The sequence below is a fragment of the Pseudomonas sp. B329 genome, assembly GCF_023127835.1.
Taxonomy (GTDB): domain Bacteria; phylum Pseudomonadota; class Gammaproteobacteria; order Pseudomonadales; family Pseudomonadaceae; genus Aquipseudomonas; species Aquipseudomonas synxantha_A.
The window spans coordinates 1-57,671 of the sequence record NZ_SPKP01000056.1 but is presented as its reverse complement, the minus strand read 5'-3'; the positions used below and the strand labels follow the sequence as shown (position 1 = coordinate 57,671).

The window sequence follows — 57,671 nt, the reverse complement described above, 5'->3', positions numbered from 1 at the left end:
CCTGCCGAGTTTTTTACAGGGCATATATAGCTATTTCTGCTAACGGTTATTAGTAACGCCTCTAAGTAGCTGTTAATGTTGACAGTAGGCAGGCAGATGAAAAAACGTACATTTCTCATATCGATGCTGAGCTAATGCCTGATCGATTTTTTTGGACTTTATTTAAATCATGATCAGGAGTGATAGAGATGAGTGATGTATTTTTGAGTCTTAAGCTGGAAACGCCCGGTACTTTTACATTGGAACTTAACGAAGGTGGTGGCGTTATCACAACGTTAACGACGTTTGACTATTTGGACCCGTCGAAAGTGCAATATAATGCCTTTGTGCCCTATGGCAGTACGTTAGAGGCGATACCGGTTGTTATAGATTCCGGTGACGATGATGTAATGGATGACGATATACCCTACGATGTAAAGGTTTCCGCTAAAAATTCGGGCAGTCAGCCTATTTGGATATTACATAATCTGGCTCCGAACGGAAGACTAGTAAAGGTGGCGCCAGGGATGAGTTATGAATTGGAATTTTCTTCTGAATTCTATAGCGATTATACATTTGTCAATAATGTAAAAGAGTATTAGGTGTAGTTATTTGTGAGCCAAGGCGGGCATTATTGGTTCGGCTGGCTAAGTAGTGCCGGTCGATTGCGGTGAGGGCTGATCTACCGACACATGCTGGCCGAAAAGAGCATCGAAGGGTCATTGTTTGGACAATGCCGCCATGGAAAGCTTTTTCGGCACGCTCAAGAGCGAGTTTTTCTAGCTGGAATCATTTGAGAGTTATGAGCTTCAGTCGTTATTGTCGCGAATTCGTCTGAAGAACTGCCGAGATTGACAGTCGACAAACACATTAATACCAATTATTTTAATTGAGGTTGAATCATTGTTTGTTCTTGTTATTCATTAATGTCTAAGTGTGGGAGTGTTGATCATGAAACCTGTGAGCCTGGAATTTACGTTGATCGAACCTGACGATATTATTTTGAACTATCAGTCCGGGGGCAAGATATTTATATGCTTAAAGCGCTGCACAAGGAGACCCGTTGGGGCACTACCCTAAGGTTGGCAGGCGTGCTGAGTGTGCAACCTCCTAATGCTAATTTAGAGACGGCTGTTGTTCTCGTTTCAATAAAAAATATTGGTGAAACTACTGTTTTATTGGACGATATCCCTTACGTGCCGGGGGACAGTGTTGAGGTGCACTTTAGATTGGGCGATGATTGTGCAGTTGAGGGTGTTGGTTAATGCGTTTGAACGACAGTTGTCGCCGCTTTTTTATTAGGGTTCAAACAGAGGGCAAGCATCCTACCCTTGCACGAATAATGCCCGGCAACTGAATTCGGGGATCCAGTTGCAATAACCGAAATCGCTGCGTTTGAACGAGGCGCGACATGGTCGCCCTGCGGGGCAGGGCGGGGGTTACTGATCCGGGGCCAGGTTAGCGTAGAAAATGCAGCCGATCAGCCGCGCAAACAGGCTCAGGGTTTCAGGCAGGTTGGGGTCATCGAACAGCATTGCCCGTGAGTCCAGCGCACACAGCGCGCCGAACAGGCGCCCATCGGGCAGAAAGATCGGTGCACCGGCATAGCTTTCGATGGCGTATTGCTTGACCACCGGGCGCGAGGCAAAGCGGCCGTTATGGCTGATCTGCGGGATGAACAGGGCTTGAGGGTCGATGCAGAACTCACTGCACAGGGTGGTTTCCAGATCGAGTACGTCGTCGACATTGATGCCCATTTGCAGAGGGTCGTAGGCCGAACACACCACCCATTCCAGATCGGTGAATTTGGCAATGCCGGCAAATCTCATCCCGGTCAGGCGCGTGACCAGCTTGAGGATATTGGTAGTCGCTTCGATTTCTGCGATAGCGGCGCGTTCGTCTGCGCTGAGTAACGATTGTGCGGTGACGCTTGAAACCATGCTGGGCACTCCAGTGGCGTGGTCGCTTGGCGCGACCACGCACAGTCAGGTCTTAGTTAATCCGTGGATGCTGCTGCACCAGGTTTTCACGCTTGGCTTGCAGCGCGGCAATCTCGGCGTCGATGTCTTCGATCTTCTGCTCGATGTTGTCGTGATGCTCCTGCAGCAGTTCTTTGGCTTCTTCCATGTCGGAAGCCGCCGGGGCCGCGCCGCGCAGTGGCTTGTTGGCGGTTTCTTTCATGGTCAGGCCGGTGACCAGGCCAACCACGGCAAACACCATCAGGTAGTAGGCGGGCATGTACAGGTCGTTGGTGCTCTCCACCAGCCAGGCGACGACGGTTGGCGTGACGCCGGCGATCAGCACCGAGACGTTGAACGCACTGGCCAGGGCGCTGTAGCGCAAGTGCGTTGGAAACATTGCTGGCAAGGTCGAGGCCATCACGCCGATAAAGAAGTTCAGCACGATCGCCAGGATCAGCAGGCCGCTGAAGATCAAGCCGGTCTTGCCGCTGGTGATCAGCATGAACGCCGGGATCGACAGAAACAGCAGGCCGATGCTGCCGGCGATGATGAACGGCTTGCGGCCGATCTTGTCGCTGACAAAGCCAATGAATGGCTGCACGAACAACATGCCGACCATGATCGCGATGATGATCAACACGCCGCTGTTTTCGGCGTAGTGCAGGTTATGCGAAAGGTAGCTGGGCATGTACGTGAGCAACATGTAGTAGGTCACGTTGGTGGCCGCGACAATACCGATGCAGGTCAACAGGCTGCGCCAGTGTTTGGTGGCGATTTCCTTGAACGAGACTTTAGGGCCATGGCTCAGGCCTTCGCGGTCGCCCTGTTCAAGCTTGTCGACGTGCTGCTGGAACGCTGGGGTCTCTTCCAGTGCGTGGCGCAGGTACAGGCCGATGATGCCCAGGGGCAGGGCAAGGAAGAACGGCAGGCGCCAGCCCCAGGATTCGAATTCCGCTTCGCCGAGCACGGTGGAGATCAGTACCACCACACCCGCGCCGAGGACGAAACCGGCAATGGAGCCAAAGTCCAGCCAACTGCCGAGGAAGCCGCGCTTGCGGTCCGGGGCGTATTCGGCCACGAAGATTGACGCACCGGTGTATTCGCCGCCTACCGAGAAGCCCTGGGCCATTTTGCACAGCAGCAGCAGGATTGGCGCCCAGATGCCAATGGAGGCATAGCCGGGGATCAAGCCGATGGCGAAGGTGCTCAGGGACATGATCACGATGGTGGCAGCGAGGACTTTTTGCCGTCCGTACTTATCTCCCAAGGCACCGAAGAACAGACCGCCCAGTGGGCGAATCAGGAAGGGCACCGAGAAGGTACCCAATGCGGCGATCATTTGTACGCTGGGGGACGCATCGGGGAAGAACACCTTGCCCAGCACATAGGCGACAAAGCCATACACGCCGAAGTCGAACCATTCCATGGCATTGCCAAGGGCGGCGGCGGTGATCGCCTTGCGCATCTTGTTGTCGTCGACAATGGTGATGTCTTTCAAGCCGATGGGTTTGACGCGTTTTTTCCGTAGTTTCATGCGGGCCACTCTAAAGCTGAACGGGGAGGTGCCATCGCTACGATGGCACCGCTCTGTCAGTTCAGATACAAGTGGACACGAAAAAATTCACCGCATCGGGTGTTTTTTCTCGCATTAGCGAAAATGTCGTGTGAGTGCCCTCGCGGCGGCGTGCAAATCCACGCCTCAACCAAATTTAAATGTGGGAGGGGGCTTGCCCCCGATAGCGGTGCGCCAGACGCCTATTTATTAACTGATTCACGGCTATCGGGGCAGGACCTCTCCCACATTGGGTCGTCGCTGCTTTGAGCATTTCGTTCGCTTAACTGACTGCGGCGACGATAGCGATATTGGCTAAACTCCGCTCGCAGGCTCATGCCGCAAATGGAGACGTCATTTGTATGCCAAACCGCCATTCACGCCTCATCTACCGCCAACCACGACTGGCCGATGTCCAGCGGTTGTTTGCGATCTTCGGTGATCCGCAGACCAATCTGTTCAACCCGGCCGGGCCCATGCCCGATCTTGCGACGGCTCAACGCTTGTTGGCTCACTGGATGGAGCAATGGGCCACTCACGGTTACGGCTGGTGGGCGATTGCCCGTAAAGAAGCGCCCGAACACATCATCGGGTTTGGTGGCATTGCACCGCTTAACTATCTGACCCAACGACGCATCAACCTCGGTTATCGCTTTGCCGTCGAAGCCTGGGGGCAGGGCTACGCCACCGAGGTGGGCCGTGATGCGTTGGAGCTGGCTTTTGTGACCTTGGGTTTGCCCGAGGTTTTCGGCCTGGTACGACCCGATCATGCCGCGTCGATGCGCGTACTGGAGAAGATTGGCATGCAGCCCTTCGGCCTGCTGGACGACGTACCTGGCCAGGCACCCAGCCTGGTTTTGCGGGTTTGTCATCCTACAACCGCTGGCGCCTGACATTTTTCATACGTACGTAATTCCTCGATAAACGGCGCTTGTTCAGATTGACACTGCGCAGGCGTCCCGATATAAAAGCCATAGTTGTACGACGACATATGACGTTACATGTGTCCTACCTAACAAAAATAAAAAAGTGATGCCATGAATCTGAACGAGCCCATCAGTGCCTATCGTGTCGGCCAGGCGGTCGGCAGCTATCGCTGGACGATCTGCGCGATGCTGTTTTTCGCGACCACGGTCAACTACCTCGACCGTCAGGTGCTGAGCCTGTTGGCGCCGCAACTCTCGACACAATTTGGCTGGAGCAACACCGATTACGCCAACATCGCCGCGGTGTTCCAGTTCGTCTACGCGATTGCCATGCTGTTTGCCGGGCGGTTTGTCGACAAGATCGGTACCAAGGCCGCGTATGTGGTGGCGATCGGCATCTGGTCTACTGGGGCGATCATGCATGCGTTTTCGGTGCCGATGGGCGAGGGCATTGCGGCGGTCAGCAGCGCTGTCGGCCTGGCGGTGATTCCGGTGTCGATTGCCGGGTTCATGCTGTCACGTGCCGTGTTGGCGATCGGCGAAGCGGGTAATTTCCCTATCGCGATCAAGGCCACCGCTGAATATTTTCCCAAGAAGGAACGCTCACTGGCCACTGGCATCTTCAACTCCGGTGCCAACGTCGGCGCGATCCTGGCGCCGATCTGCGTGCCGTTGATCGCAGGCTGGTGGGGCTGGGAAGCGGCGTTTATGGTCATTGGCATGTTGGGCTTTGTGTGGGTGGCAGTCTGGGCCGCCGTGTACGAAAAACCGGAACAGCAAAAACGACTGTCCGCTGAAGAACTGGCCTACATCCGCAGCGATCAGACCGTACAGCCTTTCACTCCTGAGCCTACGGGCGCCAACGCAAAGAAAGTCTCCTGGTTCAAACTGCTGACTTACCGCCAGACGTGGGCGTTCGCCTTTGGCAAGTTCATGACTGACGGTGTGTGGTGGTTTTTCCTGTTCTGGTTGCCCACCTACCTGTCGGCGCAGTACGGCATGAAAGGCGCCGATATCGTCATGCCGCTGGCAGTGCTGTACAGCATGACCATGGTCGGCAGCATCGGTGGCGGCTGGTTCCCGAGCTACTTCATGGCGCGCGGCGATGCACCCTATGACGGGCGTATGAAAGCCATGCTGGTGATTGCGCTGTTCCCGCTGGTGGTGTTGCTGGCACAGCCTCTGGGTTACCTGAGCTTCTGGGTACCGGTGTTGCTGATTGGCGTGGGGGCCTCGGCGCACCAGGCGTGGTCGTGCAATATCTTCACCACCGTGTCCGATATGTTCCCGCAGAAAACCGTGGCCTCGGTTGTCGGCATTGGTGGCATGGCCGGGGGCCTGGGCGGTGTGGTCATGACCAAGATCGGCGGTTGGGTGTTCGACTACTACAAGTCTGTCAACGACATCCACACCGGCTACATGATCATGTTTGCCATCTGCGCCCTGGCTTACCTGGTGGCCTGGAGCGTGATGAAGGCATTGGTGCCCCGTCACAAGGAAATTACTGATCTTTAGGGGCCGCTTCAGGCAACCGTAGAAACGCCATCAGCGCGGCAACGATGGCATCTGGTGCATCTTCTTGCACCAGATGCCCGGCGTGGGGGATACGCAGGTAGCGTGCCCCGGCCAATCTGCCAGCGAGTGCATCGCCTTGCGCCAGCGGGATCCACCGGTCCTCTTCACCCCACAGCAACAGCACCGGGCAACGGACGCTGGCGAGTTGATCTTCTATCGCATCGGTATAACGCTGATCCATTTGCACGATCTGTCGGTAAAAGGCGGCCTGGCCAATCTCGCCCGTCCATGGCGTGACATAAGCTTGCAATGCCTCGGCAGGCAGCGACTTGAAAGCGGCGCCCTGAAGATAGGCACGCACGATCGCTTCATGGATGTATGCCGGCGCATCGCTGAAGGCCCGTTCATGTTGACGCACATGCTGAATCAGCGGCGAACCCCAGGGTGCCAGGGCAACGGGATCGATCAGGGTGAGGCTGGCGTAGTTGCAGCCATCCAGCAGATGCGCGCGCAGTGCCGTGGCACCGCCGAAATCATGGGCGAGTAGATGAGGACGTTCCAGGCCCCAATGTTCAAGCAGTGCGGCCAGCAAGGTGTTTTGCACGCCGAGGGAGACGTCCTGCCCCGGCGCCTTTTGCGACTGGCCGTAGCCGAGCAGGTCGTAATAGAACACTCGACAGTGCTGGGCGAACAATGGCGCGATGCGTCGCCACACATGAGCAGAGAAAGGCGTGCCATGCACCATCACCAAGGCCGGGCCCTGAGTGCCGAGTTGGCCCCAGCGCACCGCCTGCCCGTGAAAGTCGAAAGTTTCGCGCAGTGCCAAGGCATCACTTGCGTGGGTCATGATTGAATCTCCCCTAAAGCATCGTGGGTTGTGACGGTCTTTACGTCCGCCAGGATGATACGAACTGCCATTACTACGCCGATCAATACCGCGGCCAGGCCCGCTGTTTCCATGGGCGTTGGCCAGCGCTGGTGAAACCACAAGCCCAGCAGGCTGGCGAACAGTGATTCGAGGGCAATCAACTGGCCGCTCAATACCATGGGCAGGCGCCGCGTCGCGGCGTTCCAGGCCCACGCGCCGACGACGGTGGACATCACGGCGATCACCAGGCTCCAGGCATACAGCGGCCATGCCTGGCTCCAGCCAGCGCCAAGGGTGGGCAACCGCAACACGCCCAACACGTATAGCCACGGGAGGATGATCAGCGCAGCGGCACCGGCCCCCACTAGCATCAGGGCGGTCCACACACCTGTCACCTTGGCCGGCAGGTGCGCCAGTTGCTGTTGGTTGATCACGCTGAACGCCATCCATAAGGCGACGGCGCCCAAAGAAAAAAACAGACCGGCCAACCACGAGCCGCTGCCCGAAGAGGGCTGGTGCAGACTGCTGATATTGACCAGCAACAGCCCCACCGAGAGACAGAGCAACGGCATAACCAGTTGACGCCACTGCAGGGTTTTATCGCTGGCGTTGCCTATCAGCGCCAGCAGCACCGGGACCATCCCGACAAACGCTGGCGTCAGCACCGGGCCACCGACGATCACGCCGCCTGCAATGCAAACGCCGTAGCCCAGGCAACCCAGTGCGCCCAGCAGTGCCGCGAGCAGGCACTGGCCATGGCTGAGCATCCGCAGTTGCGCTCGACACACAATCATCCAGACGATGCCCAGCCCGCCGGCTATCAGAAAGCGCACAGCCATCAGATCGTAGAGGCTGTAGGCCCCGGTGACGTAAGGCGCAATGAAGTTCAGTGCCCAGCCAAGGGTGGCAACCATCGCGCATATCACGCCGGTAAAGACTGAAGCTTGGGGAGTGCTCATCAGGCTGATCCATGAAGTAATGGATCCATGGTGCCCAGCCGCGCGGCTGTGCTACAAACGAGTTCTCGGCCCTTGATGCATTACCTCAGATTATGAATCTACTTGGCAAAACCTTACCGCCCCTCGCCAGCCTGTTGCCGTTTGAAGCCGCTGCGCGCCTGGAAAGTTTTTCCAAGGCGGCCGATGAGCTGCACATCACCCAGGCGGCTGTCAGCCGGCAGATTCGCGGGCTGGAAGATAACCTGGGGGTGAAACTCTTTAGTCGGCGCAACCGTGCGGTGTTCCTGACGCAAGAGGGGCGTGAATTGGGGCGGGTGGTCAGTGCCGCGTTGCAAAGCATCAGTGATGGCGCGACTCAGCTGCGCACGGCGCCGCAACGCAATCGGGTGGTGCTGTTGTGCCAGTTGTGCGAGGCGTTTTATTGGTTGATGCCGCGCCTGTCGACCTTCCACCAGCAATACCCGCAGGTCGAGATCCAGGTGGTGACCTGTACGCGGCCCATCACGCAATTCGAGGGCCACTTCGATGTAGCCCTGCAAAGTACCCGGCGCGCCAGTGGTGCCCATACGCTGATGTTTACCGCTTCTGATGAAGTGTTTCCGGTGTGCAGTCCCGCCTACCTGTGCCCGCAGCAGCCGTTACCGCTCGCGCTCGGTGAGTTACAGCCTTGCACCTTTTTGCACCATAGCTCTGAGCCTCCGCACTTGATGGAGTGGGATGAGTGGCTGCAGGTGTTCGGGCGGGTGTTGGCCAAAGATGCGCGCAGTGCCACCTTCGACAGCTACCCGCTGATGTTGCAGGCGGCGGTGGAAGGGCACGGTGTTGCGATGGGCTGGCGTCGCACCGCCAGCAGGCTGATTGACAGTGGGGCACTGGTGCGCCCCTGTGCTGAAAGCGTGTTTCTGCCGGAGGCTATTTCGGTGTACAGGCAGCATGGGGCAAGCAGTCGGGGGGAGGTGGCTGCGTTGCTGGCCTGGCTTGAAGCGCAATTGCACAAGGACGACTGACAGGGGCGTCGCCGCCCCTGTCACACCCGGTTATTTATTACGGGTGACGCGCCAAAGGGTATTGGCCAGGTCGTCGGCAATGATCAACGCACCTTTGGGGTCCACCGTCACGCCCACCGGGCGCCCACGGGTCTTGCCGTCGTCACCACGAAAGCCGGTGGCGAAGTCGATGGGCTCGCCCGCCGGCTTGCCATTGCTGAACGGCACAAAGATCACCTTGTAGCCCACCGGCGCGTCGCGGTTCCAACTGCCGTGCTCGCCGACGAACACACCCTCGGCGAATTTTTCACCCATGGCCGGGATGGAAAAGTCCACCCCCAGCGCGGCCACATGGGAACCCAGGCTGTAATCGGGCTTGATCGCCGAGGCTACTTTGGCTGGGTTCTGCGGTTGTGCGCGTGGGTCGACGTTCTGGCCCCAGTAGCTGTAGGGCCAACCGTAGAAGGCACCTTCGCGCACTGACGTCAGGTAGTCCGGCACCAGGTCGGGGCCGAGTTCATCGCGTTCGTTGACCACCGTCCACAGTTGCCCGGAGCCCGGTTGGATGGTCAGTGCCGTGGGGTTGCGTAGCCCGGTAGCGTAGGGTTTGTGCGCGCCAGTGGCCGCGTCGATCTGCCAGACCATGGCGCGGTCAATCTCCACTTCCATGCCGCGTTCGGTGATGTTGCTGTTGGAGCCGATGCCCACATACAGCTGGCGCCCGTCATCACTGACCGCCAAGGACTTGGTCCAGTGGTGATTGATCTGCGCCGGCAGGTCGGTGACTTTGACCGGTGGCGCACTGGCCTTGGTCTGGCCGTCGGCGTAATCGAAACGCACCAGCGCGTCCTGGTTGGCCACATAGAGTTTGCCGTCGGCGTATGCCAGGCCATAGGGGGCGTTGAGGTTGTCGGCGAACACGGTCTTGAGTTCATAGGTGCCGTCGCCGTCGGCATCGCGCAGCAGGGTAATGCGGTTGCCGCCTTTGACCTTGGTGTTGCCCTGCGCCTTGATCACGCTGGCAATCACGTCCTTGGGCTTGAGCTTGGCCGCACTGCCGCCACGGCCTTCGGCTACGAGGATGTCGCCGTTGGGCAACACCAGAGTTTGGCGGGGGATTGCCAGGTCGGTGGCGATGGCGGTCACGCTGTAGCCTTCGGGCACCTTGGGCTTTTGTTCGCCCCAAGGCGTGGGCTCGGCGATCTTCATGCTCGGCAGCAGGCTGCTTTGTTGTTCGGGCAGCTTGGGATCGGGGCCGCGGGCCTGGGTCTTGTCACCTTCGCCGCCACAGGCACTCAGCAACAGGGCAGCACTGAGCACGGTCAATGTGTTGAGTGGTTTCATCGGGCAGCTCCTGAGCGCAGGTTGGTCAAGCCGATCCAGGTGGCGATGATCGCCAGGGCGGTGACAATCGCCGACAGCACCAGGCCGGTGGGCATCATGGCGTACGCGTCCTTGGCGTGTTGGAAGGCATTGATCAGCCCGAGTACCCAAGTAGCCAGCAACAGCAGGAAATACGCCACGGGGCGCCCGCCCTTGTGTTCGGCACGCACCAGGTTGACCAGCGCAAACAACAGGGCAAAACCACAGAAGACCAGCGCCCCGGCGATCAGCCAGGAGGCGAAGTTGGCCCATTGGATCTGGTAACTCTGGCCGTAGGCGATATCACTGAGCAAGGCGCCGAGAAACAACGGCACGGTGCCGGCCAGTAAGGTCCCATGCAGCGGGCCAGGTCTGACGACGGGGTAGGTGGGTAGGGTAGTCATGTCGGTGGCGGCTCCTTATCGTTCTGCACCCTGGACTCAGGGCGCGCTGACTTCGCATAGGAAAGGAACCTGTCATTTGTCAGAAAGTTCATTGAGAGGTGGAGATGTTTCCTGGCAGATGTACCTGGATGTGTTTACGACGCCAGCTCCATGACTCATCCTGCTTGGCCCCAACAAGGAAACGTTTTATGCCAACCCTGCATCTGTTGTGCGGCAAGATCGCCTCCGGCAAGTCCACGCTCGCCAAAACCCTGGCTGCCGAGCACGCGGCCATTGTGCTCAGCGAAGACCACTGCTGCCGCGCCCGCCTGCATGAGCGTAACGCCCGGGGTGAGCATGACTTTGCCGCGACCGACGCCGAGTTCGACCTGATCACTCGCCACTTCTGCGTGCCGAGTGAAGAAGAAGGGCTGGTGATCAAGGTGCATCGGCCATGAGCACCCAACAACCTGCGGGTATCGATGCCGACGGCTTTATCCTCACCGTCGCCGATGCGCCTATACAACCCGAATTCAAGCCCGTGCTGGTGGATATCTGCGCCACCCTGTCCCAGCCCGCGTTGGGGCTGCACGGGATTTACCTGTATGGCAGCGTCGCACGGGGCCAGGCCGAGGTCGGGATTTGCGACTTGGATCTCACGCTGATACTTATCGAACCACCGGATGCGCCCGTGCTTGAGCAATTGGAGGCGGCTCGAATCGCCTTGGAGCAACGGCATCGGCAAGTCACCAAGATCGATTTCGACATCGGTCATCGTGCTCAAGTCTTGGCACATGAAAACCGAAACAGTTGGGGCTTCTGGCTCAAACATCATTGCCGTTGTGTCTGGGGCGAAGACCTGTCACAGCACTTCGAAGCGTTTCGCCCGTCCCGGGCTATCGCCTTGGCGGTCAATGGTGATTTCGAGCAGGCGCTCACCGGCTACCTGGTGCGCATCGAACAGGCCAGCACTGAACACATACGCCATCGCTTGCAGCGGGAAGCTTCGCGGGCCTTGATCCGCGCCACCCATACCCTGCGCCCGAAAGAAGCACGGATGTGGCCGCATACGCTGGAAGAATACGTCGCGCTATTCGTTGAGCATTACCCCTCGATGCGCGTACACATTGCCTATTTCCTGTTTGAAGCACGCAACCCAAGCGCCGAGTGCGAGACGTTCAGCACGCGATTGCGCGCATTTTTAAGTTGGATGGTTTCAGCGGCTGGAGACAGGAATCAATCGAATGCGTGAGCGCCCGCAATCGTCTAACTCTTTTCAGGATTGAAAAAGCGCTCGGGTCGGCAAGGCGCCAGGGCAGGGGACGTTATGCTCTCCATGATCTCTTCACTGACCAACTGCCCCACGATGGCCGCAAGTGTCACGCCTGGATGCATCACGCAGACATACACACCGTTGGCACTCGGCAACTCGCCAATGATCGGCAGGCCATCCACGGGGATGGGCCTGAGCCCGACGCACGCCAGTTGTGGCTGGATGGAAGTGACGCCCTCAAGCTCACCGGCAATGGCCAGGGCGGTGCGGCGGGCGATGGCGGCGGGCTGATGTTCCGGGGCGTTGCCAAGGTAGTCTTCGGCTGCCAGCCAAATACCCTCTGCACTTTCGCGTACTTCCATTTCAGGGTTGGAAATGAGCGTGTGCACAATCCCGGGCGGGGCGCTGTAGCGGATGAAAATCGCTGGCGAGGCGTCTATCGGCAAGGGCAAACCCAGCAGGCTTGTCAGTGCTGCCGTGCCCGTTCCGGCTGCGAGCACCACCCTGTCGGCATGGATGACGCCCCGGCTGGTTTCAACGCCGGTGACCTGCGAACCCTGCCTGCTGAAGCCCAGCACTGGGTTGTGTGTCAGCAGCCTGGCACCGAGGGCCTGGGCGGCGGCTATTAACGCATGGGTGGTTTGTACAGCGTCCAGTGCGCCTTCTTCGGCTTTGAATTGAGCGAATTCAGGCGGGTTTTTCAACTGCGGCTCAAGTGCCTGGATACGCTCACGAGTGATCCGTGAGTTCGCCCTGGGTTGAATGTTTGGGCCGTAACACAGGGCGCCCGTCCAGCGTATCTTCACGTCGGGCAACTCATGTTCCAGGCGGTGATACGCGTCAATCGCAGCACTGCGCAATGAGGCGATGGGGTCGGGTGCGTCGCAGGTAGTGTTTATCCAGGCAAACGAAGTAGCCGTGACCCCGCAAGCAACGTCACCGGCATCGACCACCGTCACCTTCGCACCCTTGCCGGCCAGGTGATAGGCCAGTGAAGCCCCGACGATACCGGCGCCAATGACCACAATGCGCTTGCCCTGATTCATGTCCGCCCTCTCTGTTAACAATGGGTGAGGATTTCACCGCTTTGGAGCACCCTGGCATAGTCCATCGCGAGGTTACTGAGCGATAACGCGTGCACGTCTTCGGCGAGCCACAGGCGTCCCGACAAGTCGGTTTGATCGAAAGTAAAACAGGCATCCGCCGCCACGATTACGTCGAACCCCAAGTTGCCCCCAGAGCGTGCGGTGGCCTCTACTGAGTTATTAGTGATGACGCCTACGATCACCAGTTGTTTGATCGAGCGCATGTGCAGCCAGCGTTCCAGGCCCGTGGCGATGAAGGCATCCGGTACATTTTTTTCCACCACATGCTCGTGGCCCAGGGGTTGCAGCGTGTCTTGGAATTCACAGCCTGGTTGGCCTGGCCAGAACACCGAGCCGGGAGAGCGGGAGATATGCCGCACATGGACGATCGGGCGTTGCGCCTGTCGCCAGGCATTGAGCAACTGTTGTATGCGCAGTTCGGCGTCTGGGTTGTTGCGGCGGCCCAGGGCGGGATCGGCCATGCCTCTCTGCATATCAATGATCACCAGTGCAGCGTTCGTCGATATCGGTTCCATGGCCTATCCTTTTTGTGGTGGGTTAAAAAAATATTTCAGCCTGAGCCCTAGCTTAAATCGTGCTCTATCCAAAGAGTAGAGAAGTGTTCGTCATTATTTTGCAGAAGATAAAAAATTACTAAAAAGTGTCATAGATGTCGGCAAACATTTTACCCAATAAATATTTATTGTGCTGGGTGCGATCAAATCTGAGCAGCGACGCCTCGCTAAATTGCAATCCAATTTGAGTATTGACCTTTGCTTCCTCGTAATTAACTTTAGCCACAAAAAAATCAACAGCCTCCATCAGAAGAAGCTCGTATCTCTCGTTGACAATGAAGGTCCTCAGTGAGTTTTGGGATTTGACACAGCGGGTGGGGGCTATCGCTGCCAATTTTACATTTTGAAGGTTGAGCGAAATGTCATCGAGAAGTCCTGAAGGGTCCCCCGTGCTGAAAAGCTGGAACGTGATAACCTCATGATCGAATAAAGGATTTAGGTGAGGTGTTTGGTAAAAATTTTCCTCGCCCTTGAGGCTAGAGTTACAAGTCGCACAGCTTGGTACAAGGTTGTACAGCGTTAACGCGAGATGAGGATATTGATCTTTTAAGAAAAAATGGTCTAGTGTAGGGCGAAAGGCTCCACGCTTACATTCTATAGTAAAGGCGTAGGCATGATTGCAGTAAGGGCAGATTCTGGTTTTGGATTTTTTGCATAGAGCATAAGCGTTCCACGCTCCATGCTTGCTGATGAATTTGTCATAGTTGAATATTTTCTTCAGCTCTGTGAGAAGTCGCTTTTTTTGCGTTCCTAGGCGTCGAGTGTGAGTGTTAAGGATTGTTATGCTGCTGGAAATATCTGATAGCGTATGCGAGATAATCAGTTTTCTCGCTTCGCGAACAAAGTAATACGCAGGCGTTTTTGGTCCGCAAATACTATATTGTGAGTGAAGAAAATTGTGAATTATTTTTTTCAGGTAGATTGTATGTTCGACTTCGGCATCCACCCAGTTCTGATTGATTGATACTATCAATTTTTTTCCTTGGTGTATTCGGAGATGCGCAAAATCTCGGTTTTTATAATAGGGTTGTCGATGCTCTCAACGATGAATCTATCTAGGATAGAATCTTGACCTTCCCTTATGGCTTCGATCGCACACCTAATTTTGGTGGATGCAAATTCTCCTATCGTTTTGGCACCGAATGATTGATTTAGCAGTGTGTGCAACGGCGCTGCGAATGCGCTAGGTGTAACACTTTCGTCGAAAGACTCCATTCGACAGATGAATTGTTTAGGGATGTCGGTGGCCAATAAGGGTGAGTGGGTAGCAATGATAAGTTGGAGGGAGCTAATGTGCTTTTGTTTTTTTAAATCGGACAATAGTGAGTTGAGCTGGCTTATATATCGACGCTGCCACTCCAGGTGCAAGAAAGCATCACCTTCGTCAATGAGTATCAGTAGTTTATCGATTCCTTTTTTTGCGTAAGTGTTGATGGCTTCAGAGAGCAATGCAAGTTGCGCTATAACTGCAAATTGCCCGGAGCTCATATTTTGAAAGCCGACGTCGAAAAAAAGATCAATGCCCGAACTTTTCAAGGAAGAGGCATCTTCAGTAAGCGCCAGGACAACCTCGGCATACGCTTTACTACCCAGTTTTATATGCGCGGCGCGACGGGTTAGAAATTTTTCGATTGCGTCTACTTCTTGATACAGGCGATCTGCTTTTTCTGGGCGAGCCCCAATAAACCATGCGTCTCGTATACCGATGGCTTCGAAGACGACATGCTGAAATATACGGTCGGGTGTTTGAGTGGTCAGGTGATGTTCCAGTACTGCGAAAAAAGCAAATAATGACTCTTCACTTTTCGCATGTTGCCGTAATTCCCGATAGAGTATCGCTGCTGAATCTTCAATTATTCGCTTCTTGATGACGCCCTCTTCAACGGGCTCACCATCCTTCTCTTCCATCGAGAACAACGAAAACTCCAAGCTCATGACTGGTTTCGGGCTGCGCAAGTGGTCGAAATAGGTGAAGAGGTCTGGAAATAGCTCGGCGAGCTTTATCGGCACATCATTCAGTGCGTTTTTGACCAGTAATAAATCAATAAGGTTTTTACAAGTGCTTCTTATGTTAATGGTTTTGCTGGCATAAATTTTAGGAGATATATCAAATGCACTGAGAATTTGTGTATAAGGACGAAGATCAAACGCTGAAATTGATTCTCCCCACTTAGGTGACACGTCAACAAAATTTCTGCTGGTGTGTAAACGGCGCCCGTGTTGGACTGGGGAGTAGTAGATTGCGCCCCATCTGTTTCGCATCTCTGCAAATGTTAATTCTTTTTTTGAGTCGAGTACGACATCACAGAAGTATCTTCCAAATCGTGAGGAGGGTAAAAATTTATCGATTATCTTTTTGAAGATGGTCGTTTTTCCTGAGCCGTTATTTCCGATAATTAAAGAGATTGAATCTATGTCGAAGATGTTTGGTGTTCCGTCTTTTTCAAGGTTCAGGTTAATGACTCGATCATCTACTTCAATTTTACTTATCATGATTTTATTCGGATATCTGAATTATGGCATTATGCCATGCGTTGCTCCGTGGTGAAACGGCGCCAGTCGCGCGGCAAACAACGCCACGTTCCTATTGGCGTGATGCCCAAGGTAGGCTGCAATTTCCGACGCGCGCTTTCCTGTGGCAGTAACGCTGGTGCGCTATCGTGCGTTGCCTTAGGGGGGAGCAGGGAACGACGAAGGCGAGGGGGTGGCCGTTACCACCGATCGGCAACCCACACGCAAAACCCTGAGACTTCCCGGCGAAACGCTTCATAATGGCCGCCAATTTGTTTAGCTCGTTATTCTGGTGTGCCCGCATGGAAATTAAGGTCAACTTTCTCGACAACCTTCGGCTTGAAGCCAAGTTCGATGACTTCACGGTCATTGCCGACCAGCCCATCCGCTACAAGGGCGATGGGTCGGCACCGGGGCCATTCGATTACTTCCTGGCTTCGTCGGCGTTGTGTGCGGCGTACTTTGTGAAGTTGTACTGCCAGACGCGCAATATTCCCACGGAGAATATTCGCCTGTCGCAGAACAACATCGTCGACCCGGAAAACCGCTACAACCAGATTTTCAAGATCCAGGTCGAGCTGCCGGCGGACATCTCGGACAAGGACCGTCAGGGCATCCTGCGTTCCATCGACCGTTGCACCGTGAAGAAAGTGGTGCAGGCCGGGCCGGAGTTCGTGATTGAGCAGGTGGAAAATCTCGACGCCGACGCCCAGGCGTTGTTGATGCCCAATTCCACGTCCGAGGCGGGCACCTACATTGCTGGCAAGGACCTGCCGCTGGAGCAGACCATCGCCAACATGTCCGGCATCCTCGCCGGGCTGGGCATGAAGATCGAGATCGCCTCGTGGCGCAATATCGTGCCCAACGTCTGGTCGCTGCATGTGCGCGATGCGCATTCGCCGATGTGCTTTACCAACGGCAAGGGCGCGACGAAGGAGGGCGCACTGGCGTCGGCGCTGGGCGAGTTTATCGAGCGGCTCAACTGCAATTTCTTCTACAACGACCAGTTCTGGGGCGAAGAGCTGGCCAATGCGCCGTTCGTGCATTATCCGGATGAGCGCTGGTTTCAGCCGGGCCCGGACGATGAGTTGCCGAGTGAAATCCTCGATGCCTACTGCCTGAAGATCTACAACCGCGAGGGCGAGTTGCGCGGTTCGCACCTGTTCGACACCAACTCGGGCAATGAAGCCCGAGGCATTGTCTCGCTGCCGTTTGTGCGCCAGTCCGATGGTGAAGTGGTGTATTTCCCTTCCAACCTGATCGAAAACCTCTACCTGAGCAACGGCATGAGTGCCGGCAACACCTTGGCCGAAGCCCAGGTGCAGTGCCTGTCGGAGATCTTCGAGCGGGCGGTGAAGCGTGAAATCATCGAAGGCGAATTCGCCCTGCCGGACGTACCCGCCGAGGTGTTGGCCAAATACCCTGGCATCCTCGCCGGTATTGAGGGGCTGGAGGCCCAGGGTTTTCCGGTGCTGGTTAAGGATGCATCCCTGGGCGGTGAATTCCCGGTGATGTGCGTGACCTTGATGAACCCGCGCACCGGTGGCGTGTTTGCCTCCTTCGGTGCGCACCCGAGCCTGGAAGTGGCACTGGAACGCAGCCTCACCGAGCTGCTGCAAGGCCGCAGCTTCGAAGGTTTGAACGACCTGCCGCAGCCGACCTTCGAAGGCCAGGCGGTGACCGAGCCGAACAATTTCGTCGAGCACTTTATCGACTCCAGCGGCGTGGTGTCGTGGCGCTTTTTCAACGCCCAGTCCGATTATGAATTCGTCGAGTGGGACTTCTCCGGCCACGGTGAAGACTCTAACGCCCAGGAAGCCGCGACGCTGTTCGGCATTCTTGAAGGCATGGGCAAGGAGTGCTACATGGCGGTGTACGAACACCTGGGCGCCACCGCCTGCCGCATCCTGGTGCCGGACTATTCGGAAATCTACCCGGTGGACGACCTGATCTGGGATAACACCAACAAGGCGCTGTTCTTTCGCGAAGACATCCTCAACCTGCATCGCCTCAACGAGGACGAGCTGCAAGCCTTGGTCGAACGCCTGATTGAAAGCGAGCTGGACGACTACACCGACATCACCACCCTGATCGGCATCGAGTTCGACGACAACACCGCGTGGGGCCAGTTGACCATCCTTGAGCTGAAGCTGCTGATATTCCTGGCCCTCAAGCAGTATGAAGAAGCCAAGGAGTGCGTGGAGATGTTCCTGCAGTACAACGACAACACCGTCGAGCGCGGCCTGTTTTACCAGGCGATGAACGCGGTGCTGGAGATGGAGCTGGATGACGACCTGGAGCTGGCCGACTACGAGGCCAACTTCCGGCGCATGTTCGGCAATGAGCGCATGGACGCGGTGATCGGCTCGGTGGACGGCAGTGTTCGGTTCTACGGGTTGACGCCGACCAGCATGAAGCTCGAAGGGCTGGACCGGCATCTGCGCTTGATCGACAGCTACAAGAAGCTGCACAGTGCACGAGCCAACATCACCCAAGGCTGATTACGCAGTTGATTTAATGTGGGAGGGGGCTTGCTCCCGATAGCGGTGTATCAGTCAACAAATACAGTGACTGACACCCTGCTATCGGGAGCAAGCCCCCTCCCACATTTTGCTCGATATTTGACGTTAGATGTGTGCCAAGGCTTGGGCTAAATCCGCTCGCAAATCCTCCACATCCTCAACCCCCACCGACAACCGCACCAGCCCATCACCAATCCCCAACTGTGCCCGCGTGGCCGCCGGGATGCTCGCGTGCGTCATGATCGCGGGGTGTTCGATCAGGCTTTCCACACCACCCAGGCTCTCGGCCAGGGCGAAGATGCTGACGTTCTCCAGAAAGCGCCTGGCACCGGCCAGGTCACTGTTCAGATCCACCGAAATCATCCCGCCAAAACCGCGCATTTGCTGCTTGGCCAGCGCGTGCTGTGGATGGGATTTCAGGCCGGGGTAATACACTCGCGCCACTTGCGGTTGCTGTTCCAGCCAGGTGGCCAGCTCCAGGGCATTGCTGCAATGGCGCTCCATGCGCAGCGCCAGGGTTTTCACGCCGCGCAGGGTCAGGAACGCATCGAACGGCCCGGCAATCGCACCGACCGAGTTTTGCAGGAAGCCCAGGCGTTCGGCCAGGTCCGGATTGTCACCGACAATGGCGATACCGCCGATCACATCGGAATGCCCGTTCAGATACTTGGTAGTGGAGTGCACCACGATATCGAAACCCAGTTCCAGCGGCCGCTGGATCCACGGGCTGGCGAAGGTGTTGTCGGCCACGCAGATAATTCCGCGGGCACGGCAGATGCGTGCGACTGCGCGCAGGTCGGTGAGGCTCAGCAGCGGGTTGCTCGGGGTCTCGACCCAGACCATGCGCGTGTCGTCCTGCAACGACGCTTCAAAGGCCGACAAGTCGCTCAGGTCGATATAGCTGAAACGGTGCCCAGCGCTGCGTTGGCGCACCTTGTCGAACAGCCGGAAGGTGCCGCCATACAGGTCATTGCCCGAAACGATATGCGCACCGGCATCGAGCAATTCGAGCACGGTGGAAATCGCCGCCAGCCCCGAGGCAAATGCAAAGGCCTGGCTGCCGCCTTCAAGGTCGGCCACGCAGCGCTCCAGGGCAAAACGCGTGGGGTTGTGGGAGCGGCCGTAGTCGAAGCCCTTGTGCACACCGGGGCTGTCTTGCAGGTAAGTGGAGTTGGCGTAGATCGGCGGCATCAGCGCGCCCGTGGTCGGGTCGGGTGACTGCCCGGCGTGGATCACACGGGTGGCAAACGCGCTTTTATCGGGCTGACTCATGCAAGGGATCTCCGTAGGTGATTAAGCAGGTCGACGCGGGTGATCAGGCCATGGAAGCCCGAGGCGTCGGCAATAATGGCGACCAGGCCGCGATCCAGTTCTGCCTGCAGTTCGGCCAGGCTGGCGCTGGGGGGCAGGGTGTGCAAGGTGTCGGTCATGGCGCTGGCGACGGTCATGGAAAAGTCCGCCGCGTCATGGTGCAGGCCCAGCAGAATGTCCGATTCGTCGATCACGCCTGCCAATTGTTGGCCGTCTACCAGCACCGGCAGTTGCGACACATCCGCCAGGCGCATGCGTTGGAACGCAGTGAGCAGGGTGTCGTCGGGGCTCACGCTGATCACACGGCCGTCTTCGAAGCGGCGGGCGATCAGGTCGCGCAGGTCGCCGTAATGTTTGTACTGCAGCAGGCCGGCGTCGTTCATCCATTGGTCGTTGTAAACCTTCGATAAATAACGCGTGCCGGTGTCGCACACAAAGGTCACCACGCGCTTGGGCTCGGTTTGCTCGCGGCAGTAGCGCAGGGCAGCGGCGAGCAGGGTGCCGGTGGACGAGCCGCCGAGAATGCCTTCGGCCTTGAGCAATTGGCGGGCGTGGTCGAAGCTCTCTTCATCGCTGATGGAGTAGGCGTGGCGCACGCTGGACAGATCGGCAATCGACGGGATGAAGTCTTCGCCGATGCCTTCCACGGCCCAGGAGCCAGGGGTTTCAAGTTGCCGGCTGCGGCTGTATTCGGCCATGACTGAACCCACCGGGTCGGCCAGTACCATCGTGAGATCGGGCTGCACACGCTTGAAAAAACGCGTCAAGCCGGTGAGGGTGCCGGCCGAGCCGACGCCGACCACAATCGCGTCGACATCATGTTGGGTCTGCGCCCAGATCTCCGGCGCGGTGCTGGTTTCGTGGGCCAGCGGGTTGGCCGGATTGTTGAACTGATCAGCAAAGAACGAGCCCGGAATATCCTTGGCCAGCCGTGCCGCCACGTCCTGGTAATACTCCGGGTGGCCCTTGCCCACATCGGAGCGGGTGATATGTACTTCGGCGCCCATGGCCTTCAGGTGCAGCACTTTTTCCGTGGACATCTTGTCGGGCACTACCAGCACCACCCGATACCCCTTGGCCCGGCCTACCAGCGCCAGGCCCAGGCCGGTATTACCGGCGGTGGCTTCAATGATGGTACCCCCAGGACGCAAGCGCCCATCACGCTCGGCGGAGTCGATCATGGCCAAGCCGATGCGATCCTTGATGGAGCCGCCAGGGTTTTGCGATTCAAGCTTTAGAAACAGCGTGCAAGGGCCGGTATCGAAGCGGCTGACCTTGACCAGCGGCGTGTTACCGATCAGTTCAAGTACGGCAGGGCGGGATAGGGTGGGCATGTCGTCACCTGGTTACGGGATGGGCACAGGGTGGGGGACAGCAAATCACAGCATGGCTTGAAACATAGGCCGGTATCGCCCGGGTCGCAACCGGGCGGTCCGATGCATGACTTTTTTTGGCGCATGGGGGAGGGCGCGCAATTCAGGATTGCACTGAAGATCAAAGGTGGGAGTTGGCTTGTCGGATTGCCGACCCATACCTACCTGACGCCACGCGATCCAAATGTGGGAGCTGGCTTGCCTGCGATGGCGGCGGTGCTGTCGGCATTCATTGCCTGACCCACCGCCATCGCGGCCTCGCTAAGGCTCGAGCGCTCCCACAGTTCAGTTCCCGGCAATGGCGGCTTTGATGGTAGCGATGTCGATCTTGGTCATTTTCATCATCGCCTCAAACGCACGCTTGGCGACGGCAGGATCTTTGCTGGTGACCGCATCGACCAACACCCGTGGCGAGATCTGCCACGACAACCCCCACTTGTCCTTGCACCAGCCGCAGGCGCTTGCCTGCCCACCATTGTTGACGATGGCATTCCACAAGCGATCGGTTTCTTCCTGGTCATCCGTAGACACCTGAAAGGAAAACGCCTCACTGTGCTTGAACATCTGGCCGCCATTGAGGCCGACGCAGGGGATACCCAGCACGGTGAATTCCACGGTCAACACTTCGCCCTGCTTGCCGGCCGGGTAGTCGCCAGGCGCATGGTGAACGTTCCCCACTTTACTGTCGGGAAAGGTGTTGGCGTAGAAGGTCGCCGCCTCCAGGGCATCGTTGTTGTACCAGAGGCAGATCGTATTTTTGTTGTTCATCGCAAGGCTCCTCGGGTTGGAAGGTGCGTGAAGTCTAGACGATAACCGCGGGCGTTCCGCCCCGTTCAGAACCGCTCATCCAGGATCGCCGGCAAGGTAATGTCCTTGACGAAACTGGCCGGCGACAAGTTCAGCGTCATGCGCACCACTTGCACCACGTCATGGACAGGAATCGACTGGCCTTGGGGCTTTCCAGCCTGCTGTTCAGGCTTGCACGGCTTCCCGGCAAGTGCGTAAACCCGCACGCCGCGAGCGCCAGGCCAAACCCAGCACCATCAGCAAGCCCAGGCCTGCCATGATTGCACCGGCCAGGGAAATGGCCGGGTAGCCCAGACCGGCGTTGATCACCGCGCCACCCAACGCCGCACCAATCGCATTGCCAAAATTGAACGCGCCGATGTTCATCGCCGACGCCAGGTTAGGCGCATCCTTGGCGGCCTCCATCACACGCATCTGCAACGGCGGTACCAGCGCAAAACTGGCGGCACCCCATAGCAGGATCGACACGGCGGCAGGCAGCGGCCATTGCATCAGCACCGAGAAGGCCAGCAGCACGGCAATCAACACCACCAGCGAGGTGATCAAGGTACGGTCCACCGAGCGGTCGGCCGACTTGCCGCCCCACACGTTGCCCAGGGTCAGCCCGATCCCGAACAGCACAAGCATCCCGGTGACGAAGTTGGTCGAGGCGTGGGTGACGTTGCGCAGAATCGGCGCGATGTAAGTGAACACCGTGAACATCGCACTGGAGCCCACTACGGTCAGCGCCAACGCGGCCAGCACCGGCCCGCGGCCCAATACGCGGATTTCCGCCATCAGGCTGCCGCCTTTAGGCGCGGGTGCATTCGGCAGCGCCCACCACAGCGCCGCCATCACCACCGCACCGAGGCCGCTGATCCCCCAGAACGCCGTGCGCCAACCAAAGTTCTCGCCAAACCAGGTCGCCAGCGGCACGCCGCCGATGGTCGCCAAGGTCAGCCCGAGAAACATCGCCGCGACCGCTCCCGCGCGTTTCTCCGGCGCTACCACGCTGGCTGCCACAATCGAACCAATGCCGAAAAACGCCCCGTGGTTCAGCGACGTCACCAGCCTTGCGATCATCAAGGTCTGGTAGTTGGTGGCCAGCGCCGACAATAAATTGCCCAGGGTAAAAATCGCCATCAGCCCGATCAGCAAATAACGACGCGGCACTCTCGCCGTGGCGAGGGTCATGATCGGCGCGCCGATCAGCACGCCCATGGCATAGGCACTCACCAGCAGCCCGGCGGCTGGAATGGATACGCCAAGATCGGCGGCAATACCGGGCAACATGCCCATGGGCGCAAACTCCGTGACCCCGATGCCGAAGGCACCGATGGACAAGGCTACAAGGGGTGGATTGATACGCATGGTTGACTCCTCATCTGTGTGCCGAATGCTACAATCCAGCCTTTTCAAGCAGTAGCCCTTGCTCGGGAACTACAGCTTTGCGCAGGAGGCACAAATGGACATCAGCGGTCGGTCAGGAGAGATGGAAGTGTTCGCCATGGTCGCCGAGCAGGGCAGCCTGTCGGGCGCGGCGCGAGCCCTGGGGCTGACGCCATCGTCCATCAGCCGCATCATCACCCGCACCGAAAAGCGCATCGGCACCCGACTGCTGCTGCGCACCACTCGCGCCATCACCTTCACCGCCGAAGGCGAAGCCTACCTGCGCGGCGCCCGGCGCATCCTCGCAGACATGGCCGAAGTCGAAGACGCCATCACCGACCAGGGCACCCCACGCGGCCGCCTGCGAGTCAGCGCCGCCCTGGCCCATGGCCGCATGACTATCGTCCCGCTGATCGCCGCCTTCAGCGCCCGCTATCCGGCCATCGTCGTCGACCTGATGCTCGGCGATGAGGTGGTGGACATACTCGGCGGCCAGGCCGACGTCGCCATCCGCTTCGGCCCCCTTGCCGACAGCCCCCTGACTGCTCGTCCTATCGGCTCCACCGGGCAGGTGATCGTCGCCTCACCGGACTACCTGGCAAAACATGGCACCCCGGTGTTGCCGCAGGATCTACTCCGGCACAACTGCCTACGCTTCAACTTCCGCCGAGCGGCGCCGGATTGGCCGTTTCGGATGGATGGTTGCGAGTTTTCGTTGAAGGTGGCGGGGACGATTGAGGGAAATAGTGGCGAGGCATTGGCACAGTTGGCAAAGCTGGGGGCAGGGATTGCGCGGATTGGGGCGTTTAGTGTGGTGGAGGAGGTGAAGCGGGGGGAGTTGGTGGTGTTGCTGGAGGACTTTAACCCGGGGGATGTGGAGCCGATTCATGCGGTGTTTGTAGGGGGAGGGGCGATGCCGGCGCGGGTGAGGGCGTTTGTGGATTTTTTGGTGGAGCGGCATGGGGTTTGATGAGGTGCGGGTTTAGATCTGGATTTGTTGGGAGGAGGGGGATCGGCGGATTTCGGCCAAAAGCTGTCGGTGGCCACAGGCAGAACTTGACCCAAAGCAGCCTGTCGCAAGTGAGCGTTGCCGACCAATAGCTGACATTCTAGACAGGCGCCAAATGGCCGATTGCTATCTATCAGCCGAGCATCCGCTCCCCGTCTTGGCGGGACCGGGATACAGGCTCGATAGTCCGGAGAATTCTCAAGGTTAGAGTCCAGACTGCTGCGGCACCTCAGAGCGTCCACGCTGCCACGAAGAAAAGGTTTACGTAGCCCCTTCGCTTTGAGTCCTTTCCAGGTGGTTTACGAGTAGCCACCATAGATGTTCAGAGGCGGGGTGTAGTCGGCGATCTGAGCTACGCAGAATATGACACTGTGATTCCCTCGCGATCGGGTGATCAAGTGGTATAGCTATAAGCTTTGAATTCCCGGCTTGTTGCCCAAGTGATTGAGCTGTCATAAAACCTACCCCAAGACCGGCTTGGCATAAAGCTATCGCAACTGACTGCTGGTTACAGCGATATGCAGGGGTGAACGCCACGTTTTCGGACTCGAACATCTTATTGATATAGCGTTGTATGCCGTACGTATTTGTCAGCGCTATGAGCCTATGGTGTGCCAGCTCGCTTATGGGAATGCTAGTGAAGTCTCTTAATGGATGATCATTGGGAACGATGGCGCACATGGGGCCTCTGGTAAAACTGCGTCGTTGAAGAGACACGTTTTCGATAGGGCCAAAGGATAAAGCCATGTCTACTTCCCCACGTACGAGCATCATCAGCGTAGTGCTCATGTCGCCTGAACTGATGTCTACAAAGACGTCCGGGTAGACCTTGGAGAACTCACGCAACTCGTTGCCCACAAAGTTTGCAACCATGCCCGGCCCGATACGAAGGTTTACCGTCCCGCCCCGCATGTATCGAAGGTCATTCAAGTGCTTGGTTAGCGCCTCTCGGCGTTCTTGAGTTTCCGAGAAATGATCCGAAAGAAGCTTGCCGGCCTCCGTCAGCACCACGTTTCGCCCACGACGTTCAAGTAGCGATAGATGCAAGCTGCGTTCGAGGAGCGCAACCTGACGGCTGATAACGGAGGGATTGACGTTCAGCACATCGGCTGCCTTGCGAATACCTCCTTGAAGCCCAACCTCGTGGAGATAGCCCAGACGCTTTTCTTGGAGTTCGTTGTCCATTTCTCAGCCCTACGGCGGCAGCCAACTGTTGACCTGAGGGCAACAATTTAGTGGCGCGCTTCTTATTTTTCAAGCCATGGAGGCATTCCATACTCAGGCTTCATTAACGCATGACAGGCCAAAAACATGAGTATCGTACAAGAGTACCTCCACCGGCATTCCGACAGTCTTCTCGCCGATTTAAGGATGCTTGTCAGTGCTGAGTCACCCTCTACAGATAAACGGGCGGTTGATGCCTGCGGTGAAGTGCTTCAGGAAATCATGATGCGGCGTATTGACGCTACCGCAGAGGTCGTTCCACGTGACGAATACGGAAACCATCTCGTTTTCACGGCCGGTCAAGGTTCAAGGCGCACGGCAATCCTAGGGCACTTTGACACGGTCTGGGATATTGGGCGTCTGCCAATAAAGGTGGAGGACGGCAAGCTATACGGCCCAGGCGTTTTGGACATGAAGGCCGGGCTTGTTCAGGCCATTTGGGCGACCAAGGCCCTGATTGATCTCGACTTGCTCAAGGACCGGGAGATCCGCTTTTTATGCTCAAGCGATGAAGAACTCGGCAGTCCGAGTTCTCGGGAGTGGATTGAAAGTGAAGCGATATTGTGTGAGCAGGTACTCGTTGTCGAACCGGCTACCTCACATACCCATGCACTCAAGACCGAACGTAAAGGAACAGGGCGTTTCGATATCAAGATCAAAGGTCGTGCGGCCCACGCCGGCAACAATCCGGAGGAAGGGGTAAGTGCAGTACATGAGATGGCCGAGCAGATACTGTTTCTGCATGGCTTGAATGCCCCTGAGTTGGGAACAACACTGAATGTGGGAATCGCGAAGGGTGGCCAGCGGACGAATGTTGTTGCAGACAGCGCTGAGTTGAATGTCGATTTACGCGTTAGCAGTGAGTCGGAGGCTCGGCGTATCGAATCGTTGGTTAAAGAAATGAAGCCATACTTGGTCGGTGCGCAGATTTCTGTAACTGGCGGCCTGGTTCGGCCACCACTTGAATATACGCCTACAAACCAGGCGCTTTTTGCTGTTGCTCAAGAGGCAGCAAACGCACTTGGTATTCAAATTGAAGGTGCCTCGGTGGGCGGGGGAAGTGATGGAAACTTTACCTCCGCAGTCGGCGTACCCACCCTGGATGGACTTGGAGCCACCGGTGTCGGGCCGCATGCAATTCATGAACACATCATTATCTCAGACTTGCCAGTACGGGCTGCACTTCTCGCCGAGCTGATCCAGAGACTTTGAATCTACCAGGATAACTCGAGGAAAAGGCTATGATAAATACAAAAACGGCCATTGAGGAAACAAGCAACGCCTCAAAGCGCACAAAGCAAGAAACCAAGAGCCCCTATGTTTTTCTTTTCATAATCTTGGTGGTTGCCGCTATTGCAACCTGGGTAGTTCCAGCGGGAGTGTTTGATCGTGAAACGCGTGATGGCATTTCATTTGTCATCTCGGGAAGTCTTCATCCGGTTGCCCAAAATGGCGTTCATCCGCTAGGAGTTTTTACCGCGATAGCCACAGGCTTGCAAAGCTCAGCACCGATCATTTTCCTGATACTGTTTACGGGCGGCGCTTTGGCTGTACTTGAGAGCACCGGTGCTATTCATCAAGCTTTAAATGGAATAGCAAACAGTACAAAACTTAATGATTATTTGATAATTATTATATTTGGATTGATCTTTGGGGTGCTTGGTACAACGGGAGTTGTGGTCAATGCGGTTGTTGCTTTCGTCCCGATTGGTCTGCTGGTGGCTAAATCCCTGGGTTTGAATCCCATCTTTGGGATATCACTGGTTTACCTGACGTGTGCCTCTGGTTACAATGTGGCGCTTACCAACCCAGTGACAACCGGGCTTACCCAGAGGCTTGCACAACTACCGCTGTTTTCCGGTTTTGGGTTGCGCGGGATCACTTCAGGTCTTTTTATCCTGACCTGTATTGTTTTTTTGACGATTTATATGCGGGCTTGTCGAAAAAACGGAGAAAAGCGTCCTGTAGTTATCGAGGTGTCCCGTCAAGAATCGAAGGCGACAACCCGCCACTGGATTATTCTGGCTTTCGCATCCATTTCCTTAGTGACCTTCATTTATGGTTCCATGACCATGAAATGGGGTGAAGTTGAAATGACAGCCATGTTTGTATTGATGGCTATTGTTGCAGGAATGATTGGAAAGCTTTCGGCGTCTGAAATAGCCAATAGCTTTCTTGGTGGTTGTTCCCGAATTGTATCTGGAGCACTCATTGTTGGCATGGCACGTGCGATATCGATCGTCTTGGATAATGGCAAAATCCTTGACCCCATTGTCGGGTGCCTGGCTGATTTATTAGCCCCGCTACATCCAGCAATGGCAGCAATAGGGATGTATTTTAGTGCGGCTCTGATGCATTTTGCGATCTCTTCCGGCTCTGGTGAATCGGCGTTGCTTATACCGATCTATGTCCCTATCGGCGACATGATCGGGTTGACGCGGCAAGTGGTTGTCCATGCTGTCTTGTTCGGTGAGGGAATCGTTAACTGTATAAATCCGACATCCGGAGTATTGATGGGAGTTCTTGCTGTGGCAGGAGTACCCTTCGGTAAGTGGGTGAAATTTGTCGCACCACTGGTTGCTGTTTGGATGGTGATCTGCGTGGTCGTACTGATCATCGCCGTGGAAATAAAGTGGGGGCCGTATTAAGTATTTCCAGTTATCCTCTATTTGCTTCGTAGTGGATGGGGGAGCTTTTGTGTTTGTTGATCTAATTAAAATAAGAAGAGCAGGAGTACTGTAAGTGGTCGAAAAAGCAATCGCTACGACTTTTGTGCTGAACAGCATTATGTTGAGTGCCCAGGCTTATGCCGACTTCCTGAGTGACGGAACAGCCACATTGGAAATGAAAAATTTCTACTTCAACAATGACAATCGCAATGGAACTGCTACACCTTCGAAAACCGAAGAGTGGGCGCAAGGTTTCATGCTCGATTACAAATCGGGATACACTGATGGCAGGCTCTGGCGCTTGCCGAGGATGCGGGCGAGGGTAGATTTGCCGATACTGGCATTTCCCAGAACTACAATCCGTTGGCAGACTTCCTGTCGCGAACAAAGTTGGTAATTGTGCAGGCTTTGGGTGTCCCAGTCAAAGACTGATGGGGGGCGACCGCATCTCGGGAATAAATGATGTATTGCTACTGTGCATCCTCAAGATGAGAGCGAGTGTCTCCCCTTACTAGCCTGTATTGAACGTCCGCTTCTGGCCGTTTACGGCCCGTGAGAAATAACCAGTTTCTCCTCCACGCGCTGGCCTGCCTTGCTCCAGCGCACGGAGCCCTTTCTAGCTAACCGTTGTAGAGTGCGCTTCTACCTCCGAAGCCTGCTCCCGCAATCGACGCGCGATAACATCCATCAGATCACACCCATCCCGCAACGGTATCGCCAGTAGTTGAGCAAAATCCGAAAGCACCACGCAGTCAGCTTCCACCTCGCCCCGAAAAGCGATGTTTTCCAATAGTTGAGTCACGTACGAATACGATACTCAGCCATCGCTTGCAGCATATCGAGCGGTGCTTGCGAGTCAATGAGCAGGGACGCTGGAACCCGATCGATTCCAGTAAGAGGGATATATCTTTCCATTTTTGAAACTCCGATAAATGCAATGATTTACCGATAATCAGGTCGCCAAACCTGATCGCCACATGGGCGACCGGGGGACTATAAGCGCCGGTGCAGGAGATGATCAACGCCAAGGTTGTAACCGGCATGGATGGACTGAAGCTCGAACGCCGCTCACCCCACATTCTCGCTGCAGTCTGCTCCCGACTAGCCTCATTCTCTTCTTGATATTTCCCCACACTATCTCGTTTTTTAAGCTTGCTGAAACGTTTCATCGAGTTTATAAATCGCATACAACTCCAAGAAAGGCGACCGCCATGACCCCGCTAAAACTCCTCGTTGCCCTCAGCGCACTGTCCGCTGCCTCCCACGCCATGGCCTGGGATTACGTCCTGCTCGACACCGACAAAGCCGCCCAGAACTGGCAAATCACCAGCCAGCAGCTCGGCGTGCAAACCGACAAGCCCTTCAGCGTTACCCTGCGCACCTTGCACGGTGGTCGGCAGGAGGGGGTGAGCATCGTTGATATCGATAACGGCACGATGAAGCTTTCGGTGGTGCCGACTCGCGGTATGAACGTGTTGCAGGCTTCGGTCGGCGATGTGCGGATGGGTTGGGATTCGCCGGTCAAGGAAGTGGTCAATCCGTCGTTCGTCGAGCTCAATGGCCGCGGTGGACTGGGCTGGCTGGAAGGTTTCAACGAGCTGGTCACCCGCTGCGGCTACGAGTGGGTCGGCCACCCTGGCATGGACAACGGCGAACTGCTGACCCTGCACGGGCGGGCCGCCAATATTCCTGCGAATAAAGTCACGCTGCATATCGATGAAAAACCACCGTATGCCATCACCTTGCGCGGCGAGCTGAAAGAGCAGGCGTTCAAGAAGGTCGACTTCTCTGTCGCGACCGAACTGGTTACCCAACCTGGCAGTGTGGTGTTTGCCCTCAACGACACCCTGACCAACAACGGCGACTATCCGAAGGAATACCAGGCGCTGTATCACAGTAACTTCAGCACCCCGTTCCTGGAGCAGGGCGCGCGGTTCGTAGCGCCGGTGAAGCAGGTGTCGCCGTTCAATGACAAGGCCAAGGGCGAATTGGCCGACTGGCAAACCTATCGCGCACCGACCAAAGACTATGACGAAACAGTCTACAACGTGGTGCCATATGCCGATGCCAAGGGCGATACCTTGACCGTGCTGCATAACAAGGCCGGCAGCCTGGGCGTTTCGGTTGGCTTCAATACACAGACACTGCCGGTGTTTTCCCTCTGGAAAAACACCGACACCCAAGGCCAGGGCTATGTCACGGGGCTGGAGCCGGGGACGAGTTTTTCCTACAACCGTCGTTATCAGCGGCCACTGAATCTGGTGCCGACAATCGGGCCGAAGGAACACAAGCAGTTCCGCATCAGCTACAGCCTGTTGGCGGACAAGGCCGCTGTTGATAAGGCTTTGAAGCAGGTCAGCGAAATTCAGGATGGGCGTGAGACTGAGGTGCGGCAGACGCCGTTGGTTGATTTGACCAAGGAATGACGCCGCCTGGAGCATCATTGCGATGTTATTGATGTTGAGCACCCACGCTTATGCGGGGTGCGGCAACATTAACGACGGAGTGAAGCCGTCAGCCGACGATCAATCTGGCGTTGTCCGGCCAATCGAACGTCCAATGCTCGCAAGAAATATCCGGGTGTCCCGATTGGACCGCAGATGAACCACACGGCAGGCGGGTGGGGCAGCCTCCACGAGTTGTTGCATCTTTACTCGTGCTGACTCTTTGGTCTGCCACATGAATCTAAAAAACTCCGGCAGGTTCGCCAGTCGTTCGGGGCAGTTCTCCGGCAAGTCAGGCCGAGTCTGACCGCGTTTGAGCAGCGTCCTGAGCAATACGCGCCAGAATCGGAGCGTCGCCGAACGGTCAATCCATATCAACAGATCTGCGCGGGCCAGCCGGTTGTCCCAAGTGGTTGAATGGCCTCCTTCGAATATCCAGCGTTCACGGGCCTCGACCTCAAGGCAAAGCTGCGTCTTCGCGTCGCGGCTGCGTTCGATCCACCCTGGCTGCCAGTGGATAGTGTCGATATGAACGACCGGCAAACCCGTGCACTGACCAAGCTTGCGCGCCAAGGTGCTTTTGCCTGACCCAGGTTGACCCACAATCATCACCCGTCGCATCTAAGCTCCTTCTCGCTGTGCGCGCTGAATTTTTGGGGTGGCGATTCTACGTCAATGCCTGTCTGCGTCAACGTGCTCACGCAAACCCAAGAGCGCCACCTTTTATCCAGGCACCCCGTGCCAACGTTGGCGGCCTTCGCGAGCAAGCTCGCTCCTACAGTGGTTGGGTTACGCCCTGCGCGCCGTTAACAACACTGCCGCCGCCGCTGACAACAGCCCCGCGCAGCAACGATTGAAGATGCGCTTGCCCCTTGGCTCGGCAAACCAGCGGCGCATATGCAGGCCCATGTAGGCGTAGGCGCTGATGGCGATCCATTCCAGGGCCAGGAACATCGCGCCCAGCAGGGCGAACTGTGCGGTGATGGGTTGGTCAGGTACCACGAACTGCGGCAGGAAAGCGGTGAAGATCAGGATGGCTTTCGGGTTGCCCGCCGCCACCAGAAACTCCTGCCGTGCCAGGGCCCATAAGCCGACCTGGTGAGCGGCTGTTTGTGACTCTGTCTGTGGTTGCGCACGCCATAGCTGATACGCCAGATAAAACAGGTACGCCGCGCCAAGTATCTTGATCCCGTAAAACAACAACTCCGACGTTTGCAGCACCACCGCCAACCCGGCGGAGGCGAGGGCGATCATGCCGGCAAAGGCCAGCAACCGACCGAGACCTGCGAGGCAGGAGGTGCGGTAGCCGTAACGGGTGGCGTTGCTTACCGACAGCAGGTTGTTGGGGCCAGGCGCCATGTTCAGGGCGAAGCAGGCAGGCAAGAAGAGGGCGAGGGTGGCGAGGTCCATGGCGGCTCCGGGTTTGGTCGGACGAGAGCGTTGAGGATAGGGGCAGTCGGCAGGGACAGCAATGAGGCTGGCAGTGCATCTGCGTGCCGGAGCGCAGGATCTTTATTTCGTCCCCGGCGAAACTGATTTCGTCATAAGCCCGCAGTCATACTGCGAAGACAAGATTCAGTGCACGAGGGAAGGAGCACGCATGATTCGCAGAGGATTACCCACCGACGCAAACGCCATTGCCCAAGTGCATATCAGCAGTTGGCAAGAGGCGTATCGCGACCTGATGCCCACCGACTACTTGAACGGGTTGCAGGCCACCCTGGTTCAGCGCGAAGCCTATTGGCGTCGCTCGATAGCCGCGGGCGAACCTGGTGTATGGGTCGCAGAGGTGGACCAGCAGATTGTCGGGTGGATAGCCGTTGGCGCCAGCCGTGACGAAGAGGCCGCCGGGGCAAATGCAGGGGAGGTTATGGCCATCTATGTTCTGACCAGGTATTGGCAAACGGGCGTCGGGCTGGCGCTGTGGAACGCGGGCTTGCAGGCGTTGGTTCAGCAGGGGTATGACTGCCTGACGCTTTGGGTCCTGGCCCGCAATGAACGGGCCATGCGCTTTTATCGCAGGGTCGGTTGTGTCGAGGACGCAGGCAGCGAACTCAAGATTGAGAGGGGCGGCGTCACACTGGTGGAGGTGCGGTACAGGTTGTCCTTTACCTGAGTTTTTGTTCCAAACAACCGATCAGCCAGTTGCCGGCCTCGCTCCAGCCCTTGCGTCGTCAACCAAATCGACTTGTTCTTGTTGACCGGGTTCAGAATATAACCATGCCGGTCAGTTAAACGTAGATCTCCTGTGGGAGCGGGCTTGCTCGCGAAAGCGGTGGGTCAGTCAACACCAATGTTTACTGGGCCGACGTCTTCGCGGGCAAGCCCGCTCCCACATTTGATCTGCGCTGCTTTGAGCATTTCGTTCGCTTAACTGACTGGTATTAGGGCTTGCCCCTTCCCATCGGTTCAGGGTCGCGCCGAAGCTGTGTTGATACCTAGGCTATCGAATTGAGGGGAAGCCGCACATGAAACACCGTGCCGTGTTCGGTATCAGAGCTGACCTCAATCGATCCGCCATGGGAAGCGACGATTTCCGAGGCGATGAACAGGCCCAGGCCCAAGCCCTCTGTGGGGCCGTGATTGACGGCAGTACGCTGAGAGAAGCGGCCCATGGGGTTGAAGATGAACGGCAGCACATCCTCAGGTATCGCCTCTCCACTGTTGTGCACGGAAAATACCGCGAAATCTTCCTGTAACTCCAACTCGACCTGGATAGGCCGCGTGGTGTCGCCATGCTGCACGGCGTTGCTGACGATGTTCGAGAACACCTGCTCCATTCGGGCGCCGTCGAACTGGCCCGACGCCTGGGTCTTCGAATCGAACAGGATGATCGCTTCAGGATGAAACGTGCGGATTTCTTCAACGACACGCTGGCAAAGCGGTGAGAGGTCTATATCGGCCGTTCTGACCGGAATGCCCGGCCCCATCTGGCAGCGGGTCAGGTCGAGCAAGTCGCCGACGATCTTGCTCGCTCGGCGCACACTGGTGTAGATCTGATTGGCCACTTTGTTCGCCTTGGGGCCTGCATCCTGGGAGCGCCGCAGCACGTCGGCACCCAGCAGGATCGCGCCGAGCGGCGTGCGCAGGTCGTGGCCGAGGATGCCCAGAAACACGTTGCGCGATGCCTCGACCGCGCGCGAATAGCTGGCGATGGACTCGGCGAGGGCCTGGTCAATGGCCTCGTGGAAACGGGTCATGTCGTCAACGTTGATCGGCGTGCCGTCCTTGATCTGGCGCATCCACTGGCTGACCACGCTGGTGCGCAGGGCGCGGTATTCCGACACCATCTGATCGATAGTGAAGCCGGCCATCAACCGCGTGATGGCGTGGATTTCTGCCGCGGTCTCCTGCTCCTCCGCGGGGGCCAGGCCCTGGGCCTTGGCGATTTGCTCTTGGCGGGTCTGTTTGGTTCGCAGGTCGCTGACGATGGCTCGCAACATCTGCTCGGCATGGTCGCGCAGCGCCACGCTGTCGAGGTCCTCGCCCGGGGTGTCGAGGGTTCTGGCGAAATCTTCCCAGGCTTGCAGAATCGGTTCGAGGTGCTCAAGGATGAAATCGGCCAGGCGCATGTCTGTAATCCTGAAGGGTAGGGCACAAGAGCGAGGCGGCGCAGATGCAGGGAAATTCCCGGCAGTGTAGGAGGTTGTTCGCAGCTTTAAAAGCGCGGCCGGGGGTAGCGATAGCATTGATCCACTCTGCGTGCCGACAGAGTTCATCCCGCTGACGCTAAAACCCGAGTGTCAGCGACCTCAGCTTGTGCTCTACAACGCTGTCAAAATGGCTTGCCAGTTGCTCACAGCGCTCGGATGTCAGACCCTCACAGCAGTTTATTCCCAGAACAAACCCCTGGGCTTTGGCCCCCCCTTTGACTGCAAGAATCATCGACCCCGCGAGTTCGATCTCGCGAAGGAGTCTGTCAGCCTGTCGCTTTATGGGGCCGGGCAAATCGTTGAAGGCTTCTTTCATGGCTGTCTCCGCAGCATTCATTACACACACACGCACACACGCACACACAAGGCATCTGAGGCGCTATCGGTCTCTTGAAAGCATCGACCGAAAGACGGTGCAGGAGTTTCGCTGTGTGCGAGCGGAAGGCGATGATGTGCAGCGAAAAGCCTCACGGGGAGCGTACCGGCGCATTCAAGGATGAAACCTGCGCCCCAATGCATCCAGGCGCACCGCAATCGGCGGCAGGCGTTCGCTGCTGCGCGCCAGGGTTTCGACATCGTCGGCGGTGCTTTGGGCGATGCTCTGCACCGACTGCAAGCGCCCGACGATCTCCAGGTTCGCCGAGGTCTGCTCGCGGGTGGTCGCGACGATGCGGCCATTAAGTTGATCGATATGCGCAATGTCCTCGCCGACCGCCCGGAGCATCTGCACCGCCAATTGGCTGTCTTGCACGCAACGCTCCACGCCTTCGCGGCTGGCGTGCATGGCTTCGACGGCCTCGCGGCTGCCATGCTGCAGGCCCTCGATGATGGTTTTGATTTCCTGGGTGGAGAGGGCGGTGCGCTGTGCCAGGCTGCGCACTTCGTCGGCGACCACGGCAAACCCGCGGCCTTGCTCGCCGGCGCGGGCGGCTTCGATGGCCGCGTTGAGGGCCAGCAGGTTGGTCTGGTTGGCGATGCTGCTGATCACTTCCAGCACCGAGCCGATTTGCTCGGCCTGCACGGCCAACGATTGCACGGTGGATTCAGTGCCGTTGATGCGTGAGGCCAACTGGCTGATTTCAAGCTGGGCGCGGCCGACGCTCTCCTGGCCGCGAACAATTTGCTGACTGGCTTGGCCGGCGTGTTCCACGGCTTGTTCGACTTGCACCGTAATGTGGCCCATGGCGTCTTCCATGCGCTGCATCGAACCGTTCATTTCGCCGATCTGCACCAGTTGATGCCGCGCACCTTTTTCCAGGGTGCCACTGGCGCAGGCCAGTTCCTGGCCGAGTTGCCCCAGGCCGTGGGAGTCGCGGGCGACACCGTCGATCAGGTGAGTCAGTTGTTGCAGGAAGTGGTCGAAGCGCTTGGCCAGGGACACGCGTACCTTGTCTTCACCCTGCGCGCTTTGCTCGGTGAACTGTGAAGTTACAGCGAGCATCTTCTCAAGCATTTCCTGGCTTTCGACAGCTTCCGCCTGGCTGTGGACCGCCAGGTACAACAGGGCCACGGTTTCCATCACCACATAGAAGGCGTGGACGAAGATCATCGTCCAGCCGCCGTGATGCTCCATCACAAACACCGGCAAACCCTGGTGCTGCAGCGCATGGAACACCAGGTGGTGCACGGCGATGGTCAGCGCCGCCACCAGGATCGGCAGCCAGTCACGGTAGAAGGTCAACACCGCCAACAGCGCGAAAATGCCGAAGTGGGATTCGATCACCCCGTGTGCCTGATTGATGTGCAACGCCGCCATCACCATCAAGCCGGCGCCCAGTGCGCAACGCATCACGCGGGTGCCGCCGATGACACGGTAGAGCGCCGTCAGCACCATGCCGGTGCCGCCACCGACGATCAGCGCCTGGAGCAAGGTGTCATGCCAGAACGCCAACCCCAGGGAGAACAGGAACATCAGCCAGATCAATGCCAGCATGATGCGGTCGGCCTTGCGATAGTGCTCCTGGAAGCGTGTGCGAAGGGGCATTCACGGTTACTCCATGTAGTGATGCCAGCAACCAAGCATGTGGCGTGCCACGAGGGCCGCTGGTCGATAGCAAGTCAGGTGCAGCGTTTTTTACCGGATCAGATCCGGCAATCGGTTATCGGCAGGCGGGAAGGGGACTTGAGTGGGAGGGCGCAGGCCCTCCCACGGTACAGCCTGGAATCAGAAGCTGTATTTGGCGGTCAGCATCATGTTGCGTGGGCTGCCATAGGAGTCGCCGCCATAGTCCACATCGTTGGAAATGGACTGGTAGTACCGGCGATCGAAGATGTTGTTGGCATTGACTTGCAGGTCCAGGTGTTGGTTGACCCGGTAGCCGGCCATCAGGTCGGTGACGGCGTAACCGCCTTGCTTGAGCCGGTAGGTGCTGCCATCGGCCAGCTTGATGTCGTTGTACATGCGGCTCTGCCAGGAGATGTTGCCGCCGACCCGGAGTTTTTCCAGTGGACCCTGGAAGTTATAGCGAGTGGTGACTTTGAACAGGTGTTCGGGGGTGTCGGTGTCGAACTGCTTGTTGACCTTCTGCGGGTTGGCGTCGTCCTTGATGGTGTGGGTTCGCGCGTAGGTGTAGCCACCGCCGACTTGCCAGTTCTCGGTCAAGGCACCTTGCAGTTCGAAGTCGATGCCCTGGCTGCGGATTTCCCCCGAGGCCTGGTTGCATGAGGCCTGTGGGCAGTTCGGCACAACGATCTGCACGGCGCGGTTTTCCTGGTCAACGCGGAACAGCGCCACGCTCGCATTCAACGCGCCCCCCAGGTATTCGCCCTTGAGGCCGATTTCATAGTTCTTGCCGACGATGGGCTTGAGCGGGGTGCCGGCAGTGCTCTTCTCTTTCTGTGGCGTGAAGATGTCGCTGTAGCTTGCATACACCGAGTGCTGGTCGTTCAGTTCGTAGATCAAGCCGGCGTAGCGGGTGAGGTTGCGGGTAACCTTGTAGTCGCCGTCGCCATCACGGTTGTCATAGTCATACCAATCCAAGCGCCCGCCAAGGATCAGCTTCAACGGGTCAGCCAGGCTCAGGCGCGAGGTCAGGTAGAAACCGTCCTGGGTGGTGACTTCACGAGCGTTATTGGTGCGGGTGAAGTTCGGTTTGCCGGCATTGATCGGCCAGTTCATTTCATACGGGCTGTAGTTATGAGTGGTCATGTCGTAGATGCGCTTGCTGGCGCCCACCACCAGTTCATGAGTGCGCCCGAACGCCTCGAACGGGCCGCTGGCAAAGGCGTCGACGCCGGCCTGGTTTTCATCATAGCGGGCCTGATACACCGTGCGGGCGAGGGTCTTGTTCGTCCAGCGCGATTGGTAGGAGCCGGAGAACAATGCGTCCTGTTCGGAATAATTGGCGTTGACCTGCAGGCTCCAGTCATTGGCCAGGCGCTGGCGCAGCTCGGCGAACACGGTATTGATTTCCTGGTCTTTGTTTTCCCAGTCGGTACCGGGGTTGTAGGAGCGCGATAGGTCCAGGTGATGGCCATCCAGGCCGACCATCGAAGCCCCCCAGAAGTAGTTGGTCTTGTCCTTCTGGTTCGAGTAGCCGAGGGTGAGAGTGGTGTCTTCGCTCAGGTCGGCTTCGGTGACGGCGTAGAACAGGCCGTGATCCTGCTCGGCCTTGTCGATAAAGCTGTTGGCGTCGCGGTAGGACGTGACGACGCGACCGCGCCAGGTGCCACTGGGGTTGAGCGGGCTGGAGGCGTCGAATTCGCCACGGTAGTCATCCCAGCTGCCGGCGGCGCCGGTGAGGGTGACTTTCTGTTCGTCCAGGGGCCGCTTGCGGATCAGGTTGATGGCGGCCGAAGGGTTGCCCGCGCCGGTCACCAGGCCGGTAGCGCCGCGCACCACCTCGACGCGGTCGAACATCGCCAGGTTTGGCTGGGCGCCCACCGACGCGCCGTTGTAACCGCTGGGGATACCGTCATACATGAGGTTGTCGACATTGAAGCCGCGTGCGGTGTAAGCCTGCCGGCCGGGGCCGTTGGAGTAGTTCAGGAACAACCCGGGCGTTGCGTTGACCACGTCGTTGATGCTGGTCATGGCCTGGTCATCCATGCGCTGGCGCGTAATCACGGTGACAGCTTGTGGGGTTTCACGCAGGGTCAGCGGCAGTTTGGTTGCAGTCTTCATCGAGCCGGTGGTGTATGACTCGCTGCCTTCAGTGGTTGCGCCAAGCTGCTGGCCCGACACCTGGGTGGCGCCCAGCTCAATGGTGGCCGGGGCTTCGGCGTCGGCGGCCAGGGCCGCTTGTGAGGTTGCTAGGCAGATCGCCATCGCCATTGAGCTGGGTGAAAAAACGTTGCTGACGCGTTGTTGCACAGACATGGATATAGGGCTCCCAAAGGCCATCCGTGGCAAATAAAAAATCTGTTGATAATTATTCGCATCAGTGTGGCAGATCCAAGCTCTGGGAAAAAGTCTTACATGGCCGTGTAGGAGCGAGCTTGCTCGCTCCTACAGCGGTTTCTGGGTCAGAAATCCATTCTTACGCCGAGCGTCCCATGGCGGCCGTTGAAGCTATTGCTGTCCAGGTTGCGGTCATAACCGACTTCACCGTACAGGCTGATGCCCTGGGCAACTTGCAGGGTTGCCCCGAGGCTGGCATCCATCGTGGTGGATTTCTGTTCGGTGTCTATACGCGTCACATCGTTGAATATCACACTGTTGTCCCCAGCGCTGGAATGCCAGACATTCGCACGCACATAAGGCTGCAGCGGCAGGCCATTGACGGTGTAATCGCCGCGCAAGCGCACACCCAGGCGCGTAGTGACGTTGGTATCGGCGTCATAGGAAACGTGGGAAATACCGTCGTTTTGGCTATCGAGCTTGGTTTTGCCGACGATCAACTGCGCCTGGGGCTCCAGAATCCAGCGAGCGCTCAGCGCGAACGGCCAGCCCACTTCGGCGGAGGCGGTAACGTTATGCCCGCGGGTTTTCATCTTGACGCCACGCGCTGACTCGTTGTTGCCATCAAAGCGGGTGCCCATCAACACCAGGTCAAGATAAGCCTGGTTGGCGCCGATCAGTGTCCAGTAGACCCCCAGGCTATCGCCGCGCAAGGTAGTTTTGCCGGCGTCCTTGTTCTCCCAGCCGCCGTTGAAGCCTTTTACATTGCCTTTGAGGCGACTGTGACCGACGAAGAACCCAAGGCGCTGCAACACACCGTTGTCCAGCAGGCTGGCGAACACATCGGTGCCGACCTGGAACCCTGTCAGCGAACCGTCCAATGTAGGGTTGACCGCACCGGCGAGACTCTGGCGGCTGCTGCTGCCGTAGACCCGGCCCCAACCTGCCGGCATGACGCCGGTTTGCTGTTGCCGGCTCTGATCGCCCATGCGCTCGTGATACGTGCCGAGCATGCCCTGCACGATTTGCTGCGCGGCAGGAAACAACACAGAGTACAGCGGTACTTCGGGGCGATAGATCGGGACCTCCTTGTCAGTGGGGTTAGACGGCAGGGGCGGGGTTCCAACCACCGGCTCAGGCACTGGCGTGACCGGCCCTTCTGGTTCGGGCAGCGGTGTGACCGGAATCGTGGAGCGCAGGTAGTAACTCTGCTCGGTTCCAGCCGTGCTCGCGCCTTTGAACAGGTAGTAGTCAAACGCCCCGGCCGTTACCGTATTGCCCAAGGTAAAGGCAGTGCCAGGCCCGCTGGCGCCATTGAGCGCCTGCACTACCTGGATGCCGTCTTGTAACGTCGCCGCGCCGGCGCCCCCAAGGTTGGTAATCAACAGGGTGGTGTTGCCCTGCAGTGTGCCGTTGCTGACCACCAGTTTGTCGCTGGCCGAGTCGTCTGCTCCCAACACGGTTTGCAGCGCCAGACGCCCGCCGTTGCCGGTGTAGTTGCCGTTGATGGTCAAGGTGTCACGGGCGGTGGTGCTGCCAGTGACCATGTCGAGGGTGCCGCTGTTGGTCACGTTGACCAACTGGCCGGCGGTAAACGGATTGATCCCGCCCGTGTTGATCAGCAGTGCACTGGTGCTATCAATGAGCAGGGCGCCGGTGCCAGTCTCGCTGTCCCCCAGAGTCAACGTCCCGCCCAGGTTCATTTGTGAGCCGTTGTCCAGGCGAATGCTTTCCCAGTTGGCAAACAGGCCGGGATCAGCGGTTTTGGTGTTGTCCAGGGTCAGGGCGTCAATCCCCACGCCACCATCTATCAGCTGCGCAGCCGCCACTTGCTCAGCCACCAGCCCCTGAAGCAGCGCCGTATCGTCGCCGGCCCCCATTAACACGGAGGAATGCAGGTTGCCGCCGGACCAGATAAATTCATCGTTACCGAAGCTGAGCAACACTTGCCCGTTAACCTCACCACCGGAAATGATCACCTGATCGTCACCGCCGCTGACGCTGATATTGCCGCCCACGAACGCGTTGTTTGAAATCAGGATGGTGTCTTTGCCGAAGCCGGTCACCAGGTTGCCGATGATCCGGCCACCAGACATATCGAACCGGTTGTCATCGAGTTTCATGTTGACCCGGCCGATGGTGCCGCCGGTCATCGTCGCATTGTCGCCGTCGTCGAAGCCGCCGGTGATGATGCCGTCGCTCATGTTGAAGACGTCCAGGCCGTCGCCCTGTTCCAGCGAGGCAATGGTGCCGCCGCGCATGTCAAAACGGTCGATCCCCGAGCCCTGGTTGACAGCGCCTGCCTGGCCCCCGGAAATCTCCACCCCATCAGCGCCCGCGCCTTGGCTGATGGATCCGGTGATACTGCCCTGGTTGAGCTGGAAAATGTTATTGCCATCACCCTGGTTGAGGTTGCCATCGATGCCCGCGCTCGGGCCGTTGACAACCACGTGATCATTGCCGCTTCCAAAGATCACATTCCCGCTTACTCGACCCGTGGCGGTGAGTTCGAGGGTGTTGTCGCCGCCGGTATCGATAAAGCCCGGCGCGGTGGCGCTGTCACAACTGGAGGTGTCGTTGCCTGGCGTGTTATTGACCGTGCACGCCGCATACGAGGCAAACGGCCATGCCGTCAGAATAATCGCTGAGTACAACAAAGAAGTTATCCGTGTGCGCATGATCCGTCCTCGCTTGAGCACAATGATGTCCCGTCGCCCGGAACAGCGGGCGCGGTTCAAAACCATGGCAACAACGAACGCGATACGGATCAGGGACTACGAGTTACCTGCATCTGAAAACACCGGGCAATGCAATGGGTTGGCATGGCTTTCTCGACCGCACCTCAACTGGCGCAGCACTTGTCGCACCTTAGTTGCAGATAGAAAAGGCCGCCACTGTAAAACCTGACAGGTATAGACGAGCCAATGCCTAGGTGAACACGATCTCGTAGGGTTCGCGCATACGCTCAAGCAACACTTGGGCGAGCATGGGCGGCAAGCCTATCTGCGGGTCGCCGACCAATTGGCTGGCATAGGCATGGGCGGCGTGCAGTTTGCGCGCCACGCTCCAGGTGTCCAGGCGCACCTTGCGTGCGCGTTGCCAGGGAATCACCGCCCCCTCGCGTGCCGGCCAATGCCAGGCCCAGATCGCCAATTCATACAGGCGCGCGCCCACCAGGCTACAGGCTTTTGCACTCGCCCGACCGACTGCATCGTGGTCGTCATTACCGTCATTGCGCCATGTGGTAAACACCACGTCTCCAGGTTGCAAGTAGCGCGCAATGAACTGGCTCATCGGCTGCTCGTGGGCAGCTAGCGCGTCGTCGCAAAAACCACCGCGAATCCATTTGAGGCTGTGCAACGGCATACCGAGGCGGCGCAAGGCCTCGGCGCTTTCCTGGGGACGCACTACGCTCAAGCGCCTGGCCGGCCACACCTGGGAGCCTGGATGGCTGGCGCTGCCATCGGTAATGGAGATCAATTTCAGCGGATGCTCGCGCGTGCTGAGCAGTTGCAGCAAACCGCCGCACGCCAGGACTTCATCGCCAGGGTGGGGCGCTATCACCACAACCCGGGCACCGGGCGGTACCAGGGTAGCCAGTGCGATGCAGGGGATTTGCGCCAACTGCGGCGCGCTGTTCCAGATTTGCGCGGGGCCGCGACGGCCTTCGCTTGAGGAGGCAGGCTTCATGGGGTGTCACGTCCTTGTCGGTGGGTAATGCTCTTGACTTCAGCGCAGGCTCCGCTGCGGTGAGTGCACGGCATTCCAATCCTGGGATGCTATGCAAGCCACTCTCAGCATAGACAAGGATGTGTCACAGGTTTGTCGTTTTTTTACGAAACCATCATCAGGCTTTTCAGGTAATCGCCGAAACCGCCCTGGGCGCGGCAATTCAGGCGTGCGCTGGTGACCACTTGCGGCGCATGGCTCCAGGCAATGGAAGCACCGCAACGTTCCAGTTCGCGCACCAATTGCACATCCTCGTGGCACGCCAGCGGTTCAAAGCCGCCGGCCTGCACATAGGCACTGGCACTCACGCCCAGGTTGGCGCCATGGATGTGCTGATGGCCATCACGCGCCTGGTAAGCCTGGTGATAACGAATCTGCGCCGCGGGGTCAAACCCCTCACTCCAGGCGTCCACGGTCACGGTGCCACACACCGCGTCACAGCCCAGGGCCAGTTGAGCCACCAGCCAGTCGGGGGCCACGCGGCTGTCGGCGTCGGTACAGGAAATCCAGCGCGCACCCTGGTTCAACAAGTGCCGTGCGCCGACGCCTCGGGCTCGCCCTACGTTGCGTGCCTGCACCTGGACGCTTTGCACATCATGCGCCTGGGCGATCGCTGCACTGGCATCGCTGCAACTGTCGAGCACTACCAGGATCTGCACCGTTTCCCCGTGCAACCCCGGATGGTTGGCGGCGATCTGCGCAGCCCTCAGGCAGTCATCCAGCAGCGCTTCTTCGTTGTGCACCGGAATCAAGATGCCGATCATCGCAACCCCTCATGGCGCGCGACCGAGGTGCCATCGCGGCTCCACAAATCGAGCAGAAAATCCTTGTCATGGTGCTGTACCAGCGGTGGCATACCCAGTCGGTGCTGGAGCAGGGCGTGCACCTGTTCGGCGGTTTGCGGGCAACCGTCAATGGGCGGGCGCCAGTGGCAGGCCAGGAGTTGGCCGTTATCGGTCAAGGCCGCCAGGGCGTGATCGATCAGACGATTCAGATCATTGGCATCAAGGTAGTAACAAAGCTCGCTCAACACGATCAGTTCGAACTGACCCGCGGGCCATTCCTGGGGCAGCCGGCGCTGTTCTACATGAGCATGAGCAAACGCTGTCAGGCGCGTCTGTGCCAGTTGCACTGCGGCGCTAGCGGTGTCGCAGCACAGCAGGCGCTCACAACGGGTCGCCAGTTCGACGCTCAGCTCGCCGTTGGCACAACCAGGCTCGAAGATCGAGGCATAGCGCGGTCGGGTCAGCACGGCCAGGGTCAGTGCGCGCTTGCGTTGTTCGTACCAGCGCTGACGAAACGCCCAGGGGTCGTCGTTACCAGCAAACAGTTGATCAAAGTACGGGGTGGCCACACTCATACAAACACCACTTCAAAAGGTTGCAGCAAGCGTTCCACTACGTAGGGTGCCAGCACCGGCGGCAGGCCGACCTGCGGGTCGCCCTCCAACTGGCTGGCGAACGCGTGGATCGCGTGGCGTTTGCGTGCCACTTGCTCGGGCGTCAATGCAATCTTGCGCGCCCGATGCCAGGGCACCCGGTGGTCTTCGGCAGTCGCCCAGTGCCAGGTCCACACCGGCAGTTCGCACAGGGTGGCGCCGACAGCCTGGGCCGCTTTGGCGCTGGCACGGCCCACCGCTTCGTGGTCGCAATGGCCATCCTCGCGCCAGGTGGCGAACACGATGTCGGTGGGTTTGAGGTGACGCTGGATGAACTCGCACAGTTGGGCTTCGCGCTCGGCCACCTTGCTGTCGGTAAAGCCGCCGCGCAGCCACTTCAAGCTGTGCAACGGCAGGCCCAGGCGGTGCAGGGCCTGGGCCGACTCCTGCGGCCGCACCACGCCCAGGCGTGCCACCGGCCAGCGTTTGGAACCGGGATGGCTGGCGCTGCCGTCGGTGACGGAGATCAACAGGATTGGGCGCTCCAATACGGCCAGACCTTGCAGCAGGCCACCGCTGCCGAGCACTTCATCGTCCGGGTGCGGTGCGATGATCACCGCGCGGTGCCCCTGCGGTACCAACTGCGCGGCGCTGATGTGCGGCAACTCGGCCAGCCGTGCCGAGGTTTGCCAATGATTGAGTGGGGTGCCCTGGCCGACAATCGGATTGGGTTTCATAACTGCCACCGTCCCGAGTCGTCGCCGGTGACCAGTTCGCCGAGGGCAGCCAGGTCGCGTTCGGCATGACTTTGCCGCACATACACCGGCAAATCTGCCATCAACCGGGCAAAGTGCGGGTCTTTGCAGTAGGGGCCGGCGCCTACCGCATGGCCGACATGACGCATGACCTGCTCGACGGTGTCTTCAATACATGCGCGTGCCTGTTGGGCCAGTTGCCTGGCATTGGCGCGAGGCTCGCGGTCTATCTGCCCGGCGCTGGCGCGTAGTACGCAAGCGGCGCTGTTCAGTGCGCTGTCAACTGCCCCTAAATGGGCCAGCGCGTGAGGCTCCGAGCGCTGCGCACAGTGCGCGCGCAGCACTTCGCCCAAGCGTTGCGCGCCGCCGTACCAGCACGCGGCGATACCGACTCCGCCTTGCCAGAAGCCGGGGCGCGACAGGTAATCACCCGGCCCACCTACCGCGATACCCTTGACCGCGTTGAACAGAACGTCAACGCTACCGGTGGCAGCCATGCCTACCGCATTCCAACCCTCGTCCGACACCGTGACGCCGGGTTGATCCATCGCCACGGCCACCAGCTGCTGCCGATCATCCTCGTCCCAGGCAGTCAGCAAGCCGTGGCTGACCACCGCCGCGCCGGAACACCAGGCTTTGCGTCCATCGACGATCAGCCACTGACCGTCGCGCCGTACACGCACCTTGGCTGTGGGTGGTTCGGCCGCCCACATGCCCCACGTACTGCCAAGCGGCGGCGCGGGGCTGTCGAGTTCGGCCATGATCGCCAGCGCGTCGGTATGACCTTCGAACAACTTGCACAGGCGCAAGTCATGGCCGGCCACCTGGGCCAGCCGACTGAAGCGGGCCAGGGTTTCGCCGCTGCCCGGCAGCGGCAGTTGATCGAGGCCTTCTTCCTGAAGTGCCTTCAGTGCCGTACCCAGGGCGTACGTATCCGCGTAGCCCCGGTAGCCCTGAAGGAAACTGTGCAACGCCATTTCACACCTCGTCTTCACGCTGCAGTTCAAACAACAGCAATGAGCGGCCGGTCACGGCGTACTCATGCTCAAAGTCAAAACGCTCCTGGCCGCGTATCGCCGGCTCATTGGTGTCGAGCATGCACGTCCAGAACTCACCCTCCGGCACCGGCGGCAGGCGGAAATTGACCATGTCATGGTGGGCATTGACCACCAGCAACAGCGTAGCATCGGCACCCGCCCGGCGGATCCCGGTTTCCTGGGCGCGGCCATCCATCAACATGCCCAGGCAGCGACCCTGGCTGTCTTCCCATTGCTCGGTGTTCATTTCGTTGCCATCGGGCGCCAGCCAGGTGACGTCTTTTACGCCGATGTCTTCGTTGTAGTCGCCGACCAGGAAGCGTCCACGACGCAGAATCGGGTAGGCCAGGCGCAGCTTGATCAAGCGCTTGACGAACTTGAGCAGGGCCTTGCCGTCATCGTCCAGGTCCCAGTTGACCCAACCGATTTCGCTGTCCTGGCAGTAGGCATTGTTGTTGCCGTGCTGGGTGCGGGCGAACTCGTCACCAGCGACGATCATCGGAGTGCCCTGGGCCAGCAGCAGGGTTGCGAAGAAGTTGCGCATCTGGCGCAGGCGCAGTGCGTTGATCTCAGGGTCGTCGGTCGGGCCTTCGACACCGTGGTTCCACGACAGGTTGTTATTGCTGCCGTCCTGATTGTTTTCGTCGTTGGCCTCGTTGTGCTTGTCGTTGTACGAGACCAGGTCGTGCAAGGTAAAACCGTCGTGGGCGGTGATGAAGTTCACCGAGCTGTAAGGCCGGCGCCCACGATGGTTGAACATCTCGCCCGAGGCGGTCATGCGCCCGGCAAAATCCGCCAGTTGGCCGTCGTCGCCTTTCCAGAACGCACGCACGGTGTCGCGGAAGCGGTCGTTCCATTCCACCCAGCCTGGCGGGAAGTTGCCCACCTGGTAGCCGCCGGGGCCGCAGTCCCAGGGTTCGGCAATCATTTTCAACTGGCGCAGCACTGGATCCTGGCGGCAGGCGACCAGGAAGCTGTGGCGTTCGTCGAACCCGTCGCGGTAGCGGCCCAGAATGGTTGCCAGGTCGAAGCGGAAACCGTCCACATGCATCTCGGTGGCCCAGTAACGCAGGGAGTCGGTGACCATTTGCAGCACGCAAGGGTGGCTCAGGTCCAGGGTGTTACCGGTACCGGAGTCGTTGATGTAGAAGCGCTTGTCGTCGGGCATCAGGCGGTAGTAAGAGGCGTTGTCGATGCCGCGCATGGACAGGGTCGGGCCGCGCTCGTTGCCTTCGGCGGTGTGGTTGTAGACCACGTCCAGAATCACTTCCAGCTTCTGCTCATGCAGGTGCGCGACCATTTCCTTGAACTCGGCGATCTTGCCGCTGGCCAGGTAGCGCGGGTCGGGGGCGAAGAAGGCAATGCTGTTGTAGCCCCAGTAGTTGGTCATGCCTTTTTCCAGCAAGTGCTGGTCGTTGACGAAGGCGTGCACCGGCAGCAGCTCGACCGAAGAGACGCCCAACTGGCGGATATGTTTGAGCACGTCGTCTTCCATCAAGCCGGCGCAGGTGCCGCGCACGGACTCGCCCACCGAAGGGTGGCGCATGCTGATACCGCGCAGATGGGTTTCATAGATGATCGTGCGGTCCCAAGGCACCCGTACGGGTTGATCGTTGCCCCAGGTGTGCGCCGGGTCGATAACCTTGCACTTGGGCACGAAGGGTGCGCTGTCGCGCTCATCGAAGCTGAGGTCGTCATCCGGGTGGCCGATGGTGTAGCCGAACAGCGCCTCCGACCATTTGAGTTCGCCCACCAGTTGCTTGGCGTAGGGGTCGATCAGTAGCTTGTTGTGGTTGAAGCGATGACCATTGGCCGGGTCGTACGCGCCGTACACGCGGTAGCCGTAGATCAGCCCGGGGTGGGCGTCGGGCAGGTAACCGTGGAAGATCTCGTCGGTGTATTCGGGCAGTTCGATGCGCTCCAGCTCGACTTCGCCGGAGTCATCGAACAGGCACAACTCCACTTTGGTGGCGTTGGCAGAAAACAGTGCAAAGTTGACGCCCAGGCCATCCCAGGTGGCGCCGAGCGGGAAGGGCAAACCTTCACGAATCCGCGACGGTTCATGATCCGGCGTCGCTGTGGTGTTCTCGGGTCTGCTCATGGTGTTGCTCCTGCAAGGGGTCTTTTCTCGGACCGAACGCGGCCGTGCTGACGGTGTTTCAGCAAAGGACATGGACGAAAAAGGGCCTGCAGCCTGGGATAACGGCTGCAGGCCCGAGAAATCATGGGGCGGGTGGTTTTGGCTTCTTCGGGGCGGTCGGTTTTTTCGCCGCGGGCTTGGCGGCTACCGGATTGAGTTTGGCGGCCGCCTTGGGCGCGGTTTTCGGCTTGGCGGCAGGCTTGGGCTTGCTGGGCGTCAGCGCCTCGGCTTCGGCCAGTTTGCGCGCCATCTCCCAGTGGCGATCGTGCGCACCGTCCGGCTTGCCTTCAGACTCCCAGATCTGATGCGCCAGTTCGCGAATACGTTTGTCTTCTTTACTCATCACAAACTCCTCACAGAAAATGTTCAGCTTTCTTGATTATCAGGATTGATAAAGACATTGACCGGGAGATCCCCCAGGGCAGCGCTGATCAACAGCTCCTTGTTGGGTGTGACTGCGCCTGTTTGAAAAAGTCCCTTCCAGTTTTGTGTTGTGGTGGCGAACGGTAATTTCACCCGGGTATCGCCCCACACCTGCGCATTGATGTGGGGAAATACACCGTTTTCCAGCAACGGATAAGGCCAGCGCGGCACCACCACCAACAGCTGTTGGCCCTGGTGCTCACGGTAAAACGCAACCACGCGCTCCGCGTGCCGACCCACCACTTCGAGCGGCGTATAGCTGCCTTTGCGAAACAGCTCGGGACAGGCTCTGCGCGCGTTCAGCACCTGGGCAATCAACGCTTGTTTGATACGCCCATCGCGCCAGTTGAACAACAGCTCACCGATATCGGGAGGGGTATCCAGGGCACGCTGGCGCGCATCGAAATCCACCGGGCGTCGGTTGTCCGGATCCACCAGGCTGAAGTCCCAGAACTCGTCGCCCTGGTACACATCCGGTACACCCGGCACGGTGAGGTGAAGCAAAGTTTGCGCCAGGCTGTTCAGAGCGCCGGAGGGGGCGATGGCTTGAGCGGCGCTGTCGAGCGCATCGCGCAGCGCTTGGCCGGCTTCGCTGAGCAGTAGACGCTTGAGGAAGCGCTCGACACCCTGCTCATAAGCTTCGTTGGGCGCGCTCCAGCTGCTTTGTAACTTGGCTTCGCGCAGGGCTTTCTGTTGCCATTGCCAGAGCCGTTGCTGGTAAGCCTCAAAGTCCGGGTTGTGCTCCAGCGGCCAACTGCCGAGCAGCACCTGATACAGGATCAGCTCATCACCCGCCGAAGGGCTGTCGGTACCCTCGCGCAAGGGCGCGGCGAGGTTGCGCCAGTGTTCGACCTGTTCGGCATACCAGGGCGCGCACTCGCTGAGCACCGCCAGGCGTGCGCGGGTGTCTTCGCCGCGCTTGTGGTCATGGGTGGCGGTGGCCAGCAGATTGTTCGGGAAGGTAGCCAGGCGCTGTTGATTGGCCTGGTGAAAATCTGCCAACGGCGCACTGAATTGTTCGGTACTGAAGCCCACGTCGTTACGCGACAGCAATACGGCCGAGCGATAGAACGCGGTGTCTTCCACGGCCTTTGCTGCGGCGGGTGATGTCAGCTGCTGGAAGCGCACGCAGGCATGTTTGAGGATCTTGCGCTCACGGCCCACCGGGCGATTGCGCCAAGGCTGGCCGCCCAACCATTTTTCCAGGTGCTCAAGCACCGGCCAGTCGCCTTCGTTAAGGGTACTGCGCGCACCGTCCATGGCCTGCTGGAACACTTTGTCGTCGGCGGTGCTGCGGCCCCTGGCACTGATGTAGGTGCGGTACACCGGGAAATGCACAATCAGCTCCTGCAAGGCCCGACGGATCGCACCCAGGGTCAGGTCGCGGGTCATCACATCATCGCGGGCCACTTGCAGCAGGGCCTGGGCCACGCTTTCGAAGTCGCCGCCCAACGAGCCATTGAGGATTTGCTGGCGCGCCAAGCGGGCTTCGTCGATAAACGCCGAGGGCCGTTCGCTGTGGCGCGTCCACAGGTCGGCCAGCGGAGCAAAACCGTCAGGATGGTGTTGCAGCAACGACAGTTGATTCATGAATTCGTAGCCAGTGGTGCCGTCCACTTGCCAGTCTTCGCGCAGGGTTTCGCCTTCGCCGAGGATCTTCTCCACGAAGATCGGCAAATGGCGCTGTAGCGACAGCGCGTCCACGCGGCGGCGTAGTTTGCGGCAATAACCACGTGGGTCGGCCAGGCCGTCGATATGGTCGATGCGCAGGCCATCGATCAAGCCCGCGCCGATCAGCTCGAAAATCTTGCCGTGGGTGGCTTCGAACACTGCCGTGCGCTCCACGCGCAGGCCGCCCAGCTCATTGACGTCGAAGAAGCGCCGCCAGTTGATGTCGTCTGCGGCGGTGCGCCAACTGGCCAGGCGGTAGGTCTGTTGCTCAAGCAGATGATGCAAGCGCTCGAAACCCTCAGGCTGGCGACCATCGAAAGCGGCCAGCCGTTGCTTGATGGCCGGTAAGACCTCGGTGGCGCGTTCGGTCAGCGCCTGCTTGAGCCTAGCGGCTTCGGTGTAGGCATCGTCGTGATAGGCGAGGGCGGCGAAACGCTCGGCCAGCGGTTTGAGCACCTCATCGCCGCCCAGGATCAAGGCGTAGTCCCGTGGGCAGATCGGGAAGCGATGCTCGTAATGCTCGGCGTAGAAGCTGCCGTGGGCGGCGTCGAACTTGAGCGTCAACGCTCCGCTCTGCAAGGCTTCGCCGTAATCGCTGCCCAGGAACGGCATCAGCAATTGGCCTTTGAGCAACGGGTCGGGCGAGTGCCACTGGATGTCGAAAAACTCGCTGTAGGGGCTCAAGCGCCCCCATTCCAGCAGGTCCAGCCACCAGGGGTTATCCGCGCCACCCACGGCCATGTGATTGGAAACGATATCCAGGATCAGGCCCATGTTGTGTTCACGCAGGGTGGCGACCAGGCGACGCAATGCTGCCTCGCCACCCAACTCCGGGTTGACGCGGGTGGGGTCGACCACATCGTAGCCATGCATGGAGCCGGCGCGGGCGCTCAGGAGCGGCGAGGCATACAGGTGGCTGATGCCCAGTCGGGCAAAATACGGCACCAGCGGCACCGCATCATCGAGGGTAAAGCCTTTATGAAATTGCAGGCGCTGGGTGGCGCGCAGGGGCAGTACGTTCATCGGTCACGCTCATAGGCTTGGTTGCGCGCCACGGCCAACAGTTCGAGGCGGCGCGCAGCACTGTCGTGGTCGAGCAGGCTGGCGGCCTCGCCTGGCAAGCGTCGGCGCCAGTTGGGGTGGGTATCGAGGGTGCCGGGCAGGTTGGCTTGCTCTTCGATGCCCAGCGCGTCCTCCAGCGGCAGCAATACCAGTGGCGCACGGGTGTGGCCGAGGTAGCGCACGCTGGCGTCGATCACGTGATCGGTGTCGTTGCGGATCTCATCGACAAAGTTCTGCGGGTCCTGGCTCAAGGCCTGACGCAGTGCATGACGTTCGCGCAGACGGTGTTCGCTCCATTGCTCCACGGTGGGAGGGTCGATCAGGTCGAGCTGGATATTCCACTCGATATCACGGCTGTGCCACCAGCCATTGAGGGTGGGCAGGTCGTGGGTGCTGGTGGTGGCCAAGGCGTTGTCGGGCCAGTCAAGAATCGGCGTGAACCGGCCTTCGTGGTCCTGTTCGAACAGCAATACGCGCATACCCAGAATCGAGCGGGCGCTGAGCTTTTCACGCAGGCCCTCGGGCACCGTACCCAGGTCTTCACCGAGGACGATGGCCTGGTGGCGGTGGGATTCCAGCGCCAGCAAACGCAGCAGGTCGTCCACCGGGTAGTACAAGTAGGCGCCTTCGCGGGGCGAGGCACCCAGGGGGATGACCCACAGGCGTTGCAGGCCCATCACATGATCGATGCGCAAGCCACCGGCATGGGCGAAGTTGGCCCGCAGCATTTCGATAAACGCACGGAAGCCATTGCGCTTGAGACCTTCCGGGGAGAAGGCGGAGATCCCCCAACCCTGGCCTGCACGGTTGAGAATGTCCGGCGGTGCGCCTACCGTGAGGTCGGCCAGCAGTTCATCCTGGCGACTCCATGCCTGGCTGCCGCCACCGTCGGCACCCACCGCCAGGTCGGCAATCAGGCCGATGCCCATGCCGCTGCCACGGGCGGCCTGTTGCGCGCGCGCCAGGCTGCGGGCGATCAACCATTGGGTGAAGGCAAAGTAGCCGATCTCATCGCGGTTTTCTTCAGCAAACTGCGCCAGCGCCGGGCTCTGCGGCGTGCGCCAGTCTTCGGGCCAGTGGCGCCAGTCGAGCTCTTCGCCGGCGGCGGCACGTTGCGCTTGCACGGCTTCGAAGCGGCAGTGGTTTTCCAGGGCCTCGCCGCCGGCCTGGCGGAAGCTCTGGAAGTCGGCATGTTGCGGATGTGCGCCGTGGCGGAAGTCTTCATACAGCGCACGCAGCAGGCGTTGCTTGGCCTTGGCGGCGGTGGGCCAGTCGATCAGCGTGAGTTGCTCCAAATCCCGCAGTTCGTCGGTCAGGCCGACGGCCTCGGTAGCGTCGCGCACTTCACGCTCGCCAAGGATGCAGGCGGGCGAGGCGTACAGGCTGTTGAGAAACAGGCGGCTGGACGGAGAATAAGGGCTGAAACGTTCGGTGTCGGCGCTGAACATTGCGTGCATGGGGCTGATCGCCACCGCGTCGGCACCGCGCTCGGCAGCCGAGCGCACCAGATGCTCCAGGGCCAGGGTGTCCCCAAAGCCACCATCGCCGCGGCGACGCAAGGCATACAGCTGGGCACTCAAGCCCCAGGCGCGAGCGGGGCGGCTGTCCACCGCGTCGGCCACGCTGTAGCAGTGGCTGGGCGCAACGGCCAGGGTGAAGGTTTGCCCATCGATATGCACCTGGTGGTAGCCGAGGGCAATCACCCCGGGCAGCACCGCATTGCCGTCCAGGCGCAGCTCCAGGGTTTCACCACCTTCCAGGCTGACGCGACACGGGGTGTCCGGGGCGAAGTAGCTCGCCAGGTCCAGGCTTGCGCCGCTGTCGATGGTGATCAAGGGCGGCAGGTGCGTGTCTTGTTGCACCTGCTCCAGTTCCTGCAGGCTGGCGCCGATCTCGGCGTCGGTATCGGCCGGGTGCCCCAGCCCTTTGAGAACGGCGCGCAAGGCCTCGGGCTGCACGTGTTGCGGGCGACCGTTGGCATCGATCCAATCGACGGCCAGGCCCGCGCGACTGGCGAGTAGTTCCAGGTTCGCTTCGCTCAAAAGTGTTCTCCGGCAGGTGATAAGCAAACGCGTGCGCTCAACGGTGGTAACTGCGTACCTTGCTGGGCAGGCGTCTGGAAAATGATGGGGTGTGGCGCGGGGTGATCCAGAGGCTGTTCGCTCAGGTTCAAATCTATCTGCAACAGGCTGCCGTTGCCCAGGCGCCAACGCGCCGTGACAGCTCCCTCGGCCATCACCTGCGCGCCCAAGGCTACAGTGCCCGGCAAGTGCGGCACTATGTATTGGTGACGCAGACTCAACAGCTGACGATAGAGCTGGGTGTGCTCGTTCTCGACGAAGGAGGGCGCCGATTGCGCAAAGGTTTCCAGTGCGTTGGGATCGGGAATGCGTTCGCGTTGCTCGGGGTCGTGAAACGCCGCGAAATCGGCGAACTCGTTGCGTCGGCCGTTGCGCACCGCCTCGGCCAGTTCGCCGTGATGGTCGGTGAAAAACAGAAAGGGTTCGGCCGCATTCACCTCATCGCCCATGAACATCAGCGGAATCATCGGGCTGAGCAGCAATAGAGCCGTCGCCGCGTTCAGCGCCTGGGGCGTACACAGTTGGTGCAGGCGTTCGCCCAGGGCGCGGTTGCCGATCTGGTCGTGGTTCTGCAAAAACGCCACGAAAGCGCTGGGCGGCAGATCTGCACTGGGTTCGCCGCGTGCATGGCCGTGGCGGGTAGTTTCGCCCTGATATATAAAGCCCTCGCCCAGGCAACGCGCCAGTTTGGCGGTGGGCTGTTCGGCGAAATCGCTGTAATAGGCGTCGGTTTCACCGGTCAGCAGCACGTGCAGCACGTTATGAAAGTCATCATTCCACTGGGCGTTGAAATCTTCCTTAAGCAGGCTGGCCTGGTTCAGCTCGTTCTCCAGCACTAGCCAGACGTGCCGGTCGTCGTGCACCTGCTGACGCACGCGGTGTGCCAGCTCCTGCAAGAACCCGGGATTATCGATGGCGTGTACCGCATCCAGGCGCAGGCCGTCGAAGCGGTATTCGAGCAGCCACATCAGCGCGTTATCAAGGAAGAAATCCCGCACCTCACGGCGTTCGAAATCGATACCGGCGCCCCAGGGGGTATGCACGTCTTCATGGAAGAACCCCTTGGCGTACTGGCCCAGGTAATTGCCATCGGGCCCGAAGTGGTTGTAGACCACATCGAGCATCACCGCCAAACCATGGGCATGGGCCGTGTCGATCAAGTGCTTGAGCTGTTCGGGCGTACCGTAGGCGGCGTGTGGTGCGTAGGGCAGCACGCCGTCATAGCCCCAGTTGCGTTCACCGGGGAATTGCGCCAGTGGCATCAACTCGATCGCAGTGATTCCCAGCTCAGCCAGGCGTGGCAGGTGTTTCTCGATTTCGGCGTAGCCACCCATGGCGCCCACATGCAGTTCGTAGATCACCGCGGTGTGCCAGGGGCGACCTTGCCACTGGGTATTGCGCCATGGGTAAGCGTTGGGGTCGACCACTTGGCTCCAACCGTGCACGTCCTGGGCCTGGGCCCTGGAAGCGGGGTCGGGAACCGCGTTTTCCCCATCGATGTTAAAGCGGTAGAGCGTGCCGGCAGGGCAGGCTGCTTCGACTTCGAACCAGCCATCCGCCTGGGGCAGCAGGGTGATGGATTTACCGTGTTGCAATTCAACGCTGACATAAAAAGCGTCTGGCGCCCACAAGGCAAAACGCGTGTGTTGCGCGTCCAGCATGATTGCGCCGTGGGGCCAGGTGTCCAGAGTCCGTAACGGCATCTATGAAGACCTCCCAGGTTGGTTCAAGTGGCTATTTGGTTGGTTTCCCCAAGGCCTTGGCCACCAGTTGTTCGTAGAGCTCGGCGTAGGGTTCAACCGCCTGGCACCAGTTGAACGGTTGTGTCATGGCGCGGCTGCGCATGGCGTTGAGCAGGCCGGGGAAGGCGAATACCTTGAAGGCACGGCGCAGGGCTTCTTCGTAGCTTTGCACCGTCGATTCATTGAACAGGAAGCCGGTGACGCCATCTTCAATGGTGTCCGCCAGGCCACCGGTGTTCCGCGCCACCGGCAACGAACCAAAGCGTTGCGCGTACATCTGGCTCAGGCCGCAAGGTTCATAGCGCGAGGGCATCAACAGGAAGTCGCTTCCGGCAAACATGCGACGGGCATCGGTCTCGTTGAAGCCGATGCGCACACCCACCTGGCCCGGGAAGCGCAGCGCCAATTCGCGCATGGCCTGTTCCTCTTCGGGTTCGCCACGGCCGATGATCGCGATCTGGCCACCGTTTTCGACGATAAAGCCGGCGACCGCTTCAGTCAGGTCCAGACCCTTCTGATAAACCAGGCGTGACACCACGGCGAATAGCGGGCCGTTGGACGCGTGCAGTCCAAACAGCTCGCGCACATGGGTGGCGTTTATCGCCTTGCCTTCCCAGTCGCCGATATTGAAATTGTGGGTCAAGTGCGTATCGGTGGACGTTTCCCAGCTTTCGTCGATGCCGTTGGGAATACCGCTGAGCAAACCTTGTTGAGTCTTGCTGGCAAGAAAGCCATCCAGGCCACAGCCGAATTCCGGCGTGGTGATTTCCTGGGCGTAGGTGGCGCTCACGGTGGTGATGTGGCTGGAATACGCCATGCCCGCCTTGAGGAACGACATCTTGCCGTAGAACTCCATGCCTTCCTGCTGCAGGGCGTGGGGTGGGATGCCTAGTTCGGGCGTCGACGCCAGGCTCACCACACCCTGATAGGCCAGGTTATGAATGGTGAACAGTGTTGGCGTGCGTGACCCACGCCAGTGCATGTACGCCGGCGCAAGGCCCGCGGGCCAGTCATGGGCGTGCACCAGGTCGGGGCACCAATGGATCTGTGCCAGGTTGGCGGCCATGTCGGCGGCGGCCAGGCCCAGGCGGGCGAAGCGAATATGGTTATCCGGCCAGTCGCGGCCGTTATTGGCGCCGTACGGCGTGCCTTCACGCTCATACAGTTCGGGGCAGATCAGCACATAGATGACCAGGCCGTCCGCCAGGTCCATACGCCCGATCTTGCACGGCGGCAGCGCCGCGTGGCCGCCCAGCTCACCGACGATATGAATCGGATTGTCGCTTTCCATCACTTGCGGGTACCCGGGGATCAGCACCCGCACATCGTGCAAATGCGCCATGGCGCGGGGCAGGGCGGCGGACACATCGCCCAGGCCACCGGTTTTCACCAGGTCGGCGAACTCGGAAGTGACGAACAAGACTTTCTTTCGATTCGGATTCTGACTCACGATCGGCCGCACAGTGTTGGGCAGGTCGACCAAAGACGTTGGCCCCCCTACCGGCTGACTAAAACGCTCTCCCTGAGTATCTACTGCGGCACTGATCATAATGCACTCCCATTTGTTGGTTCGCTAATGGCCCGCTGCCATCAGCTCCAAGTGGCCGCATCCTGCGGCCAGGCACACCAGCGCTATACAAGCTGGCAAGGCGTATGCCAGTTGCAACGTCGGCTGAAAAAGATTGGATGAACGGGCATTCGGCGTGAAACGCTCGTGCACGTCCTTACCTAAAACTTGACCTGAGGCGGAGTTGGAAAGTTTAGATTTTTTGCGGGGTTTTTGTTTTGGAACGGACCCATCGGTCATGAGTCTAGGCCAGATCCCAGAGCCTGCAGGGTTTAGCGCGGTTTTTTGTAGGACAAAATAAATCTAACGATATGCAGTGTGTTCTCTGTAGGAGCGAGCTTGCTCGCGAAAGACTCACAGACGCCGCGTTTATTCAAGAAACATGCTTTATCGTTGACGATTTTCGCGAGCAAGCTCGCTCCTACAGGAAGGCAGGGCCGCACCTTTTTGATGCGTCAGCCCAGCACGCGGATGGGCACGCCATCGGCCCAGGCCTGAATGTCTTCAATCATCTGTTGATAGAACTGCCGGTAATTGTGCTCACTCACATACCCCACGTGTGGCGTGGCCAGCACATTGGGCAAGCGGCGAAATGGATGATCAGTCGGCAGCGGTTCCTGGGCATACACATCCAGCGCCGCCCCGGCCAGGCGGCCACTGCTCAATGCCTGCACCAGCGCCTGCTCATCCACAATCGGCCCGCGCGCGGTGTTCACCAGGTGCGCCGTGGGCTTCATCCACGCCAGAGCCTGGGCATCCACCAGCCCACGGCTGCGCTCACTGAGCACCAGATGGATGGTGAGGATATCCGCCTGTTCAAACAACTCGCGCTTGCTGACCCATGTCACGCCTGCTTCAGCCGCCCGTTGCGGCGTGAGGTTTTCGCTCCAGGCGATCACCCGCATACCGAATGCCTGGGCAAACGTCGCGACTTTCTGGCCGATACTGCCCAGACCGAGCACGCCCAGGGTCTTGCCATGCAGGTCACCGCCCAGGCCCACCTGCCATCCGCCTGCGCGCAGCGAGTTGGCTTCGGCCAGCAGATTGCGCGTAGAGGCCATGATCAGCGCCCAGGTCAGTTCCGGCGCCGCGTGTTTATAGCTGTCGGTGCCGCACACCTGGATACCCAGGGCCTTGGCGGCGGTAATATCGATGGCGGCATTGCGCATACCGCCGGTGACCAGCAATTTGAGCTTGGGCAACTCTTGCAGCAGGGCCTGGTTGAAGGTGGACCGTTCGCGCATGACGCAAATCACCTCGAAGCCCTTCAAGCGTTCAACCATTGTCGCCGTATCAGCGGGGTAGTCGTGGAGAAAATGTACCTGGCCCACGCCGTCCAGCGTCGACCAATCCACCACGTCACTGGCGACGTTCTGCCAGTCATCTATCACTGCGATCTGTATCGACATGCCATGGGCCTCGAAATCAAAGG

At 59.0% G+C, this 57,671-nt stretch carries 48 protein-coding genes and 3 pseudogenes; 15 read left to right on the top strand and 36 right to left on the bottom strand.

Annotated features, from left to right (window positions below; genetic code table 11):
* Positions 1-188: 188 nt before the first annotated feature.
* Positions 189-581, top strand: coding sequence for a hypothetical protein (locus E4P00_RS24925; RefSeq protein WP_078821243.1), 393 nt, complete (start codon positions 189-191; stop codon positions 579-581).
* 432 nt (positions 582-1,013) lie between these two features.
* Positions 1,014-1,244 carry a hypothetical protein gene (locus tag E4P00_RS24920; protein ID WP_248133247.1) on the top strand — a complete coding sequence of 77 codons (231 nt, stop codon included), beginning with the start codon at positions 1,014-1,016 and terminating at the stop codon, positions 1,242-1,244.
* Between the two features lie 174 nt (positions 1,245-1,418).
* On the opposite strand, the gene E4P00_RS24915 is transcribed toward E4P00_RS24920, so the two are convergent.
* Positions 1,419-1,919 carry a GAF domain-containing protein gene (locus tag E4P00_RS24915; protein ID WP_032880879.1) on the bottom strand — a complete coding sequence of 167 codons (501 nt, stop codon included), beginning with the start codon at positions 1,917-1,919 and terminating at the stop codon, positions 1,419-1,421.
* Between the two features lie 52 nt (positions 1,920-1,971).
* Positions 1,972-3,474 carry a glycine betaine/L-proline transporter ProP gene (gene proP, locus E4P00_RS24910; protein WP_005787944.1) on the bottom strand — a complete coding sequence of 501 codons (1,503 nt, stop codon included), beginning with the start codon at positions 3,472-3,474 and terminating at the stop codon, positions 1,972-1,974.
* Between the two features lie 380 nt (positions 3,475-3,854).
* Between proP and E4P00_RS24905 the strand changes: the two genes are divergently transcribed.
* Both E4P00_RS24905 and E4P00_RS24900 read left to right on the top strand, forming a co-directional pair.
* The gene (locus E4P00_RS24905; RefSeq protein WP_248133246.1) at positions 3,855-4,385 is read left to right on the top strand and encodes a GNAT family N-acetyltransferase; all 531 of its coding nucleotides are present in this window, start codon (positions 3,855-3,857) and stop codon (positions 4,383-4,385) included.
* Between the two features lie 144 nt (positions 4,386-4,529).
* Positions 4,530-5,933, top strand: a complete 1,404-nt coding sequence (locus tag E4P00_RS24900; protein WP_248133245.1) for an MFS transporter — start codon at positions 4,530-4,532, stop codon at positions 5,931-5,933.
* Here the strand turns inward: E4P00_RS24900 and E4P00_RS24895 are convergent.
* Both E4P00_RS24895 and E4P00_RS24890 read right to left on the bottom strand, forming a co-directional pair.
* Complete coding sequence (locus E4P00_RS24895; RefSeq protein WP_248133244.1) at positions 5,920-6,780, bottom strand: alpha/beta hydrolase; 861 nt, start codon at positions 6,778-6,780, stop codon at positions 5,920-5,922. The genes E4P00_RS24900 and E4P00_RS24895 overlap by 14 nt on opposite strands.
* Positions 6,777-7,760, bottom strand: a complete 984-nt coding sequence (locus E4P00_RS24890) for a DMT family transporter (protein WP_248133243.1) — start codon at positions 7,758-7,760, stop codon at positions 6,777-6,779. The genes E4P00_RS24895 and E4P00_RS24890 overlap by 4 nt, the downstream gene beginning before the upstream one ends.
* Positions 7,761-7,852: 92 nt before the next feature.
* Here E4P00_RS24890 and E4P00_RS24885 point away from each other — a divergent pair, with 92 nt between their 5' ends.
* On the top strand, positions 7,853-8,767 hold the full coding sequence (locus E4P00_RS24885) for a LysR substrate-binding domain-containing protein (RefSeq protein WP_248133242.1): 915 nt from the start codon (positions 7,853-7,855) through the stop codon (positions 8,765-8,767).
* A gap of 30 nt (positions 8,768-8,797) precedes the next feature.
* On the opposite strand, the gene E4P00_RS24880 is transcribed toward E4P00_RS24885, so the two are convergent.
* The gene (locus E4P00_RS24880) at positions 8,798-10,090 is read right to left on the bottom strand and encodes a sorbosone dehydrogenase family protein (RefSeq protein ID WP_032880887.1); all 1,293 of its coding nucleotides are present in this window, start codon (positions 10,088-10,090) and stop codon (positions 8,798-8,800) included.
* A complete protein-coding gene (locus tag E4P00_RS24875) occupies positions 10,087-10,512 on the bottom strand; it encodes a DUF2231 domain-containing protein (protein ID WP_005787957.1) in 426 nt (141 codons plus the stop codon). Before E4P00_RS24875 ends, E4P00_RS24880 begins: the two co-directional genes overlap by 4 nt.
* 188 nt (positions 10,513-10,700) lie before the next feature.
* Between E4P00_RS24875 and E4P00_RS24870 the strand changes: the two genes are divergently transcribed.
* Both E4P00_RS24870 and E4P00_RS24865 read left to right on the top strand, forming a co-directional pair.
* Complete coding sequence (locus E4P00_RS24870; protein WP_032880889.1) at positions 10,701-10,949, top strand: AAA family ATPase; 249 nt, start codon at positions 10,701-10,703, stop codon at positions 10,947-10,949.
* On the top strand, positions 10,946-11,743 hold the full coding sequence (locus tag E4P00_RS24865) for a DNA polymerase III subunit beta (protein WP_078821254.1): 798 nt from the start codon (positions 10,946-10,948) through the stop codon (positions 11,741-11,743). The genes E4P00_RS24870 and E4P00_RS24865 overlap by 4 nt, the downstream gene beginning before the upstream one ends.
* 14 nt (positions 11,744-11,757) lie before the next feature.
* Here E4P00_RS24865 and E4P00_RS24860 read toward each other — a convergent pair whose 3' ends face one another.
* The 4 genes from E4P00_RS24860 to E4P00_RS24845 form a co-directional block, all read right to left on the bottom strand.
* Positions 11,758-12,810 (bottom strand): FAD-binding oxidoreductase, encoded by a 1,053-nt coding sequence (locus tag E4P00_RS24860; protein ID WP_248133241.1) that lies wholly within the window; start codon positions 12,808-12,810, stop codon positions 11,758-11,760.
* A 14-nt stretch (positions 12,811-12,824) separates the two neighbouring features.
* Positions 12,825-13,385, bottom strand: a complete 561-nt coding sequence (locus E4P00_RS24855; RefSeq protein ID WP_032880893.1) for a cysteine hydrolase family protein — start codon at positions 13,383-13,385, stop codon at positions 12,825-12,827.
* A gap of 118 nt (positions 13,386-13,503) precedes the next feature.
* Positions 13,504-14,397, bottom strand: coding sequence for a hypothetical protein (locus tag E4P00_RS24850; RefSeq protein ID WP_078821257.1), 894 nt, complete (start codon positions 14,395-14,397; stop codon positions 13,504-13,506).
* The gene (locus tag E4P00_RS24845) at positions 14,394-15,917 is read right to left on the bottom strand and encodes an AAA family ATPase (protein WP_248133240.1); all 1,524 of its coding nucleotides are present in this window, start codon (positions 15,915-15,917) and stop codon (positions 14,394-14,396) included. The genes E4P00_RS24850 and E4P00_RS24845 overlap by 4 nt, the downstream gene beginning before the upstream one ends.
* A 320-nt stretch (positions 15,918-16,237) precedes the next feature.
* On the opposite strand from E4P00_RS24845, the gene E4P00_RS24840 reads away from it, so the two are divergent.
* Positions 16,238-18,436 carry an OsmC domain/YcaO domain-containing protein gene (locus E4P00_RS24840; protein WP_248133239.1) on the top strand — a complete coding sequence of 733 codons (2,199 nt, stop codon included), beginning with the start codon at positions 16,238-16,240 and terminating at the stop codon, positions 18,434-18,436.
* Positions 18,437-18,562: 126 nt separating this feature from the next.
* Here E4P00_RS24840 and E4P00_RS24835 read toward each other — a convergent pair whose 3' ends face one another.
* Together E4P00_RS24835 and E4P00_RS24830 are read right to left on the bottom strand one after the other, a co-directional pair.
* Positions 18,563-19,729 carry a cystathionine gamma-synthase gene (locus E4P00_RS24835; RefSeq protein ID WP_248129214.1) on the bottom strand — a complete coding sequence of 389 codons (1,167 nt, stop codon included), beginning with the start codon at positions 19,727-19,729 and terminating at the stop codon, positions 18,563-18,565.
* Positions 19,726-21,102 (bottom strand): cystathionine beta-synthase, encoded by a 1,377-nt coding sequence (locus tag E4P00_RS24830; RefSeq protein ID WP_032880899.1) that lies wholly within the window; start codon positions 21,100-21,102, stop codon positions 19,726-19,728. Before E4P00_RS24830 ends, E4P00_RS24835 begins: the two co-directional genes overlap by 4 nt.
* Before the next feature lie 102 nt (positions 21,103-21,204).
* Here E4P00_RS24830 and E4P00_RS24825 point away from each other — a divergent pair, with 102 nt between their 5' ends.
* Positions 21,205-21,381 (top strand): hypothetical protein, encoded by a 177-nt coding sequence (locus tag E4P00_RS24825; protein WP_248133238.1) that lies wholly within the window; start codon positions 21,205-21,207, stop codon positions 21,379-21,381.
* A gap of 45 nt (positions 21,382-21,426) precedes the next feature.
* Here E4P00_RS24825 and E4P00_RS24820 read toward each other — a convergent pair whose 3' ends face one another.
* The 3 genes and pseudogenes from E4P00_RS24820 to E4P00_RS24810 form a co-directional block, all read right to left on the bottom strand.
* Positions 21,427-21,909, bottom strand: coding sequence for a VOC family protein (locus E4P00_RS24820; protein WP_078821259.1), 483 nt, complete (start codon positions 21,907-21,909; stop codon positions 21,427-21,429).
* A gap of 65 nt (positions 21,910-21,974) precedes the next feature.
* Positions 21,975-22,106 (bottom strand): annotated as a pseudogene (locus tag E4P00_RS24815) (SDR family NAD(P)-dependent oxidoreductase); the annotation flags it as partial.
* Between the two features lie 7 nt (positions 22,107-22,113).
* A complete protein-coding gene (locus E4P00_RS24810) occupies positions 22,114-23,298 on the bottom strand; it encodes an MFS transporter (RefSeq protein ID WP_078821260.1) in 1,185 nt (394 codons plus the stop codon).
* 94 nt (positions 23,299-23,392) lie between these two features.
* Between E4P00_RS24810 and E4P00_RS24805 the strand changes: the two genes are divergently transcribed.
* A complete protein-coding gene (locus E4P00_RS24805) occupies positions 23,393-24,286 on the top strand; it encodes a LysR family transcriptional regulator (protein WP_078821261.1) in 894 nt (297 codons plus the stop codon).
* A 300-nt stretch (positions 24,287-24,586) separates the two neighbouring features.
* Here E4P00_RS24805 and E4P00_RS24800 read toward each other — a convergent pair whose 3' ends face one another.
* Positions 24,587-25,510: a LysR family transcriptional regulator gene (locus E4P00_RS24800; RefSeq protein WP_248133237.1), complete on the bottom strand. Its 924-nt coding sequence runs from the start codon at positions 25,508-25,510 to the stop codon at positions 24,587-24,589.
* 126 nt (positions 25,511-25,636) lie between these two features.
* On the opposite strand from E4P00_RS24800, the gene E4P00_RS24795 reads away from it, so the two are divergent.
* The 3 genes and pseudogenes from E4P00_RS24795 to E4P00_RS24785 all read left to right on the top strand — a co-directional run.
* Positions 25,637-26,761, top strand: coding sequence for a M20 family metallopeptidase (locus tag E4P00_RS24795; protein WP_078821263.1), 1,125 nt, complete (start codon positions 25,637-25,639; stop codon positions 26,759-26,761).
* A gap of 29 nt (positions 26,762-26,790) precedes the next feature.
* The gene (locus tag E4P00_RS24790; protein ID WP_248133236.1) at positions 26,791-28,197 is read left to right on the top strand and encodes a YfcC family protein; all 1,407 of its coding nucleotides are present in this window, start codon (positions 26,791-26,793) and stop codon (positions 28,195-28,197) included.
* A 139-nt stretch (positions 28,198-28,336) separates the two neighbouring features.
* A pseudogene (locus tag E4P00_RS24785) lies at positions 28,337-28,507 on the top strand (OprD family outer membrane porin); the annotation flags it as partial.
* Between the two features lie 327 nt (positions 28,508-28,834).
* Here E4P00_RS24785 and E4P00_RS24780 read toward each other — a convergent pair.
* Positions 28,835-29,133, bottom strand: a pseudogene (locus E4P00_RS24780) (hypothetical protein).
* 296 nt (positions 29,134-29,429) lie between these two features.
* On the opposite strand from E4P00_RS24780, the gene E4P00_RS24775 reads away from it, so the two are divergent.
* Complete coding sequence (locus E4P00_RS24775) at positions 29,430-30,644, top strand: aldose 1-epimerase family protein (protein WP_078821266.1); 1,215 nt, start codon at positions 29,430-29,432, stop codon at positions 30,642-30,644.
* 99 nt (positions 30,645-30,743) lie between these two features.
* On the opposite strand, the gene E4P00_RS24770 is transcribed toward E4P00_RS24775, so the two are convergent.
* Both E4P00_RS24770 and E4P00_RS24765 read right to left on the bottom strand, forming a co-directional pair.
* Entirely contained in the window at positions 30,744-31,283 is a 540-nt protein-coding gene (locus E4P00_RS24770; RefSeq protein ID WP_078821267.1) for an AAA family ATPase, read from the bottom strand.
* Positions 31,284-31,451: 168 nt separating this feature from the next.
* The gene (locus tag E4P00_RS24765) at positions 31,452-32,072 is read right to left on the bottom strand and encodes a LysE family translocator (RefSeq protein ID WP_078821268.1); all 621 of its coding nucleotides are present in this window, start codon (positions 32,070-32,072) and stop codon (positions 31,452-31,454) included.
* A 190-nt stretch (positions 32,073-32,262) separates the two neighbouring features.
* Between E4P00_RS24765 and E4P00_RS24760 the strand changes: the two genes are divergently transcribed.
* Positions 32,263-32,778 carry a GNAT family N-acetyltransferase gene (locus E4P00_RS24760; RefSeq protein ID WP_078821269.1) on the top strand — a complete coding sequence of 172 codons (516 nt, stop codon included), beginning with the start codon at positions 32,263-32,265 and terminating at the stop codon, positions 32,776-32,778.
* Positions 32,779-33,100: 322 nt separating this feature from the next.
* Here E4P00_RS24760 and E4P00_RS24755 read toward each other — a convergent pair whose 3' ends face one another.
* The 17 genes from E4P00_RS24755 to E4P00_RS24675 all read right to left on the bottom strand — a co-directional run bounded on the left by E4P00_RS24755 (position 33,101) and on the right by E4P00_RS24675 (position 57,648).
* A complete protein-coding gene (locus E4P00_RS24755) occupies positions 33,101-34,234 on the bottom strand; it encodes a sensor histidine kinase (protein WP_032880919.1) in 1,134 nt (377 codons plus the stop codon).
* A gap of 157 nt (positions 34,235-34,391) precedes the next feature.
* On the bottom strand, positions 34,392-34,631 hold the full coding sequence (locus tag E4P00_RS24750; protein WP_216091503.1) for a hypothetical protein: 240 nt from the start codon (positions 34,629-34,631) through the stop codon (positions 34,392-34,394).
* 174 nt (positions 34,632-34,805) lie between these two features.
* Complete coding sequence (locus E4P00_RS24745; RefSeq protein WP_216091502.1) at positions 34,806-36,299, bottom strand: methyl-accepting chemotaxis protein; 1,494 nt, start codon at positions 36,297-36,299, stop codon at positions 34,806-34,808.
* 180 nt (positions 36,300-36,479) lie between these two features.
* Positions 36,480-38,633: a TonB-dependent siderophore receptor gene (locus E4P00_RS24740; RefSeq protein ID WP_216091501.1), complete on the bottom strand. Its 2,154-nt coding sequence runs from the start codon at positions 38,631-38,633 to the stop codon at positions 36,480-36,482.
* A gap of 146 nt (positions 38,634-38,779) precedes the next feature.
* On the bottom strand, positions 38,780-41,332 hold the full coding sequence (locus tag E4P00_RS24735) for an autotransporter outer membrane beta-barrel domain-containing protein (RefSeq protein WP_216091500.1): 2,553 nt from the start codon (positions 41,330-41,332) through the stop codon (positions 38,780-38,782).
* A gap of 250 nt (positions 41,333-41,582) precedes the next feature.
* Positions 41,583-42,344, bottom strand: coding sequence for a PIG-L family deacetylase (locus E4P00_RS24730; protein WP_032880929.1), 762 nt, complete (start codon positions 42,342-42,344; stop codon positions 41,583-41,585).
* 143 nt (positions 42,345-42,487) lie between these two features.
* Positions 42,488-43,147, bottom strand: a complete 660-nt coding sequence (locus E4P00_RS24725; protein ID WP_216091499.1) for a glycosyltransferase — start codon at positions 43,145-43,147, stop codon at positions 42,488-42,490.
* Entirely contained in the window at positions 43,144-43,743 is a 600-nt protein-coding gene (locus tag E4P00_RS24720) for an SAM-dependent methyltransferase (RefSeq protein ID WP_248133235.1), read from the bottom strand. The genes E4P00_RS24725 and E4P00_RS24720 overlap by 4 nt, the downstream gene beginning before the upstream one ends.
* Positions 43,740-44,498 carry a PIG-L family deacetylase gene (locus E4P00_RS24715; protein ID WP_032880935.1) on the bottom strand — a complete coding sequence of 253 codons (759 nt, stop codon included), beginning with the start codon at positions 44,496-44,498 and terminating at the stop codon, positions 43,740-43,742. Before E4P00_RS24715 ends, E4P00_RS24720 begins: the two co-directional genes overlap by 4 nt.
* Positions 44,495-45,493 (bottom strand): acyl-CoA dehydrogenase family protein, encoded by a 999-nt coding sequence (locus E4P00_RS24710; RefSeq protein ID WP_248133234.1) that lies wholly within the window; start codon positions 45,491-45,493, stop codon positions 44,495-44,497. Before E4P00_RS24710 ends, E4P00_RS24715 begins: the two co-directional genes overlap by 4 nt.
* 1 nt (position 45,494) lies before the next feature.
* The gene (gene glgX, locus E4P00_RS24705) at positions 45,495-47,654 is read right to left on the bottom strand and encodes a glycogen debranching protein GlgX (protein WP_248133233.1); all 2,160 of its coding nucleotides are present in this window, start codon (positions 47,652-47,654) and stop codon (positions 45,495-45,497) included.
* Between the two features lie 121 nt (positions 47,655-47,775).
* The gene (locus E4P00_RS24700; protein ID WP_248133232.1) at positions 47,776-48,036 is read right to left on the bottom strand and encodes a DUF2934 domain-containing protein; all 261 of its coding nucleotides are present in this window, start codon (positions 48,034-48,036) and stop codon (positions 47,776-47,778) included.
* Between the two features lie 23 nt (positions 48,037-48,059).
* Positions 48,060-50,810 carry a malto-oligosyltrehalose synthase gene (locus E4P00_RS24695; RefSeq protein WP_248133231.1) on the bottom strand — a complete coding sequence of 917 codons (2,751 nt, stop codon included), beginning with the start codon at positions 50,808-50,810 and terminating at the stop codon, positions 48,060-48,062.
* The gene (gene malQ / locus E4P00_RS24690; protein WP_248133230.1) at positions 50,807-52,891 is read right to left on the bottom strand and encodes a 4-alpha-glucanotransferase; all 2,085 of its coding nucleotides are present in this window, start codon (positions 52,889-52,891) and stop codon (positions 50,807-50,809) included. Before malQ ends, E4P00_RS24695 begins: the two co-directional genes overlap by 4 nt.
* Entirely contained in the window at positions 52,888-54,633 is a 1,746-nt protein-coding gene (gene treZ / locus E4P00_RS24685; protein ID WP_248133229.1) for a malto-oligosyltrehalose trehalohydrolase, read from the bottom strand. The genes malQ and treZ overlap by 4 nt, the downstream gene beginning before the upstream one ends.
* A gap of 31 nt (positions 54,634-54,664) precedes the next feature.
* Positions 54,665-56,221 carry a glycogen synthase GlgA gene (glgA, locus tag E4P00_RS24680; protein WP_081883347.1) on the bottom strand — a complete coding sequence of 519 codons (1,557 nt, stop codon included), beginning with the start codon at positions 56,219-56,221 and terminating at the stop codon, positions 54,665-54,667.
* 473 nt (positions 56,222-56,694) lie between these two features.
* Complete coding sequence (locus E4P00_RS24675) at positions 56,695-57,648, bottom strand: D-2-hydroxyacid dehydrogenase family protein (protein WP_248133248.1); 954 nt, start codon at positions 57,646-57,648, stop codon at positions 56,695-56,697.
* Positions 57,649-57,671 lie beyond the last annotated feature (23 nt).

Coding starts and splice junctions, on each gene's coding strand:
- E4P00_RS24925 (WP_078821243.1), top strand. CDS start 189: ATGAGTGATGTATTTTTGAGTCTTAAGCTGGAAACGCCCGGTACTTTT.
- E4P00_RS24920 (WP_248133247.1), top strand. CDS start 1,014: ATGCTTAAAGCGCTGCACAAGGAGACCCGTTGGGGCACTACCCTAAGG.
- E4P00_RS24915 (WP_032880879.1), bottom strand. CDS start 1,919: ATGGTTTCAAGCGTCACCGCACAATCGTTACTCAGCGCAGACGAACGC.
- proP (WP_005787944.1), bottom strand. CDS start 3,474: ATGAAACTACGGAAAAAACGCGTCAAACCCATCGGCTTGAAAGACATC.
- E4P00_RS24905 (WP_248133246.1), top strand. CDS start 3,855: ATGCCAAACCGCCATTCACGCCTCATCTACCGCCAACCACGACTGGCC.
- E4P00_RS24900 (WP_248133245.1), top strand. CDS start 4,530: ATGAATCTGAACGAGCCCATCAGTGCCTATCGTGTCGGCCAGGCGGTC.
- E4P00_RS24895 (WP_248133244.1), bottom strand. CDS start 6,780: ATGACCCACGCAAGTGATGCCTTGGCACTGCGCGAAACTTTCGACTTT.
- E4P00_RS24890 (WP_248133243.1), bottom strand. CDS start 7,760: ATGAGCACTCCCCAAGCTTCAGTCTTTACCGGCGTGATATGCGCGATG.
- E4P00_RS24885 (WP_248133242.1), top strand. CDS start 7,853: ATGAATCTACTTGGCAAAACCTTACCGCCCCTCGCCAGCCTGTTGCCG.
- E4P00_RS24880 (WP_032880887.1), bottom strand. CDS start 10,090: ATGAAACCACTCAACACATTGACCGTGCTCAGTGCTGCCCTGTTGCTG.
- E4P00_RS24875 (WP_005787957.1), bottom strand. CDS start 10,512: ATGACTACCCTACCCACCTACCCCGTCGTCAGACCTGGCCCGCTGCAT.
- E4P00_RS24870 (WP_032880889.1), top strand. CDS start 10,701: ATGCCAACCCTGCATCTGTTGTGCGGCAAGATCGCCTCCGGCAAGTCC.
- E4P00_RS24865 (WP_078821254.1), top strand. CDS start 10,946: ATGAGCACCCAACAACCTGCGGGTATCGATGCCGACGGCTTTATCCTC.
- E4P00_RS24860 (WP_248133241.1), bottom strand. CDS start 12,810: ATGAATCAGGGCAAGCGCATTGTGGTCATTGGCGCCGGTATCGTCGGG.
- E4P00_RS24855 (WP_032880893.1), bottom strand. CDS start 13,385: ATGGAACCGATATCGACGAACGCTGCACTGGTGATCATTGATATGCAG.
- E4P00_RS24845 (WP_248133240.1), bottom strand. CDS start 15,917: ATGATAAGTAAAATTGAAGTAGATGATCGAGTCATTAACCTGAACCTT.
- E4P00_RS24840 (WP_248133239.1), top strand. CDS start 16,238: ATGGAAATTAAGGTCAACTTTCTCGACAACCTTCGGCTTGAAGCCAAG.
- E4P00_RS24835 (WP_248129214.1), bottom strand. CDS start 19,729: ATGAGTCAGCCCGATAAAAGCGCGTTTGCCACCCGTGTGATCCACGCC.
- E4P00_RS24830 (WP_032880899.1), bottom strand. CDS start 21,102: ATGCCCACCCTATCCCGCCCTGCCGTACTTGAACTGATCGGTAACACG.
- E4P00_RS24825 (WP_248133238.1), top strand. CDS start 21,205: ATGCATGACTTTTTTTGGCGCATGGGGGAGGGCGCGCAATTCAGGATT.
- E4P00_RS24820 (WP_078821259.1), bottom strand. CDS start 21,909: ATGAACAACAAAAATACGATCTGCCTCTGGTACAACAACGATGCCCTG.
- E4P00_RS24810 (WP_078821260.1), bottom strand. CDS start 23,298: ATGCGTATCAATCCACCCCTTGTAGCCTTGTCCATCGGTGCCTTCGGC.
- E4P00_RS24805 (WP_078821261.1), top strand. CDS start 23,393: ATGGACATCAGCGGTCGGTCAGGAGAGATGGAAGTGTTCGCCATGGTC.
- E4P00_RS24800 (WP_248133237.1), bottom strand. CDS start 25,510: ATGGACAACGAACTCCAAGAAAAGCGTCTGGGCTATCTCCACGAGGTT.
- E4P00_RS24795 (WP_078821263.1), top strand. CDS start 25,637: ATGAGTATCGTACAAGAGTACCTCCACCGGCATTCCGACAGTCTTCTC.
- E4P00_RS24790 (WP_248133236.1), top strand. CDS start 26,791: ATGATAAATACAAAAACGGCCATTGAGGAAACAAGCAACGCCTCAAAG.
- E4P00_RS24775 (WP_078821266.1), top strand. CDS start 29,430: ATGACCCCGCTAAAACTCCTCGTTGCCCTCAGCGCACTGTCCGCTGCC.
- E4P00_RS24770 (WP_078821267.1), bottom strand. CDS start 31,283: ATGCGACGGGTGATGATTGTGGGTCAACCTGGGTCAGGCAAAAGCACC.
- E4P00_RS24765 (WP_078821268.1), bottom strand. CDS start 32,072: ATGGACCTCGCCACCCTCGCCCTCTTCTTGCCTGCCTGCTTCGCCCTG.
- E4P00_RS24760 (WP_078821269.1), top strand. CDS start 32,263: ATGATTCGCAGAGGATTACCCACCGACGCAAACGCCATTGCCCAAGTG.
- E4P00_RS24755 (WP_032880919.1), bottom strand. CDS start 34,234: ATGCGCCTGGCCGATTTCATCCTTGAGCACCTCGAACCGATTCTGCAA.
- E4P00_RS24750 (WP_216091503.1), bottom strand. CDS start 34,631: ATGAAAGAAGCCTTCAACGATTTGCCCGGCCCCATAAAGCGACAGGCT.
- E4P00_RS24745 (WP_216091502.1), bottom strand. CDS start 36,299: ATGCCCCTTCGCACACGCTTCCAGGAGCACTATCGCAAGGCCGACCGC.
- E4P00_RS24740 (WP_216091501.1), bottom strand. CDS start 38,633: ATGTCTGTGCAACAACGCGTCAGCAACGTTTTTTCACCCAGCTCAATG.
- E4P00_RS24735 (WP_216091500.1), bottom strand. CDS start 41,332: ATGCGCACACGGATAACTTCTTTGTTGTACTCAGCGATTATTCTGACG.
- E4P00_RS24730 (WP_032880929.1), bottom strand. CDS start 42,344: ATGAAGCCTGCCTCCTCAAGCGAAGGCCGTCGCGGCCCCGCGCAAATC.
- E4P00_RS24725 (WP_216091499.1), bottom strand. CDS start 43,147: ATGATCGGCATCTTGATTCCGGTGCACAACGAAGAAGCGCTGCTGGAT.
- E4P00_RS24720 (WP_248133235.1), bottom strand. CDS start 43,743: ATGAGTGTGGCCACCCCGTACTTTGATCAACTGTTTGCTGGTAACGAC.
- E4P00_RS24715 (WP_032880935.1), bottom strand. CDS start 44,498: ATGAAACCCAATCCGATTGTCGGCCAGGGCACCCCACTCAATCATTGG.
- E4P00_RS24710 (WP_248133234.1), bottom strand. CDS start 45,493: ATGGCGTTGCACAGTTTCCTTCAGGGCTACCGGGGCTACGCGGATACG.
- glgX (WP_248133233.1), bottom strand. CDS start 47,654: ATGAGCAGACCCGAGAACACCACAGCGACGCCGGATCATGAACCGTCG.
- E4P00_RS24700 (WP_248133232.1), bottom strand. CDS start 48,036: ATGAGTAAAGAAGACAAACGTATTCGCGAACTGGCGCATCAGATCTGG.
- E4P00_RS24695 (WP_248133231.1), bottom strand. CDS start 50,810: ATGAACGTACTGCCCCTGCGCGCCACCCAGCGCCTGCAATTTCATAAA.
- treZ (WP_248133229.1), bottom strand. CDS start 54,633: ATGCCGTTACGGACTCTGGACACCTGGCCCCACGGCGCAATCATGCTG.
- glgA (WP_081883347.1), bottom strand. CDS start 56,221: ATGATCAGTGCCGCAGTAGATACTCAGGGAGAGCGTTTTAGTCAGCCG.
- E4P00_RS24675 (WP_248133248.1), bottom strand. CDS start 57,648: ATGTCGATACAGATCGCAGTGATAGATGACTGGCAGAACGTCGCCAGT.